This window comes from Shewanella sp. Isolate13 (genome assembly GCF_022398325.1).
Lineage (GTDB): Bacteria > Pseudomonadota > Gammaproteobacteria > Enterobacterales > Shewanellaceae > Shewanella.
On record NZ_JAKEVD010000015.1, the window covers coordinates 57672 to 106459 of the forward strand.

At 47.1% G+C, this 48788-nt stretch carries 40 protein-coding genes (1 of these 40 only partly in view); 23 read left to right on the plus strand and 17 right to left on the minus strand.

Going from position 1 to position 48788, the window contains the following annotated elements:
* The 9 genes from bamA to tilS form a co-directional block, all read left to right on the plus strand.
* Positions 1 to 776, plus strand: the 3' portion of a protein-coding gene (gene bamA / locus L1D44_RS11435; protein WP_239890735.1) for an outer membrane protein assembly factor BamA. Its footprint begins 1708 nt before the window's first position; 776 of the gene's 2484 nt are visible here — the last part of the coding sequence; its start codon lies off the left edge, out of view; it ends in the stop codon at positions 774 to 776.
* 58 nt (positions 777 to 834) lie between these two features.
* On the plus strand, positions 835 to 1332 hold the full coding sequence (locus L1D44_RS11440) for an OmpH family outer membrane protein (protein ID WP_220767360.1): 498 nt from the start codon (positions 835 to 837) through the stop codon (positions 1330 to 1332).
* A 4-nt stretch (positions 1333 to 1336) separates the two neighbouring features.
* Entirely contained in the window at positions 1337 to 2353 is a 1017-nt protein-coding gene (gene lpxD, locus L1D44_RS11445; protein ID WP_239890737.1) for a UDP-3-O-(3-hydroxymyristoyl)glucosamine N-acyltransferase, read from the plus strand.
* 36 nt (positions 2354 to 2389) lie between these two features.
* Positions 2390 to 2851, plus strand: coding sequence for a 3-hydroxyacyl-ACP dehydratase FabZ (gene fabZ / locus L1D44_RS11450; protein ID WP_220767314.1), 462 nt, complete (start codon positions 2390 to 2392; stop codon positions 2849 to 2851).
* Positions 2848 to 3618, plus strand: coding sequence for an acyl-ACP--UDP-N-acetylglucosamine O-acyltransferase (lpxA, locus tag L1D44_RS11455; protein WP_220767313.1), 771 nt, complete (start codon positions 2848 to 2850; stop codon positions 3616 to 3618). Before fabZ ends, lpxA begins: the two co-directional genes overlap by 4 nt.
* Before the next feature lie 70 nt (positions 3619 to 3688).
* On the plus strand, positions 3689 to 4840 hold the full coding sequence (gene lpxB, locus L1D44_RS11460; RefSeq protein WP_239890739.1) for a lipid-A-disaccharide synthase: 1152 nt from the start codon (positions 3689 to 3691) through the stop codon (positions 4838 to 4840).
* Positions 4840 to 5451: a ribonuclease HII gene (rnhB, locus tag L1D44_RS11465; RefSeq protein WP_239890741.1), complete on the plus strand. Its 612-nt coding sequence runs from the start codon at positions 4840 to 4842 to the stop codon at positions 5449 to 5451. The genes lpxB and rnhB overlap by 1 nt, the downstream gene beginning before the upstream one ends.
* A gap of 149 nt (positions 5452 to 5600) precedes the next feature.
* Positions 5601 to 9071, plus strand: coding sequence for a DNA polymerase III subunit alpha (gene dnaE / locus L1D44_RS11470; protein WP_239890742.1), 3471 nt, complete (start codon positions 5601 to 5603; stop codon positions 9069 to 9071).
* A 67-nt stretch (positions 9072 to 9138) separates the two neighbouring features.
* On the plus strand, positions 9139 to 10548 hold the full coding sequence (gene tilS / locus L1D44_RS11475; protein ID WP_239890744.1) for a tRNA lysidine(34) synthetase TilS: 1410 nt from the start codon (positions 9139 to 9141) through the stop codon (positions 10546 to 10548).
* 45 nt (positions 10549 to 10593) lie between these two features.
* On the opposite strand, the gene L1D44_RS11480 is transcribed toward tilS, so the two are convergent.
* Positions 10594 to 11475 (minus strand): GGDEF domain-containing protein, encoded by an 882-nt coding sequence (locus tag L1D44_RS11480; RefSeq protein ID WP_239890747.1) that lies wholly within the window; start codon positions 11473 to 11475, stop codon positions 10594 to 10596.
* Positions 11476 to 11945: 470 nt separating this feature from the next.
* On the opposite strand from L1D44_RS11480, the gene L1D44_RS11485 reads away from it, so the two are divergent.
* Both L1D44_RS11485 and L1D44_RS11490 read left to right on the plus strand, forming a co-directional pair.
* On the plus strand, positions 11946 to 13895 hold the full coding sequence (locus L1D44_RS11485; protein WP_239890749.1) for a monovalent cation:proton antiporter family protein: 1950 nt from the start codon (positions 11946 to 11948) through the stop codon (positions 13893 to 13895).
* Positions 13896 to 14001: 106 nt separating this feature from the next.
* Positions 14002 to 14724, plus strand: a complete 723-nt coding sequence (locus L1D44_RS11490) for an SGNH/GDSL hydrolase family protein (protein WP_239890751.1) — start codon at positions 14002 to 14004, stop codon at positions 14722 to 14724.
* Here the strand turns inward: L1D44_RS11490 and L1D44_RS11495 are convergent.
* The gene (locus L1D44_RS11495) at positions 14717 to 15841 is read right to left on the minus strand and encodes a patatin-like phospholipase family protein (protein ID WP_239890753.1); all 1125 of its coding nucleotides are present in this window, start codon (positions 15839 to 15841) and stop codon (positions 14717 to 14719) included. The two genes, L1D44_RS11490 and L1D44_RS11495, sit on opposite strands and share 8 nt — an antisense overlap.
* A gap of 350 nt (positions 15842 to 16191) precedes the next feature.
* Here L1D44_RS11495 and L1D44_RS11500 point away from each other — a divergent pair, with 350 nt between their 5' ends.
* Positions 16192 to 16854, plus strand: coding sequence for a response regulator transcription factor (locus L1D44_RS11500; protein WP_239890755.1), 663 nt, complete (start codon positions 16192 to 16194; stop codon positions 16852 to 16854).
* A 29-nt stretch (positions 16855 to 16883) separates the two neighbouring features.
* On the opposite strand, the gene L1D44_RS11505 is transcribed toward L1D44_RS11500, so the two are convergent.
* Positions 16884 to 20354 (minus strand): PAS domain-containing hybrid sensor histidine kinase/response regulator, encoded by a 3471-nt coding sequence (locus L1D44_RS11505; protein WP_239890757.1) that lies wholly within the window; start codon positions 20352 to 20354, stop codon positions 16884 to 16886.
* A gap of 237 nt (positions 20355 to 20591) precedes the next feature.
* Between L1D44_RS11505 and L1D44_RS11510 the strand changes: the two genes are divergently transcribed.
* From L1D44_RS11510 to L1D44_RS11545, 8 genes are all read left to right on the plus strand, one after another.
* Positions 20592 to 21632 (plus strand): DcaP family trimeric outer membrane transporter, encoded by a 1041-nt coding sequence (locus L1D44_RS11510; RefSeq protein ID WP_239890759.1) that lies wholly within the window; start codon positions 20592 to 20594, stop codon positions 21630 to 21632.
* A 143-nt stretch (positions 21633 to 21775) separates the two neighbouring features.
* On the plus strand, positions 21776 to 22573 hold the full coding sequence (locus L1D44_RS11515) for an ABC transporter ATP-binding protein (RefSeq protein ID WP_239890761.1): 798 nt from the start codon (positions 21776 to 21778) through the stop codon (positions 22571 to 22573).
* Positions 22573 to 24537, plus strand: a complete 1965-nt coding sequence (locus tag L1D44_RS11520) for a long-chain fatty acid--CoA ligase (RefSeq protein ID WP_239890763.1) — start codon at positions 22573 to 22575, stop codon at positions 24535 to 24537. Before L1D44_RS11515 ends, L1D44_RS11520 begins: the two co-directional genes overlap by 1 nt.
* Complete coding sequence (locus L1D44_RS11525) at positions 24534 to 25427, plus strand: branched-chain amino acid ABC transporter permease (protein WP_220767299.1); 894 nt, start codon at positions 24534 to 24536, stop codon at positions 25425 to 25427. Before L1D44_RS11520 ends, L1D44_RS11525 begins: the two co-directional genes overlap by 4 nt.
* Positions 25428 to 25467: 40 nt before the next feature.
* The gene (locus L1D44_RS11530) at positions 25468 to 26541 is read left to right on the plus strand and encodes a branched-chain amino acid ABC transporter permease (protein ID WP_239890765.1); all 1074 of its coding nucleotides are present in this window, start codon (positions 25468 to 25470) and stop codon (positions 26539 to 26541) included.
* A 214-nt stretch (positions 26542 to 26755) separates the two neighbouring features.
* Entirely contained in the window at positions 26756 to 27952 is a 1197-nt protein-coding gene (locus L1D44_RS11535; RefSeq protein WP_239890797.1) for an ABC transporter substrate-binding protein, read from the plus strand.
* Positions 27953 to 28033: 81 nt separating this feature from the next.
* The gene (locus tag L1D44_RS11540) at positions 28034 to 28852 is read left to right on the plus strand and encodes an ABC transporter ATP-binding protein (protein ID WP_239890767.1); all 819 of its coding nucleotides are present in this window, start codon (positions 28034 to 28036) and stop codon (positions 28850 to 28852) included.
* Between the two features lie 15 nt (positions 28853 to 28867).
* Positions 28868 to 30094: an AMP-binding protein gene (locus L1D44_RS11545; RefSeq protein WP_239890768.1), complete on the plus strand. Its 1227-nt coding sequence runs from the start codon at positions 28868 to 28870 to the stop codon at positions 30092 to 30094.
* A 108-nt stretch (positions 30095 to 30202) separates the two neighbouring features.
* On the opposite strand, the gene L1D44_RS11550 is transcribed toward L1D44_RS11545, so the two are convergent.
* Entirely contained in the window at positions 30203 to 31915 is a 1713-nt protein-coding gene (locus L1D44_RS11550; RefSeq protein ID WP_239890770.1) for a proline--tRNA ligase, read from the minus strand.
* Positions 31916 to 32284: 369 nt separating this feature from the next.
* Between L1D44_RS11550 and L1D44_RS11555 the strand changes: the two genes are divergently transcribed.
* Both L1D44_RS11555 and L1D44_RS11560 read left to right on the plus strand, forming a co-directional pair.
* Entirely contained in the window at positions 32285 to 33229 is a 945-nt protein-coding gene (locus L1D44_RS11555) for a carbon-nitrogen hydrolase family protein (protein WP_239890772.1), read from the plus strand.
* A 163-nt stretch (positions 33230 to 33392) separates the two neighbouring features.
* Positions 33393 to 33683 carry a hypothetical protein gene (locus L1D44_RS11560; protein ID WP_239890774.1) on the plus strand — a complete coding sequence of 97 codons (291 nt, stop codon included), beginning with the start codon at positions 33393 to 33395 and terminating at the stop codon, positions 33681 to 33683.
* A gap of 105 nt (positions 33684 to 33788) precedes the next feature.
* Here the strand turns inward: L1D44_RS11560 and pcaF are convergent, their stop codons facing one another.
* From pcaF to L1D44_RS11585, 5 genes are all read right to left on the minus strand, one after another.
* Complete coding sequence (gene pcaF / locus L1D44_RS11565) at positions 33789 to 35006, minus strand: 3-oxoadipyl-CoA thiolase (RefSeq protein ID WP_239890775.1); 1218 nt, start codon at positions 35004 to 35006, stop codon at positions 33789 to 33791.
* Between the two features lie 8 nt (positions 35007 to 35014).
* Positions 35015 to 36409, minus strand: coding sequence for an aspartate aminotransferase family protein (locus tag L1D44_RS11570; RefSeq protein ID WP_239890777.1), 1395 nt, complete (start codon positions 36407 to 36409; stop codon positions 35015 to 35017).
* A gap of 61 nt (positions 36410 to 36470) precedes the next feature.
* Positions 36471 to 37139: a 3-oxoacid CoA-transferase subunit B gene (locus L1D44_RS11575; protein ID WP_239890799.1), complete on the minus strand. Its 669-nt coding sequence runs from the start codon at positions 37137 to 37139 to the stop codon at positions 36471 to 36473.
* 23 nt (positions 37140 to 37162) lie between these two features.
* Positions 37163 to 37873, minus strand: a complete 711-nt coding sequence (locus L1D44_RS11580) for a 3-oxoacid CoA-transferase subunit A (protein WP_239890779.1) — start codon at positions 37871 to 37873, stop codon at positions 37163 to 37165.
* A gap of 1 nt (position 37874) precedes the next feature.
* Positions 37875 to 39506, minus strand: a complete 1632-nt coding sequence (locus L1D44_RS11585; RefSeq protein WP_239890781.1) for a hypothetical protein — start codon at positions 39504 to 39506, stop codon at positions 37875 to 37877.
* Between the two features lie 270 nt (positions 39507 to 39776).
* Between L1D44_RS11585 and L1D44_RS11590 the strand changes: the two genes are divergently transcribed.
* Positions 39777 to 40625 carry a LysR family transcriptional regulator gene (locus tag L1D44_RS11590; RefSeq protein ID WP_239890783.1) on the plus strand — a complete coding sequence of 283 codons (849 nt, stop codon included), beginning with the start codon at positions 39777 to 39779 and terminating at the stop codon, positions 40623 to 40625.
* A gap of 78 nt (positions 40626 to 40703) precedes the next feature.
* Here the strand turns inward: L1D44_RS11590 and L1D44_RS11595 are convergent, their stop codons facing one another.
* From L1D44_RS11595 to L1D44_RS11630, 8 genes are all read right to left on the minus strand, one after another.
* Positions 40704 to 41147, minus strand: a complete 444-nt coding sequence (locus tag L1D44_RS11595; protein ID WP_239890784.1) for a universal stress protein — start codon at positions 41145 to 41147, stop codon at positions 40704 to 40706.
* A gap of 64 nt (positions 41148 to 41211) precedes the next feature.
* A complete protein-coding gene (locus tag L1D44_RS11600) occupies positions 41212 to 41643 on the minus strand; it encodes a universal stress protein (RefSeq protein ID WP_239890785.1) in 432 nt (143 codons plus the stop codon).
* Positions 41644 to 41846: 203 nt separating this feature from the next.
* Entirely contained in the window at positions 41847 to 42479 is a 633-nt protein-coding gene (locus L1D44_RS11605) for an acyltransferase (RefSeq protein WP_239890786.1), read from the minus strand.
* 9 nt (positions 42480 to 42488) lie between these two features.
* Entirely contained in the window at positions 42489 to 43238 is a 750-nt protein-coding gene (gene tsaA / locus L1D44_RS11610; RefSeq protein ID WP_239890788.1) for a tRNA (N6-threonylcarbamoyladenosine(37)-N6)-methyltransferase TrmO, read from the minus strand.
* A 31-nt stretch (positions 43239 to 43269) separates the two neighbouring features.
* Positions 43270 to 43650: an Rcs stress response system protein RcsF gene (rcsF, locus tag L1D44_RS11615; protein ID WP_239890790.1), complete on the minus strand. Its 381-nt coding sequence runs from the start codon at positions 43648 to 43650 to the stop codon at positions 43270 to 43272.
* A 125-nt stretch (positions 43651 to 43775) separates the two neighbouring features.
* A complete protein-coding gene (locus L1D44_RS11620; RefSeq protein ID WP_239890791.1) occupies positions 43776 to 45131 on the minus strand; it encodes an amidohydrolase in 1356 nt (451 codons plus the stop codon).
* A gap of 2 nt (positions 45132 to 45133) precedes the next feature.
* The gene (locus L1D44_RS11625; protein ID WP_239890792.1) at positions 45134 to 48166 is read right to left on the minus strand and encodes an amidohydrolase family protein; all 3033 of its coding nucleotides are present in this window, start codon (positions 48164 to 48166) and stop codon (positions 45134 to 45136) included.
* A 159-nt stretch (positions 48167 to 48325) separates the two neighbouring features.
* Positions 48326 to 48718 (minus strand): H-NS family nucleoid-associated regulatory protein, encoded by a 393-nt coding sequence (locus L1D44_RS11630; protein ID WP_202721670.1) that lies wholly within the window; start codon positions 48716 to 48718, stop codon positions 48326 to 48328.
* Positions 48719 to 48788: the final 70 nt, after the last annotated feature.

Below are 48788 nucleotides of genomic sequence, written 5' to 3' on the forward strand. Positions count from 1 at the left end.
ATAACTTCGAACTGAGCCTAGGTTGGTCCCGTAGTAACTTGAACCGCGGAACCTTCCCATCGGATGGTTCATCGCAACGTTTAAACGGTAAAATGACGGTACCTGGATCAGATCTGCAGTACTTCAAAGCGGATTTCGATACCAACTTTTACTTCCCGCTTAACCGTAGCCACAGCTTTGTTATGCTAGCTCGTGGACGTTTAGGTTACGGTAACGGTTATGGTAAATTTAATGATAACGACCAAATTTTACCGTTCTGGGAAAACTACTATTCAGGTGGTAGTAGCTCACTACGTGGCTTTAAGTCTAACTCTGTGGGCCCACGTTCATTCTACTTGTATCGTGGTAGTGAGCCATGCTCACCTGATCCATCGGGTGAAGGTTGTAGTCTGCCGGGCGATCCTAACCAGATCCAGGTTAGCTCAGGTCGCTCAATTGGTGGTAATGCCATTGCAACGGCAAGCTTAGAGTTAATCGTGCCAACCCCATTCTTGGATGAGGCCTATACAAATTCTGTACGTACTAGCTTCTTTGTGGATGCGGGTAACGTATGGGACACTGAGTTTGACTACGATTCATATCGTTATCTTCCAGTTGAAGAGTTTGATAAACTGCAAGATTATAGCGATCCGAGCCGTATTCGTGCCTCATGGGGCATGAGCGTGCAGTGGTTATCACCGATGGGACCTATGGTCTTTAGCCTTGCATGGCCAATCAAGGAATACGAGGATGATGAAACAGAGATCTTCTCGTTTAATATTGGTAAAACTTTCTAAAATCAATTTGAAAAACATCGGCAAGTTTTGCTGAGTAAAGGAGTTTGTTTTGAATAAGATGTTGAATCGCGCAGTGATGGTTATGGTTCTTATGGGGGCCCCACTTGCGGCGCACGCTGAGAAGATTGCAGTAGTTGATATGCAAGCAGTATTCGAGCAGTTACCACAGCGCGAGCAAGTGAACGAAACACTTAAGGCTGAGTTCGGTGACCGCGTTGCAGAAGTTCAGAAGATGCAGGAAGAGCTACGTGGTCTGCTAGAAAAGCAGCAGCGTGATGCTGCGCTAATGAGCGAGTCTCAGAAGACCGAAATGGTGCGCAAGATGGAATCAATGAAAGCTGAGCTACAATTGAAAGGCAAGGCTTTAGATGAAGATATGCGTCGCCGTAACGGTGAAGAGCAGAACAAACTGCTTCTACAAGTTCAAAAGACAATTAACTCTATTGCTGAAAAAGAGCAATATGACATGGTGCTTCAACGTGGCGCCGTTATCTATGTTAAGCCAAGCGCTGACATCAGTAACAAAGTGGTTGAAGCTTTAGGTAAAGGCAATTAAATAGATGAAAAGCTATACTTTAAGAGTATTGGCTGACCATTTAAATGCAGATGTTCAAGGTGATGACTCAGTTGAAGTTTCAACTGTAGGCACCTTGGACGGTGCAGGTCCAGGTCAAATCTCTTTCTTGGCAAATTCTAAATATCGCTCGCAGCTGCAAACCACAGCTGCGTCGGCGATCTTGATGACGCCTGCCGATGCAGAAGGTTTTGCTGGCAACGCGATCGTACTTAACGATCCCTATGTTGGTTTTGCTCGCATCGCACAATTTCTCGATACCACACCAAAGGCTGCCGATAGCATCCACCCGTCTGCACAGATAGCGGCTTCTGCTATGTTAGGCGAGGGTGTGGCTATTGGTGCAAATGCGGTCATTGGTGAAAATGTTATCCTAGGCAACAATGTTCAGATTGGTGCGGGTAGTGTCGTTGGCCAAGACAGCGTTATTGGTTCAAACACCCTGCTATGGGCTAATGTTACCGTTTACCACAATGTGCATTTAGGCCAAGACTGTATCATTCACTCTGGTGCAGTTTTAGGTTCAGATGGCTTTGGTTATGCTAATGAGCGTGGGCAGTGGGTTAAAATTCCACAAACTGGCGGCGTTCGCATCGGTGACCGTGTTGAGATTGGTGCAAACACTACTGTAGATCGTGGTGCTATCGACCATACCGAAATTCACGATGGTGTCATTATCGATAACCAAGTACAGATTGCCCATAACGATATTATCGGTGCTAATACGGCTATCGCCGGCTCAACAGTTGTCGCTGGCAGTGTCACTATTGGTAAACACTGTATTATTGGTGGTAACTGTGCGATTTCAGGCCACTTAAGTATTACTGATGGCGTGCATATTACCGGTAGTACCAACATCACTAGCGTGATTAGAGAGCCAGGGGTTTATTCATCTGCAACTGTTGCGATGGACAATAAGCTTTGGCGCAAGAATACCGTTCGTTTTAGACAGTTAGATACGCTATTCCAACGTGTGAAGACACTTGAAAATAACGTAAAGTAATTGAATTACTGCTTAGAGCAGATAAAGGAAAATTTCGTGTCAAATCAATTGAATACAATGGATATCAAAGAGATCCTAAAATTTTTACCTCATCGATATCCATTTTTATTGATCGATAGAGTGCTAGACTTTACTCCTGGTGAGACTCTACATGCTATTAAGAATGTCACTATCAATGAGCCATTTTTCCAGGGGCACTTCCCGGTTCAACCAGTGATGCCAGGTGTATTGATTTTAGAAGCGATGGCGCAGGCAACTGGCTTGTTGGCTTTTAAAACCATGAGTGAAGAGCCTTCTAATGACGCGTTATACTATTTTGCTGGTATCGATAATGCGCGTTTTAAGCGTGTCGTTGAGCCGGGCGACCAACTTCATTTTGAAGTGAAAATGATTAAAGAGCGCCGTGGGATTGGCGTATTTACTGGTGTTGCCAAAGTGGATGGCGAGGTTGTTTGTTCAGCCGAGATTATGTGTGCACGTAGAGAGATTTCTAAGTGATTGATAAATTAGCTTACATCCACCCAGATGCCAAGATTGGTAACAATGTCACTATCGGTCCTTGGACCTATATTGGCGCCGATGTCGAAATTGGTGATGATTGTTGGTTCAGCTCACACGTTGTTGTGAAAGGTCCAACCGTTATTGGTAAAGGTAATAAGTTCTACCAGTTCGCCTCTGTGGGTGAAGATTGCCAAGATAAAAAGTATGCCGGTGAAGCGACTCGCTTGATTATTGGTGACAACAACGTGATCCGTGAATCGGTGACGATTCACCGTGGTACGACTCAGGATAACTGGGAAACACGTATTGGCTCAAATAACCTGTTCATGGCTTATGTGCATATTGCTCATGACTGTGTGGTTGGTAGCAACGTGATTATGGCCAACAATGCTTCGATTGCGGGCCATGTACATGTTGGCGACTGGGCTATCTTAGGTGGTATGACAGGCGTTCACCAGTTCGTTCATATCGGCGCGCACGCATTTACAGCGGGCAGCTCATTGATCCTTAACGATGTACCACCTTTTGTGATGGCATCGGGTCAACCAGCCATACCTAGAGGCTTAAATATCGAAGGTATGAAACGCCGTGGCTTCTCTAAAGAGTCGCAACTTTCGGTCCGTCGAGCCTATAAGACCTTATACCGCAGCAGCTTGACTGTTGCTGAGGCCGTAGAGCAGCTAAAAGAGGCTGCAGTGGATGATGAGCAGGTTAAGTCCTTAATAGACTTTGTCGCTTCCTCGCAGCGAGGCATCATTCGCTAGTCAAGCCATAGAACCCGTGTAAAAGCGGGTTCTTTGTTTCCACCTCATCATCAATGACAGACGCCATTCTATGAGTTCAAACAATCCTCGTGTATTTGCAATGGTTGCCGGAGAGATCTCGGGTGACATCTTGGGTGCAGGCTTAATAAAAGCGCTGCAGACCCGATATCCAGACGCCAAATTTGTCGGTATAGGGGGGCCTCGCATGGAAGCCCTTGGTTTTGAGTCTATCTTCTCTTATGAAGAGTTGGCAGTGATGGGGATAGTCGAGGTCTTGTCCCGCCTTCCTAGATTGCTAAAAGTGCGCGCAACACTAATCGAGGAGTTGGTTAAGATAAACCCAGACTGTTTTATTGGTATCGATGCCCCAGACTTTAATATCGGCCTAGAGTTAAAACTTAAGAACCGTGGCATTAAAACCGTACATTACGTGAGCCCATCGGTGTGGGCATGGCGACCAAAGCGTATTTTCAAAATTGCTAAAGCAACCGACATGGTGTTGTCGCTGCTACCTTTTGAAAAGGCGTTTTACGATGAATACCAAGTGCCTTGTACCTTTGTCGGCCATACGCTTGCCGATGATATTCCATTGGATAGCCCTAAAACTGTTGCCAGAGAGCTACTCGGTCTAGACAAGGACGCCGAATATTTAGCGATACTCCCGGGGTCTCGTGGTGGTGAACTTAAGATGTTAGCTGAGCCATTTGTTAAAGCGGCGAGTCTTATCAAGCAGCGTTACCCAGATATTAAGTTTGTCACGCCACTGGTAAACCAGAAACGTCGTGAGCAATTTGAGCAGGCGTTACGTGAACATGCGCCGAACTTGGAAATTCATTTGGTCGAAGGGCAATCTCGCGAAGTGATGGCGGCTGCCGATTGCATCTTGTTAGCATCGGGCACGGCGACATTAGAGGCGATGCTCGTTAAGCGTCCTATGGTGGTGGCTTATCGCGTTAGTCCAATTACTTACCGCATCGCTAAAGGTATGATGCTCACTAAGCGCTACTCCTTGCCGAATCTACTCGCAGATGATGATATTGTCGAAGAGCTTATTCAGGCTGACTGTACGCCTGAAAAAATTGCCAAAGCGGTAAGTGTGCAGCTCGATAGCGATTTTAACCCTATGTATGAGCGCTTTATGCAGATGCATAAGACCCTACGTTGTGACGCCAGTGCGCGCGCGGCAGATGCAGTGATTAAGCTAGTAGAGGATAAAGTTTAATGGCGGTGATTAAAGGTATTACACCAGAGCAGGTGGCTCAAATTTGTGTCGGACATTACGCTGGTGTTGACGAGGTTGGTCGTGGTCCGTTAATCGGTAACGTCGTGACAGCTGCGGTCATTTTAGACCCGAACAATCCTATTGAAGGCTTGAACGACTCTAAGAAACTATCTGAGAAGAAGCGTGAGTTATTGTTTGAACAGATCCAGCAAAAGGCGCTGAGTGTCAGTGTCGGCTCGGCAACACCTGCAGAGATCGATGAGCTCAATATTTTACATGCGACTATGCTTGCCATGCAGCGCGCAGTTGCAGGACTGAGCATTAAACCTAGCAGCGTATTAGTCGATGGTAATCGTACACCGGACTTTGGCGTTGAGAGCCATGCAATCGTTAAAGGCGATGGGCTTATCGATGCCATCAGTGCGGCATCAATTATCGCAAAAGTTGTCCGTGATAGAGAGATGGACGCCCTTGCCGCGCAATATCCAGAGTATGGTTTTGAAAAGCATAAGGGTTACCCGACCAAGGCGCATTTTGAAGCGTTAGCTCAGCATGGCGTGTTGCCTGAACATCGTAAGAGTTTTAGGCCTGTACGAGAAGCAATGGAATAAATTTATAGTCTTTAGTGTTTTCCGCTGTTTGAAAAGTAATACATCTACCCCTAGGGTTAGCAGTTTAACTTGTTTGCTGCTGGCCCTTGTTTTACTCTGTAAGATTCATTATTTGTCTTCGTCTACCCAATATAAAGATACTCCAAATTATGTCTGATCCACGTTTTGTGCATTTGCGCGTCCACAGTGATTTTTCCATGTCAGATGGACTTTCTAAAGTTAAGCCTATTCTTGCTAAGGTGGCTGAACTTGAGATGCCTGCTGTGGCGTTAACCGATCAGACAAATATGTGTGGTTTGGTGAAGTTTTACGAGGCTTGTCATGGTAACGGCATTAAGCCGATTATTGGCACCGACTTTTGGGTAAAAGTGCCGGGTTTTGACGATTTTTGCTCAATTACTGCACTCGCCATGGACAACAAGGGCTACTCGAATCTGACTTTGCTGATCAGTGATGCCTACCTGCGCGGTAACATCAATGACAAGGCAGTGATCGATCAGGAGTGGTTAGCAAAATATAACGAAGGTTTAATTTTGCTCTCGGGCGGTAAAGATGGTGATGTCGGCCGTGCGCTACTAAAAGAAAACCAAGCTCAGGTTAGCTCATTAATTGAGTTCTATCAGACCCATTTCCCAGACAGATATTATTTAGAGTTGCTGCGTACAGGGCGCCCTGATGAGGAGCGTTATCTGCATATGGCCGTTGCCCTTGCAGAGCAAAAAGATCTACCTGTGGTCGCGACTAACCAGGTTGTATTTAATAAACCCGAGCAGTTTGAAGCGCACGAAATTCGTGTGGCAATTTACGATGGTTTTACCCTTGCCGATCCACGCAGACCCAAGAAATACAGTGACCAGCAGTATTTTAAGAGCAGTGAAGAGATGTGCGAGCTGTTTGAGGATATTCCCGAAGCGATTCAAAATAGTGTTGAGATTGCTAAGCGCTGTAACGTCACGGTACGACTGCACGAATACTTTCTACCAAACTTTCCAACCGGTGATTTGACCATTGAAGACTTCTTAGTCGATGTGTCAGAAAAGGGCCTAGAGGAGCGTTTGGAGTTTCTTTTCCCCGATCCCGAAGTTAGAGCTGAGCGCCGCCCTGAATACGATGAGCGTCTCGATGTGGAGCTTAAGGTGATTAACCAGATGGGCTTCCCCGGTTACTTCCTTATCGTGATGGAATTTATTCAATGGGGTAAAGACAACGATATCCCGATTGGTCCCGGCCGTGGTTCGGGCGCGGGTTCACTGGTGGCTTACGCCCTGAAGATTACCGATTTGGACCCACTGGAATACGACTTGCTGTTCGAGCGATTCTTGAACCCAGAACGTGTATCTATGCCCGACTTCGACGTTGACTTTTGTATGGATAGACGTGATGAAGTCATCGATCATGTTGCCGACCTATATGGCCGTGATGCGGTATCGCAGATCATCACCTTCGGTACCATGGCGGCGAAAGCGGTGATCCGCGATGTAGGCCGCGTTCAAGGCCACCCATATGGTTTCGTCGATCGTATTTCGAAAATGATCCCAGCAGAGCCCGGAATGACTTTAGCTAAGGCGTTTGAGGTCGAGCCTGGTCTACAAGAATCCTATGATGCCGATGAGGAAGTTAAAGATCTGATCGACATGTGTCGCATTCTAGAAGGTGTAACCCGTAACGCTGGTAAGCACGCCGGTGGTGTGGTTATCGCGCCAACTAAGATCACCGATTTCTCGCCAATTTATTGTGACGCAGAAGGTTTAAACCCAGTCACACAGTTTGATAAAAACGACGTGGAAACGGCGGGTCTAGTTAAGTTCGACTTCTTGGGTCTAAGAACGCTGACCATTATTGACTGGGCGCTGCAGATGGTGAATGCCGTCAAAGACAAGAATGGCGAAGAGCGGGTACGAATCGAGTCGATTTCATTGACCGATCCTAAGTGCTTTAAGTTACTGCAGCGCTATGAAACCACCGCGGTATTCCAGTTGGAATCTCGTGGTATGAAAGACTTGATTAAGCGTCTGCAGCCTGACTGCTTCGAAGATATGATCGCACTGGTGGCACTGTTTAGACCAGGCCCGCTACAGTCGGGCATGGTAGATAACTTTATCGAACGTAAGCATGGTCGAGAAGAGGTATCGTATCCAGACTCACAATATCAGCACGAATCGCTAAAAGAGCTACTGTCGCCGACCTATGGCATTATTCTCTATCAAGAGCAGGTAATGCAGATTGCTCAGGTACTCGCTGGCTATACCTTGGGCGGCGCGGACATGCTTCGTCGTGCTATGGGTAAGAAAAAGCCAGAAGAGATGGCTAAGCAGCGCGGCACCTTTAAAGAGGGGGCGATTGCAAACGGCGTCGATGGCGAGTTGGCGATGAAGATCTTCGACTTGGTAGAAAAATTCGCAGGTTACGGTTTTAACAAATCTCACTCTGCCGCTTACGCCTTGGTATCTTATCAGACGCTTTGGCTTAAGACCCATTATCCCGCGCAGTTTATGGCGGCGGTAATGTCGGCGGATATGGATAACACAGATAAGATCGTCACCTTAGTGGATGAATGTGAGCGCATGGGTCTACCTTTGTTGCCGCCTGATGTGAACAAAGGCCTGTTTAGGTTTACCGTGGATGACGAACTCAATATCGTTTATGGCATCGGTGCGGTAAAAGGCGTGGGTGAAGGTCCTGTCGACTCTATTTTAGAGGCGCGTAAAGATGGGCCGTTTAAAGACCTATTTGATTTCTGTGCCCGCGTCGATTTGAAAAAGCTTAACCGCCGCGTTATTGAAAAGCTAATCTGCGCGGGGGCGTTGGATAATTTAGGGCCACACCGTGCAGCTATGATGGCGACTCTGCCTGAAGCGATCCGCGCCGCAGACCAGCATGCTAAGGCCGAAGCGATCGGTCAGCACGATATGTTTGGCCTGCTCAATAGTGAGCCAGAAGACAGTAAGCAGCAGTTTGTCGATTGTACCCCTTGGCCGGATAAAGTCTGGCTAGAAGGGGAGCGTGACACCTTAGGTCTGTACTTGACTGGTCACCCGATCAATCAGTATCTCAAAGAGCTTAAGCACTACACATCTGGTCGCTTGAAAGACGTGCATCCAACGGATCGCGGCAAGACCATGAAGGCTGCCGGCCTTGTGGTTGCAACACGAGTGATGATGACTAAACGTGGTGCCAAGATGGGCTTAGTGACGCTTGACGATAAGAGTGCGCGCCTCGAGGTGATGCTATTTACTGAAGCCTTCGAGAAGTTTAATCACCTGCTTGAGAAAGACCGTATTCTTATTATCGAGGGCGAGGTGAGCTTCGATGACTTCTCCGGTGGAAACCGTATGACCGCTCGCAATATCATCGATATGGGGGAGGCTCGCAGCCATTTTGCTCATGCGGTAGAGATCGACCTTCAGTCAGAGAAAGTTAACCCGCAGTGGCTAAGTGAGTTTCAAACTGCGGTCGAACCTTGGAAGGCGGGCGCCGTACCTGTACTGATTAACTACGCTCAGCCTCAGTCTCAGGCTCAATTTACCCTAGGTGATGAGTGGCGGGTTAATCCAACCGATGAACTGATGTTGGCATTAGAGTCGTTAACCGGATCGGGCAAGGTTAGAATCGTTTTTTAAGACCAAACACTTGCTAACTGAAATAGTTTTTAAGATGCGCATTTTTTTAAGGTAAACAGTTTCTAGAATGAATATCGTCGCCTCGATTTTGCAGTGTATTAAACAGCTGCCTCAGCGCCCTTCGGAGGCTGAGGTCGCGGCTAATCAAGCTTGTCTAAAAAAGCGCAAGCTGGTGCTGGCTTATAGTGGCGGTGTCGATTCGGAAATACTCGCTCATGGCCTTTCTCTATTTGCCAAGGCACACTCAGAGTATGAATGTTTACTGGTCCATGTACATCACGGGCTAAGCGATAATGCCGATAAGTGGGCCAAGCACTGTTTATCTCAGGCCGATGCTTATGGACTGAACTGCGCCATTAAGCGAGTCGAAGTTAAGCTCGCGCCGCGAGTGAGTGTTGAGGCTGAGGCGCGAAGTGTACGTTATCAAGCATTGCTATCAGAGCTCGAACAAGACGACCTGCTCATGACCGCGCATCATCAGGATGATCAGCTGGAGACGGTTTTGCTGGCACTCAAACGTGGACTCGGCCCCAAAGGTTTGTCAGCCATGGGGAAGGTGCAGCGTTTTAATCAGCAAAACTGGATTATTCGGCCGCTACTCGATTACAGCAAGGCTGAAATCGAAGTTTATGCCAGACAGCACAATATCAGCCACATTGAAGATGAGAGTAACTTCGATAATAAATACGACAGAAACTTTTTACGTTTAGAGGTGATTCCAAAGCTGAAACAGCGCTGGGGGGCGATTGCAGCAACGGCGAGTCGTAGCGCCGAGTTATGTGCGTTGCAGCAGTCGGTTATCGATGAAGAGATAGCCATTCGATTACCTGAACTGCAACGTCAAAACGCAAGGCTATGGACACTCGATTTAGAGAAGCTAGCCAGCCACTCTAAGGCTTGGCAGTCATTGTTACTGCGCGGTCATATGGAGGCTCTAGGGTTTGCGCCACCCTCTAAGGTACAAGGTGAGCAGATCTTGGCGCAGCTATTAGAGGCTAAAGCCGATGCAAGTGTTGAAATTCGTCTAACAGATGTGGTTATCAGACGTTTTAAGCGAGAAGGTTACTTTTTATCGCCGGACTCGGCTCAGTATAAAGCTAACAAGGGTTATTCTGAGATAGATGTTGATAATATCGAAGCGTTATTGAATGGTGATGTTACCCTGCCAACAGGAGAGATGCTATCTGCACAAGTCCTTCAAACGGGGGCTCGCTTGAGGCTTCCAGTAGCGTCTGAGCAGATCTCTATTGTTTTTGCTCTGCCTGGTAGTACAAGGTGTCAGCCTCACAACCGTAGCAAGGGGCGTGAGCTTAAGAAGTTGTGGCAAGAGTTGGAGTTAGCCCCTTGGGAGCGAGGAGAGGTACCACTACTGTGCTATAACGGTAAGCTTGTAGCCGCCGTAGGTTACTGGATTGAGAAGTCCTTTCTGGCGAGCGATGGAGCCTTGGGGCTGAGTCTAAACTTGCGCCAGAGCTAAGCGAACACGCTAACTTATATCGAGACGTTAGCAATAGACTCATACTTAGGCGGCACAGATCCGGTAGCACTGCCGTCCTGCCGCCTTTGCTTCATATAAAGCGTGATCAGCTCGTTGATACAGGCTCTGCTCGGTATCTTTTTCCTGCCATTGAGTGACCCCCATACTCGTACTGACTTGATACCTTTCTAAGTAGTGGTGGTTACTAAGTGCATTTAGGATCCGCTGGCATAAAACTTGTGCCGCTTTCGCATCGGCTTGAACCAACAGAGTAAACTCATCCCCGCCAATTCTAAATGCTTGGTCAGTATCTCTTATGGTGGCGTTGAGCATATCTGAAAACTCAATTAAGGCACTGTCACCTAACTGATGACCATAGTCGTCATTGAGTTGTTTGAAGTTATCCAGATCTAATGCCACAAGAGAAAAGCTGCTATGGTTTCGCTCTGCGCGCGCAATTTCTTTTCTAACCGATTGTAGGTAGTAATGGCGATTGCCGAGCTTAGTTAGTGCATCGTACATTGCCTGCTGTGACATCTCTTGATACTGAATAGCGTTAATTAGCGGCTGCAGTACTAGCTCTTTAAGCTGGTTTAACATCAAGGTTTGTGACGGCACTAAAGCGGCTTTTAGATTATAGTTAATCGTAACTTGGTGGCCTGCAAAGGTTAGCTTCTGTTCGAAGGCGTAGCCATATGGTTTACCCCAATGAAACTGATATTGTTTATAACTTAGGCGCACACCATAGAGCGGCAAGTGTTGTCCCATTATCTGGCCGAAGCAGGCAAATACCGTCCGAGGATCTAAGTGTTGGTGCAGTTGCTGGATTATATTGACCAGATCTATCTCCAACGGCATCGACATTGCTATATTTGTAGTCTGGCGATATTGAATAGGGCTGGACTCCGTTGCTAGGCCAAATTCCATTGGTGTGTACTCCAGTGTTGTCGTTACAGCTTTAATGTGACTAAGCTATTGAGTTAGCAAAAATCGTGCCTGTATTGCGTTGCGCATTAGGTTCATCGTGAAACAAGACCGAGTTTATAGACTAATTGATTAGGCTTCTTGCTTTTATCTATCGTTATCGCTCAGCAATCTATCATCATAAAACGACTTGATTAACTACTGAGGTGTTGATGGTTTTATATAATATTATAAGTCTCTTACCTTGTTTTCAGCCTTGACTCAATCCCATGAGTCCGCGTTCATTTTGCATTATCTATTAGGTTAACTGTACCGGACTTGTACAGCATTGAGATGGAAAGGGAAGTGGTGTGGTAGGAATAATCATTTGTCTTTATTTGTCATTCAGTTAATCTCTAGTTAAACGAATGAAAACAGGCTGTCGGTATTTTGACGAGTATCGATAAGCTTAAGCTAAGGAGTAGACCGTAGGTATGGAACACAGCTTTCTCATTCAAATATTGCTGATGTTGGTTATTGCTATTGTGTCAATTGCCATATTGAGGCGCGCCGGGTTGCCAGCGATTTTGGCTTATCTGGTGACGGGAGTGATAAGCGGTCCAAGCGGTTTTTATTGGTTTACCCAGCATCAGATGCAGTCTGTTGCTGAACTCGGTGTAGTGTTATTGATGTTTAGTCTAGGGCTTGAGTTTTCATTGCCTAGGCTCTGGGCTATGCGGCGTACAGTATTCGGTTTAGGTTGCGCTCAAGTGGTTGTGACCACAGTTTTGAGTATGGGCATCGCTTTGCTATGTAACCTTAGTGTGACTGAGTCTGTTGTGGTTGGTTCGGCGATTGCGCTTTCCTCTACTGCAATCGTGCTAAAACTGCTTAATGAGCAGGGTTGGCTCAGGCGTCGACACGGCGAGCTGTCTGTCAGTGTGCTGTTATTTCAAGATATTGCAGTTGTTCCTTTATTGATTTTAATGCCTATTTTGGCAAGTGATGGCGAAGCTCTGATGTGGAGTGACGTGGTTTTTGGCTTGCTAAAAGGGGGACTCGCCTTTGTTGCCTTGATGGCTTTTGGTAAGTGGGCTCTGCCAAAGTTGTTCGATGAAGTCGCTCGCTCACGCTCTAATGAATTGTTTGTCTTGTCTACCTTAGTGGTCGCCTTAGTCACAGGCGCTATCACCCAATGGCTGGGATTATCGATGGCATTGGGCGCCTTTATGGCGGGGATGCTACTGGGAGAGAGCCAATATCGACGTCAGCTTGAGGCTGATATCCGTCCATTTCGTGATCTATTAATGGGTCTGTTCTTCATCTCTATTGGTATGCTGCTGGACTTTCAGTTAGTCGCTCAGTATTGGTGGCAGATCATCCTTATTCTCATTGCCGTAATCCTAGGCAAGTCACTGGTAATTTTTTCCTTACTTAAGTTTGCTAAAGAGTCATTTCGCACATCGGTGGCTACGGCTCTAAGCTTGGCGCAGGTGGGGGAATTTAGCTTTGTGGTGTTGGCACTTGCGGTAAATTATCAGCTGCTAGATGCCAAGATAAGTACCATCTTGGTGATGGTTGCAGTGTTATCTATGGCGCTCGCACCTTGGTTGGTGCGTCATAGTGTGGATATCGCCAGAATGCTACAGGGCTTAAAACCTAAGGCTGAGACTAGCGAGCCACTCAATGTGCAGATAGACAGCAAGAGCGATCTAGTGTTGATCTTAGGCTATGGTCGTGTCGGTCAAACCATCGCACGATTTATGAAAACAGAGGCTATTCCCTATCTAGTACTCGATCTTGATCCCAAAAGAGTCTCTGAGGCGAGAGCCGCAGGTGAGCCAGTGTATTTTGGCGATGTCTGTAAGCGAAGTATTCTTAAGCAGGCAAAAGTACGAGATGCAAAACTTATCGTGCTGACTTTTAGTAGTGAACGAATACTCGAAGAGGTCTTGCCCCTATGTAGGCAGCTCGCTCCCGAAGCTAAAATTCTAGTCCGTACCCGTGATGATTCTGGAATGGAGGAGCTTGAACAGGCTGGCGCCAGTCAGGTGATCCCAGAAACGCTCGAAGGCAGCCTGATGTTGGTGTCGCAGGTCTTGTATCAATGTGGCGTGCCCTTAGCACGTATTTTAAAGCGGCTCGAATCAGAGCGGCGTAACCATTATCAATATTTACACGGCTTCTTTTCGGGAGAAGAAACCGACTTTACCTTGGAGTTACTGCATGCGGTAGCTCTACCCAAGGGCGCTAATGCGGTGGGGTTGACCTTGTCTCAGATCCCTTGGGAAAAACTACGGGTCGAGTTAAGGGCGGTCAGGCGAGCCGGCGCAGAGGTGGAAAATCCCGAGCTCGATTGGCAGATAAAACCGGGAGATATTCTCATCTTGCTGGGTAAACCAAGACGAATAGAGAAGGCTGAGATCTTCCTGCTGCAAGGCTAATGTAGTCGTGTTGCAATGGCAGTTTAGGGCTATAGTTTAAGGTTAAAGTTGAAGCAATCGTTTAGGGTTATTGATGAGCCACCGTTAATCCAAAAGGAGCGAATGAGTGCATTACCTTATTTTTATCCTGATAGCGCCTTTGCTGTTTCTACAGGGCAAAAGAGTCAAATACAGTACACCTAAATTGCCAGAGGCGGCCGGTCCTAGAGTTGGGCGCATAGGTGAAGGCTCCGAGTTATCACTATTAGTATTTGGTGACTCGGCAGCGGCGGGAGTCGGTGTCGAAGATCAGCAACAAGCCTTGATAGGAGTGGTGACTCAGGCACTCGCTCATGAGTATCGAGTCCAGTGGCGACTCTTGGCGCAGTCCGGATACAACACGGCTCAGGCAATAAGAATGTTGCAGACAGAGATGGCTTCACAGTCAAGCCTTAGCTTCGACGTCGTGGTGGTCTCTCTTGGGGTCAACGACGTGTTGAGCCCACTATCGGCAAAGAGATGGATTGAGCAGCAAAAGGCGCTTGTTGAGTTGTTAATTGCTGAGCTGGGTTGTCAGACATTAGTGCTGACCCGCGTGCCACCTATGGGCGACTTTCCGGTACTTCCACAACCTCTGCGCTGGTTCTTAGGCCGTCGCAGTCAAGAGTTTAATCGGCATTTAGAGCATTTTTCGAAACAGGAACAGAGGTTTACTCTACTAGACTTTGGTCACCAGCTTGATGCTGAGGCGATGGCGATAGATGGATTTCACCCGGGAGAACTCATCTATCGAGATTGGGGAGAAAGCGCCGCTAAAGTCGTTTTATTGAATAAGCCCAAGGTTAACTAATATTGAAAAAATGCTTTATCTCATCTATTTGGCACATGGCATCTTCATAGCCTAGCTCGATCAATGCGCTGCAATAACCTTGCTCAAACAGTAAGTAAGAGATGATACTCGACTCCGAATGTTCGTTAATCCCTAATACTTTCATCATAGTTTTGATGGCGAAGGGCATATCTTGAAAGTAGCGTGAAGCCATGGCGCTAAGATCTTCGCTGGGCTTAATCACTAAGGTTTCAATATTTTTTAGTGCTAATTTCTGCTTACTTTCCTCAGGGATTAACGAGAGGGTATTGTTGATCCGCTCAAGCCTTTCCAGATCGCTATTGAGGGTATCAGAGAAGATGGTATCGAGCAGGTGACCCGCAATAGTGGCGGTTTTAGGATGATGTTCAAGCTCTTTGGGTTGAATTTTATGGGGGCTTTCAAGGTTAATTACCATGATCTTTTCGGCCCCTAAATGAATAGGACTGCTTAGTGGTGCCAGTTGATGCACCGAGCCATCACCATAGTACTCCTGATTTAATCGAATAGAGGGAAATACCATAGGAATAGCTGAGCTTGCCAATAGATGGTCGGTATTGAGCCGAGTACGTATGCCGTGTCGTCTATCTCTCTGCCAATTGTCGAGATGGGCATTGGCCTGAAAAAAGGTGACCGAGCGTGAGTTGTTATAGCAAGAGGTATCGAGACTGACAGCTTCGAGGGCGCCGCTAGTAATATTACGATCGATACGCTCGAAGCTGATTAATTCACTGAGTAATTTTCTTAGGGGGTCACTGTTAAATAGGCTGCCTGCACTGCTAGAGGCGCCATCGCTCTGTAGGCCTTTTAAGGCCATCTTACTTAAGTGATTTAGCACGCCAGGAATCGATGCGCGATAGACTTTACGGGCGTGAATGTTGCGCCATACCCACTCAAGTTTTCGAACCCCTAAGTGAAAGCAAGACGCATGGGTCGCAATAGAGGTGGCGTTAATTGCACCAGCAGAAGTACCACAGACGATCCTAAAGGGGATGCCGTGGTTGCGTGGATAAAATTGGACTATCGCCTTGAGCACACCAATCTGGTAAGCAGCCCTTGCGCCACCACCACCCAGTACTAACGCCGTTTTATTTGGCAATTCGACGCTCCTTATCGTTTGAAATTTAAAACTAATTCTAAACAAACTGCTTAAATTTAGAATATGTGAGTCCGAGTTTATGTACAAGCTCTATAGGTGAATTTAAGCTTGGTGAAATGTATTCAGCTCGGCGCTAGCACTCTCTCTAGCAAAAGTATTTAAAGATATATCTAGTTAATAAGTCTATGTTTCATTGGCTTAACAAGTAGGGGATAGCTGAAATACTTACTCTAAGTTGTTGTAATAAAAGTTATAGTCATGGTTTTGTAGTCTGTTGGTAATAATTGGGGCGAGTTGATAATAATAAGCAATGGGGTAGACTGAAAAAATGGACTGATGAGGGATCGAACATGTTACAGCCACTAAAAATAATAATAGCTGATGACCATCCACTATTTAGGCAGGCGCTGGTCAATATTTTAACCGTACACTTCGACGGTGTTAGTTTATATGAAGCAGAGACGGTTGCTGAATTAGATGGAATCCTCAAGGTGCACCCTGATGCCGATCTATTGTTACTCGATCTGAATATTCCCAAGGCCCATGGGTTTAATACCTTAGTTAATATCCGAAACTGTCATGCACAGATGGGAGTTGTGGTGATCTCTGGTCAGGAAGATAAGAACACGATAGGTAAAAGTATGTCATTTGGGGCTATGGGCTTTATTCCCAAGTCCACCTCTGCTGATAACATGGTTAAGGCTATTTCAGCGGTATTGTCTGGCCGACAGTGGCTGCCATCAGGTTGTGGTAGTATTGAGGCGATTGAAGCCGATAGCATGACAAGTAAAATCGTTAGCCTATCACCTAGGCAGCATCGAATTTTAATGATGTTTGCAGATGGTTTATTGAATAAGCAAATTGCATATGAGTTGGGGTTATCAGAGGCCACTATTAAAGCTCATGCCAGTGCGATCTTCTTAAAGCTAGGTGTGCACACACGCACCCAAGCGGTTATAGCTATGAATCAATTGCAACTGGATAAGCACTCACTCGACACCGCTTTAGGCTAACTTTGGCGCCAATAATCATTAAATAGTTATTAGATAGTCGGTGGCGCCGCGTAATTTTTGCGTAGGCTTCTTGCGAGTGTGGCACTCATCACCGCCCTGAGGGCAATGGGTTTGATTATTTTACGTAAGTATCCATAGCCCATCTCTTTGGCTCGCAATACAACGGCTTCATCAATCGTTGCTGTGATCAAGATAGCCGGCAGCGGTAAGTCTGATTCAGCTTGTAATTGTTGCATCAAGTTTAGGCCGTTTTGGTTATCTTCTAGCTGATAGTCCATCAGTACTATATCAATGTGGGCTGCATGCTGACTAAATAGAGTCTTGGCTTGCTGGGCCGATGTCGCTTGATACACATGGCACTTCCAACTTTGCAATAATTCAACCATGCCCGCCAATACGTTGGGGTCATTGTCAACGCACAGCACATGTACGCCGCTTAAGGTGAGAATATCCACAGGAGTTTTACTAGTGGTGATCTGGTGAGGCTGCACCGTATCTAGCTGCAGACTAAAGATACTCCCCTGACCTAGGTTCGATGACAGTGTAAGACGATGGGAGAGGATATGTGCCAGTCCTTGGGCTATGTTCAAGCCAAGACCTAAGCCGTTTACGCCTTCATGTCCCGAATGTTGTAGCCTAGTAAATTGCTCAAAAATGACGGCTTGTTTATCCGTTGGTATTCCCGGGCCATCATCAACCACCTGAATGGATAGCTTGTCCTCCTGACGTCGGTAGCCAAGTAATATGGTGCCATCGCCAGCATAGCGAAAGGCATTGCTAATTAAGTTTTGTAAGATCCGCCTTAATAGGGTTTTATCACTGCGAACCCACATTTTTGTAGTAATATGGCGGAATTTAACCTGTGAGCTTTGGGCTATCGCACCGAATTCATCAACTAAAGAGTCAATAAGCTCCTGTAAGGCAAATTCGGTAATCTCAGGTACAACTGTCCCGCTTTCAATACGCGAAACTTCATTTAAGTCCAGTAGCAACTCGTTAGCAACTTGAAGTGAATTATCGATATAGCCTATTTGCTGTTGTTGCTTAACCGTTAGTTGAGAGTCCTGTACAAAAGCTGAAGAAAACAGGCGGGCAGCAGATAGCGGTTGCAGTAGATCATGGCTACAGGCTTTCAAATATTGACTCTTTTTCTGATGAGCTTGTTCGATTTTATTTAGGGCATCGGCGAGCTCTTGATTCGACTTCTCCAGATCTAAATTGGCTTGCTCAAGCTTTTTAGTTCGCTCAAATACGCGCGCCTCTAAGTCGAGATTTTTTTCCTTGAGTAATTTTTCGGCTTCACGATACATGGTGATGTCAGAAAAGATCATCACAAACCCTCCATCAGGAATTGGATTACCTTCAATGCGTATCGTTTTACCGTCAGGTTGTATGCGCTCAGTGCTGTGGCGACTACCTTGGCGTAGATAGTTGAGCCGGCGTTCAACTTGTTGCTGTAAATCATGTTGAAACCTATGGCTATGGCTAAGGTTATATTCGATAAGCTGGCTAACTGGGCTGCCGATATACACCAGCTCTTCTGGGTAGTTGAACAGATTTAGGTAATGCTGGTTCCAAGCCACGAGATTGAGTTCTTTATCAATCACAGAGATCCCTTCGCTGGCATTCTCAATGGCACTGTGGAGCACTGAACGACTGAACTCCGTTCTGTGGCTTGAGGCCTGCTCCACTAGTTGAGCGACATCTTCAATGGCGATATCGCGGCCATTTAATGCACAGGAGATAACCAGTCGCGCAGAGGCTGAGCCCATCACACTTGCGAGCATATTCTCGGTGTAAAAAATCAGTGCTTGATTGTAACTGGCTTTATCGGTAACAGGTTGGACTTGATTGCTGAAAAAACCATGAAAACCTTGGGCAGCTTTGTCTTTTCCTACGAATCTTGCAGCTAATAACTCTAGTTCCGTTGGGTTAATTTGACGGGAGATATTGGGTTGTAGTTTGTCGAGATCTGGTCGCTCGATAAAATGAGCAATCTGCATCTGTTCGTGAACACTTTGGCGGGTAAACGATGAGAGCAGCCAGATCATTGTGATATTCACAAATAGGCCGAGCAAGGTTGCCATAGTCGTCATCGAGTATTCACTGCCCGCAAAGGGATGAGAATAAAGTCCGAGCTGAGGTAGTAAATTTAGGCAAAACCAGAGTGAAAACCCACTTATGATGCCACTGAGTACGCCAACCAAGGTCACTCTGCGCCACAAAAATGCTGCAAATAGGGCTGGGCCTATTTGTGCTATGGCACCGAAGGCAACCTCACCCAGAGAGGCGAGTGTATCCGGAGGAGCCACTAAGAACATGCCGTAGCTGAGAAAGATCACCACTAAGATAAGTGCTTTACGGATATTAAGCAGATGAGAGCGGAACTTATGAAAATTAGTGCTCTGAATATTCGTGACTTTAAAGAGGGTAGGAAATACTACTTCATTACTAAGCATAGTACTCAGGGCGATAGTGGAGATGATCACCATAGAGCTGGCTGCTGAAATAGCCCCTAAAAAACTGAATAGCCCTAACCATGCATCGCCACTGAAGGCGGGTAAAAATAACACGTAGGCATCGCTCTGCATCGAGTCGCCATAGAGTATGTTGCCCGCTTGCCCCAATGGGGTGGCAAAAAATGCAAAGACAAGAATGTAAAGGGGGAAGGTCCAGCGACTCCAAATCGCGTGTTTCTGCTCTTTTAGTTCGACAATGAGCACTTGAAACTGTCTAGGCAGACACAAAAAAGCCGATGTGACGATAAATAGCAAACCAAACATCGACACCATATTGGGATAGTTAAATGAGGTTGAGGTGTCGGACATTTCGCTGGATTGACGCCAGATCTCCATTGGCGAGTCGAATAAAAAGAAAGACACGAATACACCAATGGTTAGGTAGGCAACTAATTTTACGAAGGACTCAAAGGCGATGGCGAGCATCATACCTGGGTGGCGCTCCGTGACATCGATAGCACGTACACCAAAAATAATGGTAAATCCCGCGAGGATAAAACTTACCACTAATCCTAACTGCCACGAAGACAATAAGTGGTCTTGCCGCAATATCTCATAGGAGTTAACGATAGCTTTTAGCTGCAGGGCTATATAGGGCAAGGTACCAAATAGCGCAACGAAGGTTACCACCATTGCTAGCTGTTGTGATTTGCCAAATCGAGCGGCAAGGAGGTCGGCAATGGAGGTGATATTCAGCTTTAAGCATACGCGTATGATGCGTTGAATAAATGGCCAAGCAAAAATAAATAGCAGAACCGGTGCGATATAAACCGGCAGGTAGGAAAAGGAGTTATCTGCCGCCTGTCCCGCCGTCCCTAAAAATCCCCATGAGGTACAGTACACCCCTAAAGAGAGCGAATAGATAATGGTATGCTGCTGTTTAAAAAGTTTTTCTCGGTATTTGTCACCTAAGAATGCCATTAGAAACAGCAAACCAATATAGCTGATACTAATGGTGACCAGTAACCAGTTGGGAAACATCTTGTTAGGCCTTGTCTATGTAAGCTCTTAAGGCTTACTTAATTGTTATAAAAATTAACATATCACGTTTTATCCTCGCGAAGTGAGTAATTCACACCGACTTAAGTATTAGGCTGTCAGTATTAATACTGCTGGATTAATACTGCTGGATTAATACTGCTGGATTAATACCTATTCCCAATTGAGGCAACTGCTCGATTTCTACATCTTGGATGCAGACATAAAAGGGGATAAAAGATGCTCATTTCTAAGATAACACAGCTCACATTAGCCAGTTCGCTTTGCTTGTTAGCGGGTTCTGCCGCGGCAGGTTATGACTTTGAAGTTGGCGAAGATGGCAAGCTTTCATTTGGCGGCTACATTAAGGTCGACGCCCGTTACGTCGATGGTGACGTAGGGTACCGAGATTTTTGGATTGGCACCGGTGCACCGCTTGAAGAGAGCGCCTCGCAATTTCGTATTTTCGCCAATGAAACACGCTTCAATACTAAATATGTCCATGGTGATGTGATGGGCTTTATCGAGATGGACTTTCTTGGTGGTGGCGGTAATCAAGTGGTATCAAACTCCGCTAACCCGAGAATTCGCCATGCCTTTATTAAGTATAAAGATCTAACCGCAGGCCAGACCTGGACCACCTTTATGAATACCAGCGCAATTCCGGAAACTGCAGACTTTGCTGGTGCCACTGTTGGTTTGGCATTTATTCGCCAAGGACAGATCCGCTATGACATGGGGAACTTCCAAGTGTCGGTAGAAAACCCTGAGAGTGTGGGAGGCGATACCGCCAATGACGACCTGCCAGATGTTATCGCCCGTTATAACTTTAAAGGTGATTGGGGCAACATCTCTATTTCGGCATTAGGTCGCAGCCTAAACACCAATCAAGGCAATAGTGAAACAGCTTTCGGTGGCTCGATTGCCGGACGTATCAAGACATTTGGTAAAGACGATCTTAGATTTCAATTTCATCAAGGTGAAGTCGGTCGTTACGTGGGGATCGGCGCTGCTTCAGATCTAGTGGGTGAAGAAGTGGAAAGTACCACCTCTTATCTTGCCGCATATCGCCATTACTGGACCGATACCCTCAGAAGTACTCTGCTTTACGGGCGAGTTGAAACCGATATTACTAATGCTGAGCGCAGTCAGTGGAGTGTCAACTTATTCCAAAATCTAACGCCGCATTTGGCTGTGGGTTTTGAGGTCGGCAACTTTGAGATTGGCGATCACGATGTCGACTCAAACTATGCGCAACTGTCGATGCGCTATGCCCTGTAATACCGAATCCGTCGAAGGGAGCACTTCTTTCGACGGCGCTAGCCGTTGTATTCGCCACTTTCTAAGGCAAATCAATACCCATAGCAGTTAAGTCTTCAGCCTCTATGGTGAGGACTTAAATAGCAAAATAAAGGAGTAGGGGTGTGACAGATACCATTTTAAAAGTTGACCAGATCTCGTTAGCGTTTGGCGGTGTAAAAGCGTTGACAGATGTGAGTTTTGAGGTTGAAACCGGCTCAGTGTTTTCGATTATTGGCCCGAACGGCGCGGGTAAGACATCGATGCTCAACTGTATCTCAGGTCGTTATCGTCCGCAGCATGGCAGTATTCATTTTGGCAATAAAGAGGTGACAAACCTACGCCCAAATGATCGCGCCGATCTAGGCATAGGCAGAACATTTCAAAACCTCGCGTTGTTTGGCCATATGTCGGTACTGGATAACATCATGGTTGGTCGCCATCACCAGATGAAGAACAACTGGCTAACGGGACCTTTGTACTGGGCATCTCCCGCTCAGAAAGAGGAGTTACAACACCGCCGCCAAGTCGAGGAGATCATCGACTTTCTCGACATATCCCATGTCCGTAAATCTATAGCGGGTACTCTTTCATATGGTTTACGTAAACGAGTGGAGTTAGCACGGGCAATGGCGTTAAACCCGAAGCTTATCTTACTCGATGAGCCAATGGCGGGTATGAACCTCGAAGAGAAAGAAGATATGGCCCGCTACATCTTAGATCTTAACGAAGAGTTTGGCATCACTGTTGTGATGATTGAGCACGATATGGGCGTGGTGATGGATATCTCTCATCAGGTGATGGTACTGGATTTTGGTAAGAAACTTATCACGGGTTTACCTGATGAAGTGATGGCTGATGAGCACGTAAGGCAAGCTTATTTAGGCTTGGAAGAGAACGAGCAGTTACAAGAGGTTGGCTAATGAACACCATAGATAAATCAGCGGCAGATCGCTTTGACATGGGTGATATGGACACCTTTCCAAAGATTTTGCGCTACAACGCTAAGCACTGGGGCAGCGATACCGCGATGCGTGAGAAAGAGTTCGGGATCTGGACTGAGTTCAATTGGCAAGATTATTTAAATCGCGTTAAGTGGATGTCGTTAGCGTTTGAGCATTTGGGCATAGAGCAGGGCGCAGCCATAGCGCTGTTAGGCGACAATCGTCCAGAGTGGGTATGGGGAGAGGTAGCCGCCCATGCCTTGGGGTGTTTCTCACTTGGTGTGTATCAAGACTCACTACATGAGGAGGTCGCCTATCTACTTAATCGTAGTAATGCTCAGGTCGTGGTTGCTGAAGATGAAGAGCAGTGCGACAAATTACTGGAACTTGGTGATAGCATCCCATCGGTTAAATATATTGTCTATTGCGATCCCAGAGGGATGCGCAAATACGATGATCCACGGCTTATTGATGTGGAAGAGATCTACAAGATAGGTCAGCGAGTTGATAGTCAACATCCACGCCGTTTTGATGAGCTAGTCGATGCGGGAAAGGCCGATAATATTGCCATCTATTGCACCACATCCGGCACCACTTCAAAGCCTAAAATTGTGTTACTCCAAGGCAGCAAATTTATTGACCACTGCTGCTCTTATCTCAGAGCCGATCCGCGTTCAGCGGGTGATAATTATGTGTCTGTGCTGCCACTGCCGTGGATTATGGAGCAGGTTTACGCCGTCGGCCAAGCCTTGATTGCACGTCAGATTGTTAACTTCGTCGAAGAGCAGGAGACCATGATGGCCGATCTGCGTGAAATTGGCCCCAGTTTTGTGTTGCTTGCTCCCCGAGTTTGGGAGGGGATCTTAGCCGATGTTCAAGCTCGTATGATGGACTCGACCCCCTTTAAAAAGAAGCTATTCGACTTTGCCATGAAGCGGGCAGAGCTTGCCTTAGCCCAAGGTAAACGCTCGACTCTGGCTGACATCATTTTAATGAAAGCGTTACGCGACCGATTAGGCTTCTCATTTTTAAAATCGGCAGCAACAGGCGGCGCTGCAATGGGGCCTGACACCTTTAAGTTTTTCCAAAGCATAGGTGTGCCTTTAAGACAGCTTTATGGTCAGACGGAGATGTGCGGTGCATACACCATTCACCATGAGGACGATGTCGACTATGACAGTGTTGGCGTGGCATTCGATACCGCCGAGCTTAAGGTGATTAATACCGATAGTGAAGGCGTCGGTGAAGTTATCGCAAAAACCGTGGGGATGTTTAATGGTTACCTAGGTGATCAAGAGGCCTATGAAGAAGATGTGATCGATGGTTGGATGCATACCGGTGATGCGGGCTACTTTAAGCCATCGGGGCACTTAGTGGTGATCGACCGCATTAAAGATTTGGCGAAAACCAGTCAAGGAAATCAATATTCACCTCAATACATAGAGAACAAGCTCAAATTTTCCTCCTTTATTGGTGAGGCGGTTATTCTAGGGAAGGACAAACCCTACCTTTCAGCCATTTTATGTATCCGCTTTAGCATCGTCTCAAAATGGGCGGAACAGCAAGGCTTAGCGTTTACCAACTACACCAATCTTTCTAGTTTGCCTGAGGTTTATGAGCAGCTGACCAAAGAGGTGGAGCAGGTAAACCAATCTTTGCCTGAAGCTCAGAAAATCAAGAAGTTCATCTTGCTGTACAAAGAGCTGGATGCCGATGACGGTGAATTGACTCGTACTCGTAAGGTTCGACGAGCAGTGATAGCGGACAAGTACGGTGACATCATCGACTCCATCTATAACGAGCAGCCTCACGTTGATATCGATACCGTGATCACCTTCCAAGACGGCAGCACCTCGCGGATCCAGACCCAAGTGAAAGTTGCGACTGTGATAGCAACAGATGCTGCATTGGATGCCAATGTAGAGCAAAGGAGAGCATCATGAATTTTGAATTATTACTGCAGTTAATCATCAACGGTCTGATAGTAGGCTTGCTCTATGGCGTAGTCGGCATGTGCTTCGTGCTGGTGTACAAGTCCACTCAGATTGTGAACTTTGCGCAAGGGGAATTCTTGTTGGTTGGTGCCTGGGTGTGCTGGGCATTTCTCATCTATATGGAGTTGCCGTTCTTTGTTGGATTCCTACTCACCCTCTGTTTTATGGCGGTGTTCGGTGTCTTGCTGCAGATGATAGTACTGCGCCCCATGATTGGTGAGCCGATTATCTCGGTGATCATGGTGACGATTGGCTTATCGATCTTTTTCCAGTCTTTGACTAAATGGATCTTTGGAGTGTCACCGCAAAGTTATCCAACGGTTTTCGATACTCAGTCTATTGCGATTTTTGGGCTCAATATCGAGTTGGCGTACTTAATGAGCACCGTGATTGCACTCATTATTATGGTCAGTTTTTTCTTGTTCTTTAAGTATTCCAAGCATGGCCTGGCAATGCGTGCCACGGCATTTGACCAGCAGGTCGCCCAGAGCTTGGGGATCTCGGTTAAGCAAGTTTTTGCCATGAGCTGGGGAATTGCAGCCACAGTGTCTGCCACCGCAGGAGTTGTGATCGGCATGGTAAATGGTGTCTCTGACTCTCTCTCATCAATAGGCATCAAGGTCTTTCCTGCGGTTATTCTTGGCGGTTTAGATTCGATTGTCGGTGCGATTGTTGGTGGTGTAGTGATAGGCGTATTAGAGAATGTCGCTGAGTTCTTCGATAGCCAATTTTTACACATCGGCAATATGTACGATATCGCCCCTTTTTATGTGTTGCTGATCATTCTGTGGTTTAAGCCCTATGGCTTATTTGGTACTCGAGATATCGAACGTATTTAGTAGCCCAGTTGTTGCTTAATTTTTTGTACAAGGAGTTTTTATGTCTAGCTTAGCAATGCGTCCCTGTGGAGATTTCCGCACTAGCTATAAGGCCGACAACACGATTTTTGAAACCAAGACGATACGATTGATAACGATGGCGGTGATAGCCCTTGCTTGCTGCGCACCTTGGTTGCTCGATGGTTATTTTCTTACGTTATTTATTCAGATTGCTTACTTGGGAATCGCCGCATTGGGACTAAATATTCTAGTGGGCTTTACCGGACAGATCTCGTTAGGACATGGCGCTTTCTTTGGATTCGGTGCGTTTGCATCGGCTTGGCTTAACACCAGCTTTCAGATCCCTGTGGTGTTTTGTATTCCGCTTGCGGGCTTTCTCACCATGGCGGTGGGCATGATGTTTGGTATGCCTGCGGCGAGAATTAAGGGCTTATACCTCGCCATTGCCACACTTGCTGCTCAGTTCATCATTGAAGACTTCTTTGCAAGGGCTGAGTGGTTCTCTGGTGGTTCAGCAGGTTCGATGGCGGCGCCAGTTAACCTATTTGGTTTTGAGTTTGATAGTGACCAAAGCTTCTATTTCATCGCACTGTTTGCCTTGGTGTTTATGTATATCTGGGGTTGTAACTTGATGCGTAGCCGTGATGGTCGAGCCTTTGTTGCGGTGAGGGATCATTACCTTTCAGCAGAAATTATGGGGGTAAAGCTTAACAAGTACCGTTTGCTGTCATTTGGGATCTCCTCTTTCTATGCCGGTATTGGCGGTGCGCTATACGCTCACTATTTAGGTTATGTGTCAGCGGAAGGTTTCACGATTTTCATGTCGATTCAATTCTTGGCCATGGTGATCATCGGCGGCCTTGGCTCAATCAAGGGAACCTTGATGGGCGTGGTGTTTATGGTGTTACTGCCAGAGGCGTTAGAGAGCGTAGTGAGTCTGATGAAGTACACCGACTGGGGCAATATTCCCATGGTGACCGATGGCTTAGCCTATATCAAAGAGATGGCGATTGGCTTGGTGATCATTTTGTTCCTTATTTTTGAACCTGAGGGATTAGCTCATCGCTGGGCGCAGATAAAGAACTATTGGAAGTTTTACCCATTTGCCTACTAAAGCCTAATTGTTTGGCAACTAACACAGTGAAAACAAGATAAACGCAAGTGAGACGATAAGGCCGCAGATGTTGGGCAGGTGTGGCATTGAGTGCTCTAAACCTTACTTTAACGGACGATATTGAAGGGATTAAACTATGTATAAGAGTCATCATTACAATAAATACGCGAAACAGTTAGCCATTGGATTAGGTGCAAGCCTTAGCTGTTTGGCTATGAGTTCTGCGGTTAGCGCCGAAGAAACCATTTTTGTCGGTCACTTGGCTGATATGTCTGGCCCGACGGCGTTTGTGGGCAAACCCTATGCAGATGGTGTGCGTGATTCGCTGGCCTATATTAATGCCAATGGCGGGATCGATGGCACTAAACTTGAGTATGAAACCATAGATTACGCTTACAAGGTGCCGCAAGCGATTGCTTCCTATAAGAAGTGGTTATCACGTAAAAACATGGTAGCGATGCAAGGCTGGGGCACGGCAGATACAGAAGCGCTGATCTCCTTTGCCGCCAAAGATAAGACCCCTATTTTTTCTGCGTCATACTCAGGCCATCTAACGGATCCACAAGGTAAAAACCCAAACACTAAGAAACCTGCTCCTTATAACTTTTTTTACGGCGCTTCCTATTCAGACTCTTGCCGCGGTTTGGTGCAGTGGGCCGCTGAAGATTGGAAGGCCAAAGGCGGTCAAGGCAAGCCCAAGTTTACCCACATTGGTGCTAACCATCCTTTCCCGAATGCGCCTAAAGCCGCTTGCGCAGAATATGCCACAGAACTAGGTTTTGATGTGCAGCCACCGGTTGTGATCTCGATGAAACCCGGTGACTTTAAGGCTCAGTGTTTAAGCCTTAAAAGCTCTAAAACCAACTATGGCTACATAGGTAACTTAGGGGGCTCAGTGCAGTCGTTGATTAAGTCTTGCGATACTGTGGGCACCGAGATCCAGTTTATGTCCAATATCTGGGGCGGCGATAAACTGGTGTTTAAAGCGGCCGGTGCCGGTGTGAAAAACTATATCTTCCCAACAATGACGCCATTCTGGAGTGATGATGTACCTGGGATGGAGCTGGTTCGTAATATCTCCAAGATGTCTGATAACACAGGTGATAAGGAACGCTTACACCACTATATCCGTGGCGTGTGCTCAACCTACTTTATGAAAGAGTCAATGGAGTGGGCCAAGGCTAACGGCGGCGTGACTGGAGAGAACGTTAAGAAGGGCATGTATGTTCGTCAAAACTGGGTACCCAAAGGGCTAGAAGGCGTCTGTTTAGCGGCAACTTGGACGCCTGATGACCATAGAGGGATCAATAAGGTCAATATCTACAAGGGGAACTTCAACGGCGGTGATGTGCGAGTAGAGAAGGTTAACCAAGTCACCCTTGAACGTCGTGTTGATTGGTTAGGTTACTAAACATCGCGCTACAGGCATCAGAAGCCTAGCAAACAGACCTTTAGTTTTGCTAGGCAGTCTCACCTATAGGTTGGAGTTGTTATGACACAAGCAGTGCAGTTAAAACCAGAAACCCCGCTTCTCTCCATCAATAATATTGAAGTGGTTTATGACGATGTTATTCAAGTTCTTCGTGGCGTCAGTATTGATGTTCCCCAAGGGGAAATCGTGACTCTCCTCGGGCCAAACGGTGCGGGTAAGTCGACCACATTGAAAGCGATTTCGGGCTTACTTAAAACCGAGAATGGCGAGGTCTCCCGCGGTGACATTTATTTTATGGGCGAGCGTATCGATGTGAAAAATGCCGAGGATGTAGTGCGTTCAGGCTTATTTCAGGTGATGGAGGGGCGTCGAATTGTCGAAGATATGAGTGTTATTGAAAATCTGAAATTAGGGGCATATACCCGTAATGATGGCCAAGTGAACCAAGACATTGAGATGGTGTTTAACTATTTCCCTAGGCTTAAAGAACGTACAGGGCTTGCTGGGTATCTCTCAGGTGGAGAGCAGCAGATGCTCGCCATAGGGCGTGCGCTGATGGCTCGGCCCAAGATGATCTGTCTTGACGAACCTTCCATGGGCTTATCACCGCTGTTGGTTAAAGAGGTGTTTGGCATTATTGAAAAGATCAATCGCGAGCAAGGGATCACTATGCTGCTGGTGGAGCAGAACGCCAATTATGCATTAAAAGCGGCGAACTATGGCTACATCATGGAGTCAGGTAAAATCGTGCTCGATGGCAGTAAAGAGATGCTGCTCAATAATGAAGATGTGAAAGAGTTTTACCTAGGTGGGGGGAACGAAAAGCGCAAGAGCTTTAAAAATCTAAAATCATACAAGCGCCGTAAGCGTTGGTTATAAGTAGGAGTTGGCTTGATGAACCTATTTTTTAAACCCGAAGAGGTGCAGGCTCCCGAATTAAGAGAACAGACATTAATGTCTGGATTGAGTGATTTTCTCAGCTATAGCCGCAGATCTTGTCAGTATTACCAGAACACCTTAGCAGGAATAGATCTAAGCAAAGTTGATAATCGAGCAGCTTTGGCGGCGTTGCCAATCACCCGCAAGTCAGACTTGATAGAGCTGCAAAAGATAGACATGCCTTTCGCTGGAATTGTCCCAGAGGCTAAGCGACCTGAGCGAGTATTTCAGTCTCCAGGACCCATTTACGAACCCGAGTTTGATAAACAAGATTGGTGGCGACTGGGGCAAGCATTTTATGCAGCAGATTTTCGGGCCGGAGATGTAGTGCAAAACTGCTTATCGTATCATCTCACACCCGGTGGCTTTATCCTGGATTCAGGTGCGCGGGCTTGTGGTTGTAGCGTGATCCCCGCCGGTCCCGGACAAGGGGAACTGCAGCTAGAGATGATAGAGAATCTTCGTCCTAACGGCTATTGCGGCACGCCTTCATTCCTGCATATCTTGCTAGAAAAGGCCAAAGAGCATGGCAAGGATATCTCCTCGATATCGAAAGCGTTAGTCACTGGCGAAGCCTTGAGTGCTCAGCTAAGAGCGACTTTTGAGCTAGCTGATATTCAAGTCAAGCAGGCCTATGCCACAGCAGACATAGGACTGATCGCTTATGAAAGTGTGGCCGATGAAGGTTTGGTTGTTGCTGAAGATATTATCCTTGAAATTGTCCGCCCAGGTAGTTTAGAACCTGTTAGCAGAGGGGAAGTAGGTGAGGTTGTGATTACTCGCTTAGATAAAGATTATCCACTCATACGTTTTGCTACTGGTGATCTTAGTGCAGAGCTATCAGGTCAAAGCCCTTGCGGTAGAACCAATATGCGTATTAAAGGTTGGTTAGGACGCGCAGATCAGACGACTAAGGTCAAAGGTTTATTCATTCATCCAGAGCAGGTTGAGCGTATCAGGCTAGCCCATGCAGGCATAGCTAAGGTTAGGCTAGTGGTTTCTAAAGATGATCATAAAGACTGTATGTGTCTTATGTGTGAATTAACAGATGCTAGCATCTGTCTTGACGGGCAGGCGGTTCAAGAGACCATTCGAGCGTTCACACAGCTTTCTGGGACGGTTAAGTTTGTTACGGCTGGCAGCTTACCCGATGACGGGGTGGTGATTGATGATCAAAGATAAAAAATAGAAGAGCTGTTTAATTAACATAATAAAAATCAATAAAAAAACGCCGATGATGTCATCGGCATTTTTTATTGTTCTAGCGAACGGTCTGTTAAGATCTGGTGATTAAGCTTGTTGCGCTTTTAAGAACTCAACGATTTCGTCTAGTGGGATATCTTGCTTCTCACCCGTGCGGCGGTTCTTGTATTCGAACATACCGTTATCGATGTTGCGATCACCAATAACTACTACGTGTGGAATACCGATAAGCTCCATATCGGCAAACATCACGCCTGGACGCTCTTTACGGTCATCGAACATCACTTCCATACCCGCATCGTTTAGATCTTGATATAGCTTCTCGGCGATATCCTTAACGCGGTGTGACTTGTGCATGTTCATCGGCAAAATACCAACGGTGAACGGTGCAATCGCATCTGGCCAGATAATACCGCGGTCATCGTTGTTCTGCTCAATTGCAGCGGCAACCATACGGCTAACACCTACACCGTAGCAACCCATAAGCAGCGTCTGTGACTTGCCGTTTTGGTCAAGTACGTTAGCATTCATAGCTTCAGAATAGTTGGTACCTAGCTGGAAGATGTGGCCAACTTCGATACCACGAAGTAGTGCGATAGTCCCTTTACCACATGGGCTAGGCTCACCTTCGATGATGTTACGTAGATCGAATGCTGCAGCTTCTGGAAGATCGCGCTCCCAGTTGATGCCGAAGTAGTGTTTGCCATCTTGGTTTGCACCCGCGCCGAAGTCGCTCATGATGCTAACGCTGTGATCAACAAATACAGGCATATTTAGGCCTACAGGACCGATTGAGCCAGCGCCTGCACCGACAGCGTCCCGAATTTCCGCGTCAGTTGCAAATTCAAATGGGGCTAATACCGCATCTAATTTCTCAGCTTTCACTTCGTTTAGCTCGTGGTCGCCACGGATAACGATAGCCACTAGTGGCGCTTCTTCAGTCGAACCCTTAACGATAAGTGTCTTAACCGTTTTTTCAATCGCGATACCATGCTGCTCAACAAGCTCTGCAATGGTCTTAGCGTTTGGTGTGTCGACAAGGGTCATTTCGCTTGTTGCTGCTTGACGAGTGTCAGTTGGCATTGGTGCTTCACATTTTTCAATGTTCGCTGCGTAATCACTTTCCGTTGAGTAAGCGATTAAGTCTTCACCACTGTTCGCTAATACATGGAACTCGTGTGACATGCTGCCACCGATAGAGCCTGTATCTGCCATTACTGGGCGGAAGGCTAGGCCTAAACGAGTTAAGATGTTGCTATAAGCTTGGAACATCGCCTCATAGGTCTCATCCATGGTTTCTTGATCTAAATGGAAAGAGTAAGCATCTTTCATCAAGAATTCACGTGAGCGCATGACACCAAAACGTGGACGAACTTCGTCACGGAACTTAGTTTGAATCTGGTATAGGTTAAGCGGCAACTGCTTATAAGAGTTGATCTCTTTACGCACGATGTCGGTGATCACTTCTTCGTGAGTTGGGCCTAGAACGAAGTCACGGTTGTGACGATCTTGGAAACGAAGCAGTTCAGGACCAAACTTGTCAAAACGACCCGTTTCAACCCAAAGATCCGCAGGTTGAACCATAGGCATAAGGATCTCAACGCCGCCTGCTTTGTTCATCTCTTCACGAACAATAGCTTCGATTTTACGCAGTACACGTAAACCTGTCGGCAACCAGCTGTATAAGCCTGATGCGTTACGACGGATCATACCCGCACGTAACATTAACTGATGACTAACGACCTCTGCATTGGCAGGAGTTTCTTTTTGAGTTGATAGCAGGTACTTGCTTACGCGCATTACCGGTGTCCAAATTTGAGTTGAATGGGCGCTATTTTATCACTTGTAGGCTTTCTGTCACCTATGGATTTTGTGATTTGGTGGAATTTATTGGCTAGGTCTAGCCTACCAGTGTAATCGGATGCAACATCCAGCCATTAAGCTGTTAAAAATTAAGCAAAACAGTTGAGTAAGTGGCAGAGAGGGAGGGGTTTCTTATCTCGGACTGCATAGCTAAGTTTTAGCCCGAAGTGCGTGGCAAAGCCATCGGTCACGATTGAGCTAAACTTGATTAAGTCATTTGAGTAAGAGTTTATATTTTATTGAGCCTATCCTTCTGGGGCTGCTTGAACGATGTGAACTCAATAGTCTATCGAAAGGGACTAAGTTATGAAAAAAGTCGCTATTATTCAAGAATCGCCTTGTGTGCTCGATAAAAAGGCAACCATCCGCAAAGCTGTCGAAATTATTCATTCGGTATCGGAGAAGGGGGCTGAACTTATCGTTTTTCCCGAGGCATTTATTCCTGGGTATCCTGCGTGGATATGGCGATTAAGACCAGGAGCAGACTGGGGAATTTGTGAGGCCTTACATACACGTTTGCTGCAAAACTCGGTAGATTTGTCCTCGGACGATATCAAACCGTTGCTTGAGGTGGCAAAAGAGAGGAAGGTGACCTTGGTTTGCGGCTTAAACGAACGCGATAATGGCAATAGCCAATCAACCATCTATAACACCGCCATTACCATTGATACCCAAGGGAAAATAGTCAACCATCACCGTAAACTCATGCCGACTAACCCTGAGCGCATGGTTTGGGGATTTGGTGACGGCCATGGTTTAAATGTGGTTGCGACTCCGGTTGGGAAAGTTGGCAGCTTAATATGTTGGGAGAATTATATGCCTCTGGCGAGATACTCCCTGTATTCACAGGGGATAGAGATATATATCGCACCCACTTATGATAGCGGCGAAGCTTGGATTGGTACTATGCAACATATTGCCAGAGAGGGAAAATGTTGGGTACTTTGTTGTGGCGTCGCGCTGCAACGAGCCGATTTACCAGAAGACTTTCCAGATCTAGATAGACTCTATCCCGCTGATGAAGATTGGATTAACCCCGGTGATTCCGTCATTGTATCCCCGAGTGGTGAAATTATGGCTGGACCCTTATCTAAAGAGAAAGGTTACCTACTCCTAGATATTGAAGTTGAAAAGGCGGCGAATTCTAAGCGTGCGCTGGATGTTGCGGGGCATTATTCGAGGCCGGATGTGTTTAAACTAGAGGTCGATAAGTCTCGCCAGTCACCAGTCAGATTTAAGAATGAGAGTTAAGAACTCGAGTTAATAAGCGAAAGCTTATTTCGTTGTGTTAATTTTGAGTAAGGCGTCTTTATATTGGACATATATAGCGGCTATCCCTTTAGTGAACTAAGTGCTAGATTAGGATCGAAGGCAGTCGCGCTATCCTAGGCGTTTTTTGAGATAAGTTCAGATAATGGTATTGATATTTTTACCCCTGCTCCTAGTGTTATTTAAATACCGAGAGCTTGGACGTTTTGAGTGGCTTTTTAGTGGGCTTTTCTTGGTCTATGGGCTGGCGCTAATGGGGGCTCAGGTGCCGCTAAGTTCTAGGCTTGGCGGACTGTATTTAGCCGTGCCTTCAATCTCCTACTTCTTCTATCTATTCCCAGAAGTACAAACTCAGTATTCGATGGCCGTGCTTAGAAGTTTGAGCTTTCTGGGAGTCGTCACAGCTTTTGTCGCGTTAATTCTCTTCTTTTATTAGTGTTTCCTTAGAAAGAATAAAACCGTGTATTGAACATGATGAAAACCACCTTTTGAACAGGTGGCTTTCATTTGAATGTTTTAACGAGTTCTGACAGCCAATTTCTCAGTCAACTCTTTCTATGATCATGGCAATACCTTGGCCGACTCCGACGCACATGGTGCACAGGGCATAACGCCCTTGGGTACGTTCAAGCTGATTGACCACAGTAGTTGCAAGCCTTGCACCACTCATCCCCAGTGGATGACCCAGTGCGATGGCGCCGCCCTGTGGGTTAATTCTGGGGTCGTCATCTTTCAAGCCTAGCTCTCGGGTGCAGGTCAGTGCCTGCGCCGCAAAGGCCTCATTGAACTCTAAAATATCCATATCAGCCAAAGAGAGATTTAATCTTTTTAACAGCTTGTTGGTGGCAGGCACAGGCCCAAGTCCCATGATGCGAGGGGGCACACCGGCAACAGCTATACCCAAGATCTTAGCCCGAGGTTTAAGCTTATGTTGCGCTACACCTTCTGCCGAGGCTAACAGTAGCGCCGCCGCGCCATCGTTGATGCCAGAGGCATTGCCGGCGGTAATGCTGCCTTTTTCAAATAGTGGCTTTAAGTTGTTGAGTTTGTCTAAGCTGCTCAAGCGTGGGTGTTCATCTTTGCTAAAGACCGTTGGCTCGCCGCGGCGCACAGGGATAGTGACGGGGACGATTTCATTATCGAAAAATCCAGCTTCTTGGGCGCTTGCCGCCTTTTGCTGACTCCATAACGCAAAGCGGTCCTGCGCCTCACGGGAGATGGCGAAGTCTTGGGCTAAGTTTTCCGCCGTTTGCGGCATCGCCTCGGTGCCATATTGCCTGTCAAACTCAGGGTTGATAAAGCGCCAGCCCATGGTGGTATCGTAAAACTCGGTTGAACGTGCAAAGGGGCTTGTTGCCTTTGGCATCACAAATGGGGCGCGAGACATGCTCTCGACCCCACCGGCAATCATCAAGTCGGCCTCGCCAGTACGGATCGCGCGGGCGGCGTCCCCAAGGGCATTAAGGCCTGAGCCACATAGGCGATTTACGGTGCAGCCGGGCACTTCAATGGGAAGGCCTGCAAGCAAGCCTGCCATACGCGCAATGTTACGGTTATCTTCGCCAGATTGGTTGGCACAGCCAAGCAGCAGGTCGTCGCAATGTTGCCAATCGACATCAGGGTTGCGCGCAATCAAGGCCTTTATTGGCAGAGCGGCAAGATCATCACAGCGCACTGATGATAGCCCACCACCATAGCGGCCGATTGGGGTTCTGATTGCATCGCAGATATAGACATCTTTTAAGCTATCTAAGCTCATAGTCGTTCCTATTCGGTTAGTGTCGCTGAAGATTTAAGGGCATCGAACTGGGGCTTTAATCGGATAAGGCCTGCAAGTAAGACTTCGGCAAAATGGCTTAACTCTCTGTCTGTCATCACCGTCGATAGGGTGCCAGAACAGGTGTTAATCATCATAAAGCCGTTATCAAATAGATGATCTACTAGCGCCGTCATTAGCTTCGTCTCTTGAGGGGATGCATAGGCATCGCGGTAGTTCGTGGGCGGCGTTGGCTTGATATGGATGCGGAACATAGATCCTGTACCTGTGACACAGGCTGGCACATCGGCCTGCGCTATCACATCAGTGATCATGACTCTTAGCCTATCACCTTGCGCGTTGAGTCTAAAAACGGCCTCACGATCAAATAACTTCATGGCACTTAGGCCTGCCACCATGGTAACGGGGTTGGCAGAGAAGGTACCTGAATGAGGAAACAGCACCTTATTATTCAAGGGATTCATCACATCCATCACCTCGCTGTTACCAGCTAGTGCACCGACGGGAAAGCCGCCACCGATCATCTTGCCCATGGCGGTGAGATCAGGCGTGACAGGGTAGTTATCTTGGGCGCCACCATAACCGTTACGGAAGGTGATCACCTCATCAAACACCAGTAGAGCGCCGTTGTTTTCACTCCACTCTCTAAGCGCAATAACAAACTCTGTCGATGCGGGGATCAGTCCCACTCGGTGAGGCAGTAGGTCTACCAACACACAGGCAAGCTCATCTTTGTGTTCATCTAAGATGGCGATGGCGCGGGGGGCATCATTAAAGGGGATCACCACCACATCATCGAGCGCCGCTTGGGGCGTGCCAAAGGCAACAGGCACACTATTGGGCTTCGATGCCTCTCCCCAGTTGCCTGGTGATGCAGTTTGGCTCACTTCTGCATAGTCATAAAGCCCATGATAGGCGCCTTCGACCTTGGCTATCTTGGCGCGCCCAGTATAGGCGCGCGATGCCTTGAGACAGCTCATTACCGCCTCGGTCCCTGAGTTGACGAAACGAATTTTGTCAAAGCCAGTGTTGCGGCTACACAGATGCTCGGCGTAGTCGATCTCGGCTTCGGTTGCCAAGGTGAATGCACTGCCTTTTTGTAGCTGTTCGGTCACCGGAGTCGTTATCTCTGGATGGGCGTGACCATGGATCAACGCTGCCATATTGTTGGCAAAATCGACCCGCCGTGTGCCCTCGATATCGGTTACGAAACACCCTGCAGCCGACTGGGCATAGAGTGGATTTGGCCTGCGCAGCACGGTATTTCGGCTACAACCGCCGGGCATGAGGCTTAAAGCCTTTTGGTAGAGCAGGGCACTGCGGTCAGCCCCTGTCTCACTGGGGCTGTTGTTTTCATCATTTTCTCGTTTAATAGCTGACATCATCTTAATTCCATTTCAGCACTTCTAGACTCTTTCATATTTAAACCGTTACCTAAGTAACTGCTTAAGGGCGAATTAGCTCACAGGCGGTGCGTTGCTGCACATAATCAAAATCGACACCCGGTGCCAGCTCGACAAGCTCAAAGCCCCGCTCTGTTACCTTAATAACCGCAAGGTCGGTATAGATGCGGCTTACAACGCCTTGCCCCGTCAGTGGATAGCTGCAGTTTGCTAAAAGTTTGGCATCTCCCTGTTTAGTGGTGTGCTGAGTGATCACGAAGATGGTCTTTACACCCGCAACCAGATCCATTGCGCCGCCCACGGCAGGAATGGCATCGGCCGCTCCCGTCGACCAGTTGGCAAGGTCGCCTTTTTGCGAGACCTGCATGGCACCTAATACGCAGATATCGATATGTTTACCGCGGATCATGGCGAAGCTGTCAGCGTGGTGAAAGTAAGCCGCACCAGCGATTGCCGACACTGGCTTCTTACCCGCATTGATCAGCTCAAAGTCAATATCATCGTCATCCGGCGTTGGCCCCATGCCCAGTAGGCCATTTTCGGTGTGGTAGATCACCTCGCGGCCTTTTGGCACATAACGGGCAACTTTCTCGGGGATCCCAATGCCTAAGTTGACATAGGCGCCGTCGGGAATATCCTGCGCGGCTTTTTGCGCCATCTGCTCGCGGCTCCAGCCTAGTGTTTGCTTTTGGGTTTGTTTGCTATCGGTCATTTTGCTATTAGTTACTGGGCTGCTCATGGGTAGCTTACTCCTGCGGCAACAAGCTTTGACTCTTGGGCTGGTTGCTTCACTGTGACGATACGATCGACAAAAATGCCCGGTGTCACCACGATTTCTGGATCGATAGCGCCAGCCTCTAGATACTCTTGTGATTGCACTATGGTGCAGTTGGCTGCCATCGCCATAATGGGGGCGAAGTTGCGTGCGGTTTTGTTGTAGCGCAGATTACCGAGACGATCTGCCAGCAGCGATTTGATCAGGGCAAAGTCGGCCTTAAGCCCAAGCTCCTGCACATACTCACGGCCATCGAAGACTTCATGCTTCTTGCCATCGGCCAGTGGCGTTCCCACCGAGGTGGCGGTGTAAAAAGCGGGAATGCCTGCACCACCAGCGCGAATGCGTTCGGCAAGTGTGCCCTGAGGCACCAGTTCTAGCTCAATCTTGCCCGCGCGGTAGAGATCGGGAAATACCGTCGAGTTGGCGGTACGGGGAAATGAGCAGATCATCTTGCCCACTTGACCATTTTCAATCAGCGCCGCTAAACCAACATGGCCGCTGCCGGTGTTGTTATTGATAACGGTCAGGTTTTTAGCGCCATGATCGATTAGGGCATGGATAAGCTCAATCGGGCTACCTGATTCGCCAAAACCGCCAATCATCACGGTGGCGCCATCGAAGATATCGGCGACCGCCTGGGCTGGCGTAGCCATCAGTTTATTGATCATCTTATGCTCCTACGAGTCTTTGCTGTAGTGCATCGGCAAGCTGAGTCTCGATCTCTTTCAGCTCATCTTCGAAGAAGAATTTGTCTGTGTCATAAGGGGTTAGGCAATCGATCTTGTTCTCTTTCTCGTCATATTTAGCCAAGATAACCCGGTCCATCCACTCCATGTTTCTCGCCTCGGTAAACTGCAGTGCAAAGCATTTCTCACCATTGACGATAGTGGTGCCTAAGATAGCCAGCTTACCCGCTGAAATTGTCATTGAGATATGACGCGATGGACGGTTAATCGATGCCAATGAGCGATAGATCCGATTGAAAATCTTACTCATATCAGCCAGAGGGGCGGTGTAGTAGTGATGCTCGCCTGTTGGGCGGGCACAGTACATAGAGTGGAAACCGATACAGAGCATGCCAAGAATATTGGATAGATCGATCCAGCTTTGTGATGAGCGCTCAACATCGACACTACCCTTATCATCCATAAATAGGCTGATATGGTTCATCATTGGGCTTTGGCTGCGAATATTCACTCCATGATTTTGAAGGCGACGGATCGCCGCCAGAGTACTTGGGTTAAGCAGCTCTCTCGGGGTCGAGAAGTGGGCCATCCACGCAAGTTGAACGCCGTTATCACGCATGGTATCGAAGAGCTCAAGCATTGGCTCGTATTTCTCGGTGAGTACGATCTCCGGTTGGAAAGTCAGCGCACGGGTCGCTAAGCGCACATTTTTGACATGCAGTAGTGATGGGTCTTCAATCAGTGGCATCACATATTGCTTTAAGCGGCTCATCGGCATGTAACCGCCATCGCCGCCAGTGATCAGAATATCGGTCACCTCTTTATGACGTCTTAAGTACTCATGGAGCTGGGCGATATCCTTTTGAATAAACATATCTTCATCGCCGCGCACCTGAGCATGACGGAAACAGTAGGTGCAAAAGGAGAAGCAGTTTTGGGTGGTCTTATCGAAGACTAACTGACATTGAGGGTACTTGTGCTGACTGCCGTCTAGAAACTCGAGTACCCCTTCATCGTTCACAAACCAAGGCTTGTTGAGCTGCTGATTACCGTCATGGGGATTAGTCTTCTCCATATACTCGATGGCGACTTGAGTACGCGCCTTAGCATTCTTGGCATCGATATAGGCTTGGGTGGTCTGTGGATTGATCATCCCTGGCTGCGGGAAAACCAACTGAAATACTGAGTCTGTCGGGTAATCGTCCCAGTTAATGCTATTTAATGAGTGGCGGGTGGCGAGGAAGCGATACACTTCAACGAAAAATTCACGCTCATCGATATGGCCGATATCTATGCCATTCTTGTTAAGGATTGCGCACACCTCTCGAAAGCCCGATAGGCCTGAGTAGTGTTCTTTATCGGTAAACAGAAACTCACGGTACTCGAGTAGGCCCGAGTGTTGTGGATAGGATGCGTGTATGCGACTGAGCAGTCCCGTCGGCAGTAGATTTTCATTATCGATAATTTTAGTCGTTTCATCGCTATAGCCATAACGTGCCATGGTGCGGTTGCGGGCGTCACGGTTAACAACCAGATGCTTTGCTGGTACAGAAGGGGCTGAGGGTGCAGAGGATGAAGTTAGCAAAATCTGCTCGGCAGGGGATTGAGTGCTCATTATTATTGTCCTATCTATTTTAAAGTGTCGATATCGGTCAAAATTTAACTCATTTTGTTAACCATATAGATTTTGTGGGTATAGCAAAAATACTATCTTTTTATGTGGGGTATAGGAAAAAGCTATAGCTAGCTGTTGAGGTCATAGTTAAGTGTGCGTAGACTGAAAAAGCAGGAAAAGCAGGAAAAGCAGGAAAAGCAGGAAAAGCAGGAAAAGCAGGAAAAGCAGGAAAAGCAGGAAAAGTTTAACCGCGATTGAATAGGATGTTTAATGAAACTCAGATCATTAAAATACTTTAAATCAGTCTATGAACTGGGCAGTATCACGGCTGCGGCAAAGGCCTGTTTTGTGTCTCAGCCCTCAATCACTGCCGCGATTTCACAGTTGGAGCAGTTACTCGATATCGAGTTATTTATTCGTCATGCTGGTGGGGTAAGCCCCACCTCTGCCGCCGATAAACTCTATCCTCTCGCGCGTTCGATGAGTGACAATGAGCAAGCTATTTTGCATCTGTTTAGCGATGGACCGACTCCGACGCCGTTGAAGCTTGGGCTGATGCGATCCTTAGGTGCCGAGCGTATGAGTTCTTTGCTTAACGACTTATCGAAGCGCATTGATAATTTAGAGCTGACTCTGGTCGATCCCGATGAAGCCTGTGATGCTAGGGTGGTACTATCTCAGTCGGTTAATAGCTGTGAGGAGTTTCTACCAATCTGGCAAGACAGATACCAACTGGCGATACCAAAGAGTTGGCCGCTTGCCACTAAGCCCGTTATCACCCTTGCAGATCTCGATGGCATCGCTTTTATTAATCGCACGCCCTGTGATGCGCTAGAGAAGTTAAAGCAGGCGATGGCCGCCAAGGGGCTACAGTTTCAGAACCGAGCCAATATCCGAACCATAGAGTATGCTTGGCCACTGGTGAGCGCCGGAGTTGGTTTAGCCTTGCTACCTGATTGGGAGGAGATAAAGCATAGTGATGGTTTGGTATTGCGGCCTATAGAGGGGATTGAGCTGATAAAGAAAATTGGCTTAGCATATACCAGTGGGCGGCTCAGCGAGCCGCTTATCACGGCAATTATTTCGGTATGCAGAACGTCACAACTTAGGGCTGGTTAAGCATAAATCGCCTCTGTCGGTGCTCAGTCATAATAAGCGGCTCAATCACAGGGTTAGTTTGTCATCACTTATCTCATTTTACTTAACGACTAGCACAGGGCACTTAGCCTGGTTAGCAACCGACTCGGCGATGTTAGGAGTTAGCATATGAGACAAGCCTGTAAGGCCTTGGCTTGCTATTACAATCATCCCTACATTCAGCTCATCGGCTTCTGCTAAAATTTGATCCAGTACGCTACCCGTTCGTACGTTGGTATGCACCATTAATCCCTTGGGCATCTGTTCTCTAACTTCGGCAACAATCGCCTTCATCTTATCGTTGGCAATGGTTTCGAAGTCATTAAGCAGGCCCGCAGGGTTGTCTATGACAATGCCATAATCGGGCCCGACATAAGGCAGAGAGACCACATTTAATAACCTGATATTGACAGCGTATAAGCTTGCCATCTCTACTGCATAGCCTAAGGCATGAGTCGATGTCTCAGAAAAGTCTATCGGACACAAGATGTCGCGAGTACGCATAACCCCTCCCTATAAATAAAACCAAGCAATTTGTTAGTGTGTGCGGTTAATTTTTACCTAGCAGTTACTTTACCACCAAGACTGGGCAGGTCGCCTTATTGGCAACTTGCTCGGCAATGTTCGCATGTAACAAGTGATCTAACCCGGTTCGTCCATGGCTTGCCATCACTATCATGCCCGCTTTCATATTTTTAGCGGTCGCTAAGATCTGCTCGGCGGCATGTCCATGACGGATAATGCCTTCAATCTCGAGTTCTTGCTCAAGAGTGGCGATGAGTTGTTGCATCTTCTCTGCAGCGGGCTTTTCCATTCTGGCGGCCAGTTCTTCAGGAGTCATCGACAGCACTCGCGTATTTCTATCACCAAAAGGCTTATCGACCACATGTAATAGACGCACGCCCACCTTATAAAAATTGGCCATCTCGAAGGCATAACTCATGGCATGTGATGCCGTTTCTGAAAAGTCGGTTGGACAGAGGATCTGGCGAGTTCTCATAACGCTTCCCTATTTAGCTAGTAGCCACTCCTTAAATATAGGCGGTTAACTAACCCAGCTCAAATTTGTTGGTTAAACAGGGAGTAAACATCTTCAATCCTTGGTGAATAATCTTTACAGCTAGGGTATTAAGCTGAGCACGGGATAAAAAATACCGCTACAAAAGCGGTAATTTACAGTGGTAATAAGGGCGGCTAAAGCGATCAGAACTTATCGCGTCGATCACCAATGACGCGTGCAGGGTTTCCAGCCACAATGGCGTAGTCGGCGACATCTTTAGTGACTACAGCTCCCATCCCAACCACGGCGTGATTGCCTATGGTGACACCATCGACGATCCCTGCCTGAGCCCCAATCCATACATCTTCACCTATTACGATGCCCTTGGAGTTTGAGGCTTGTTGGTAGATAGGCATGTCGGGCGCCATACCATGATTAAAGGCGTAGATGGTGACGTTATTGGCGATGCGGGTCTGATTGCCGATACGGATCCCGTGGCGGCCACCATCGAGAGAGCAGCCGTGATTAATTGCCACTTCATTGCCGAGTGTAATAGGGCCGTGCAAGAAACTGTCGGCGCCAATCATGCACTGATCACCTATGGTGATATCACGCCCCGGCTCGGCAAATAGGTTTGCCTCCGGCGCAACGAAGCAGTTATCGCCAATAGAGACGGTTTCAACCGCACAAAAATGGGCTTGTACTTGCTCCTGCCAAGGTCTAGCCCATAACAGGTGTTTCTCTTTTAATGAGAAATAGAGCCATGGCATATAGGACAGACGTTTTTTATGCTGAGTTTGATAATCAGGCTTCGTTTGTGCTGGTGGAAGTGTCATTTGGCGTATTTAGCCTTGTCTACCAGGTTGTTCAGTCTTGCCAACCTGTGAGGCTCTAAGCTCGGTTACTTCGATCCCCGTATCGGTGATCACCCATAAGATATCTAAGTCATAGAGCGCGACTTGATACAGCTTAGGATCGGTCTTAGCCTTCTTATAGGCTGGACGTGGATCTTGGGCTAATACCCCTTCAATTAATTCAGCTAAATGCGGATAAGCTGGATTTTGCTGATACTGTTCCACCTGTTGCTGAGCCTTTTCGGAAAAAGACACATCGACCAATACAGGCGCCTCTTGAGCGATGCCGCCTTTGGCATCTGTAATCGAGTCGGAGAAGGGGATATAGGGTTTAATGTCGATAATCGGTGTGCCATCGAGTAGATCCATCCCAGAGATCTCGAGACTGACCTTACCGTTGTGGCTATGCACCGCGTGCAGCTTAACCACTGACTGACCAATACCGTTTGGTCTGAAGGTGGAGCGTGTGGCAAATACTCCTAGCTTCTCATTACCGCCGAGCCTTGGTGGACGAACCGTCGTCTTCCAACCTGCGGCTAGGTTTTCATGGAAGCAAAATAGCAGCCATAGGTGTGAGTATTGCTCTAGGCCTCGAACGGCATCGATCTGGTTAAACGGTGGAGCTAACTCGACAAAGCCGCGGGCGGCGCTCACCAGTCCCGGTTGTCTGGGAATACCAAACTTCTGTTTATAGGGAGTGCGGCAATAGGCTACGGCTTGAATTTGACTATTAAAAGACATTAAGGCTACTTATAAGAAATAATGGTTAGTGCTATTCGCGACTGGTGGTGACAATCGCTTGTCCCACACAAAGGGCGCGAGTGATGCAGTTTGGGCTAGCTTCTTCAATCAATAAACAGTTCTTGATCACTAAGCCGTTGGCTTGCTTATCGGCAGCAGCGCGGCGAGCAAGAGTGCGGGCTTCACTGATAGAGGCTGGCGCGTCATTTTCAGATATTTGACAGGTTTCGCCCTCGACTAACCCTTTAATCTCAAAAGGTCCTATCGGCTGTAGTGTGCCTTCATAGACAGTGACATCCGATGCCTTAAAGTAGTCATCGATGGCGTCGCTATCTAGGTTACTGCTAAAGGTGTACTCACCCGCACAGCCACCGAGCATAAGCACAAAAATTGAGGGTAATAGATATTTCATGGTCGCTGGCCTATTTTATTATTGAGGTGAATGAGCCGATATAATGATTAAAGCTGAAATAAAAAAGTGCTCATAATGAGCACTTTTTTACCGTTAGGCTTTATCTGCGCTATAAGTCAGAAATTTTAGCGCTTTAGATACTTTTGATAAAGCTGTTGATGGCGATTATTAAGATCAATTTTACGACCATCGATATAGATTGACTCTATGCCTGCCTGCATTGGGTCTAAAATGTCACCTGTTGCCAAAATAATATTGGCTTTAAATCCCGGTGCTATCGCGCCCATATCATCAATATCGAGCATCTTTGCGGCATCCAGCGAGATGCTTTTTAGCGCTTCCTCTTTAGTTAGGCCATAAGCGACGGTTTGCCCTGCGGCAAATGGTAGGTTGCGACTATTCCAGTCAGATGAGAAGGCCAGTGCAAACGGAACCTGAGCCTGCTTGAGTAGAGCAGGGATCTTAAATGCCAAATCAATCGGCTCATCGTTACGTTTTGGCAATGTCAGCGTTTGATTATAAATGACCTTAGCATCGATTTCTGCAAGTGTGCCAGCTACGCGCCAGGCGTCATAGCCCCCTACAATCACTAGCTTAAAGCCAAAATGTTTACTTAAGGCGATAGCTTCCTCAATCTGCTTTTGTGACTGGGCGTGAACAAATAGCTGTGCCTTGCCCTCATAGAGCGGCGCTAAGGCCTGCCAGCGAAGGTCAATCTTATTAATCTTGCCGGCCTTGTTAGCAAGCTGATAGCGCTGACCATCGGTAAATGCCTGATAGACTTTATCGATTCTGAGCTTTAAGTCTTCCAGTTGCTCTTTACGCTTATCGGCATCGGTTGATAGCCAACGAATATGGGGCCAGTATAGGTGAAACTGTTTGTTGGACTCGACTAGCGCATCTTCAACGGTCCAGCTATCCATCGACAAAAGTGCCGATTGTCCGGCTAAACCATCACCTTGCGGCACGACTTGGGCGTGGGTAATACCATTGACTCTGACGGTGGGAATGATCTCCGAGTCTGGGTTAAATGCCGCCGTAGCCTCTAGTTGAGGATTGATATAACCCACCTCATAGGCATCGTTACTCGGACGCATCATCTCCACTTCAACCAATCCCATGGTGGTGTCGAGTGCAATTAACCCCGGATAGAGATGCTTGCTTGTCGCATCAATCACCTCTGCATTGGCAATTAACGCCGAATAATCACTTAACGCAGAATCAGTCTCATCCTCAGCCCCCTCCGATGTCGTCTGCGGGGAGGGCGCGGACAGTGACTTACCGACAGCGATAATCTTACCGTCGGCCATTAGCACATCACTCTCTTCAAGCACCCCATCAGTCACCGTATGCACAGTGGCATTGGTAAATAAGATCGCTTGATTTTGTGCCTTAGCAGGCAGCATGTCATGGGCGCTTGCCATCAGACTGAAAGGCAGGCCAAATAGCACGATAGCTTGTTTTAAAGTGTTGTTAAACATGATTATAGTGCTCCTTTAGCCGTTTGCTGCCAGGCATTGAAATGGGTATCACAATGCCATTCAGGCTCGGTTAACTCCATCGGTGTTTCACCCTGTTTATGGGCGTCATCGCTTAACAGTACTTTTTGAATGAGTGCGGCGCGCTCCTTGGCGACCTCAGTTTGCAGCGCTTTATCTTGCTCGCGGCTGAAGTAACGACGACCGCTAATCCAGGTCGCGTCGACCTTGGCATACACTGAAAGTGGTGCATTGTCCCAAAGCACTACATCGGCTTGCTTACCTTCGACCAGCGAGCCAACCTTATCTTGAATGCCAAGTTGAATCGCTGGGTTGATGGTGATCATCTTCCACGCATCCTCCGCAGACATACCGCAATACATCATAGATTTGGCGGCCTCTTGGTTAAGGCGGCGCTGCATCTCATAGTCGTCAGAGTTGATGCTAGTGAGTACGCCTTTATTTTGCATCAAGCAGGTGTTTTGCGGAATCGCATCGTAGACTTCAAACTTGTAGGCCCACCAGTCAGAGAAGGTAGAAGCATGGGCACCATGCTTGGCCATCTCATCGGCGACCTTGTAGCCCTCAAGAATGTGAGTAAAGGTGCTGACTTTAAAGTTATAAGCCTCGGCAAGACGCAGGAACATCAAGATTTCAGATTGCACGTAAGAGTGAATGTGGATATTGCGAGATTGCTCCAGCACCTCGGCAATCGCCTCTAAGCGGTAGTTGTACTGCGGTGCGACTGTGCGTCTACGCTCGCTCGAGCGCATCTTATTATAATCGGCTTGCGCCTTGCGGTAGGCAAGTGCTTCATTAAAGGCCTCGCTAAACAACGACTTTACACCGATACGACTCTGGGGGAAGCGATGGGTAAAATCATCCCCCCAGTTACTCTGCTTAACATTCTCACCTAAGGCGAACTTAATGCTTGCTGGCGCGCCTTCAAATTTAAGTTGCTGGGCATTGTCGCCCCACTTAAGCTGAATGATCTGCGCTTGTCCGCCAATGGGGTTGGCACTGCCGTGAAGAATTTGCGCCGTGGTGACACCGCCAGCAAGACCACGATAGATAGCGATGTCATCGGGGTTGATCACATCGCCAATACGCACCTCTGAGGTGATAGCATCACTGCCTTCGTTAGTGCCGCCATTTAGGGCGATGTGCGAGTGCTCATCGATAATGCCTGTGGTGACATGCTTACCCGTGGCATCTATGCTGGCGTAACCAGAAGGTGTTTTGAGGTTCTGCCCTATCTCTTCGATTTTTCCGCGAGAGATAATTAAGTCACTATTTAGCAATACACCGTTGCTATCAGAGGTCCAGATGGTGGCGTTTTTAAGGTGTACCTTATCTTGCGTTGGGCGTTCACTTAGACCGTAGGCGACGTTCGGTGTGGTTAACTTAGAGATAAGCGCTGTTTGAGCCGGTTTATCTTGCTTATCTGTCATCTCGAGCGCTTCCAGCTTTATACCACCGAAAGGAAACATCTGATTATGACTGTCGAGTAGTCTGCCGGTGAGCCCTTGGCTATCTAGCCAAAGGGTGAAGCGACTGATCCCGCTAAAGCCTGCATCAGACAGGTCGGCACTGAATGTGAGTCGTCCCTGCTGGTAATCAATGTTGGCAAGCTCAATCGTATCCTCACCACTCGTTAGGGTGCCAGCTAACGATGGTGATTGAGTGATATTGAGATCGAAACTTAGCTCATTAAGCTGTATTTGATAAGCGGTGTCGAGTAAGTTTCGGTCGCGTTTAATGAGTTGACGCTCCTCGCCCTGTAACCAGATACTGACAATTTTCCCCTCATCGAAGATATTACCATCGGTGATCACCAGGTCCGCCATAAAGCCGGGCTCTAGTTTACCCGCTAAATGATCGATGCCTGATATTTCAGCCGCATCGGTAGTGAGTGCTGCAAGGGCGGCCTCTTCGGATAAACCTCTTGTGAGCGCCAATTTCAATCTTGGCCAAAATTTATCAGACTCTATTCCATACTGTGTTAATGCGAATGGTATTTCGGCAGCTTCAACCATGGCTAAGTTACTCGGGGCGCGTTCCCAGTGTCTTAAAGAAGCTAGGCTGACTTCTCGTTCACTGTCACCATCGATTATTTCAGGTGCTGCGGGATAACTCAGTGGCAAAATGAGGCTAAAGGGGAAAGATTTTAATTCTGTTAATCTTGCATACTCGCGACCATTACCAATTAGACTGCCACTTAACTCATATTCGTTTAATAATCGAGCGGCTCTAAGCTGATTATTGAGGTTTTTCGTTTCAAAGATGAAGTTTTGCTTTTTGTCATCACTTAATCGCTCTAATGCGATATTAAATTCAACAGTTTCTCCAGAGCTCTTATTTTTATTTTGGTTATACCATTTTGCATCGGCGAAGGTTTGTCTGATTAATGCCATACTGCCCATTAAAGATTGTGGGTAATCTTGAACAGACGAACCTTTGTTAAAGGCCATAAATTGGCTTGTTTGTGCATTATAAATAACATCGTTTGCTTTCTTATCCGCTAACGATAATGTCACTCCTTGGCCACGAAATATACCATCTAAATAACTAGACTGGACGCTAGTAAAGCCATTATCAATCCATTTCTTTGCTTGGTCTTTATCAGGGTAAACATAATTAAACCATTGCATCTGTGAATGGATTGCACCATTGCTTGCATTACCTCCGATACGCTTAATTTCATATACGGGGCCGGATGTATCTTCGACCTCTCTTTCATAGTCGATAGCATATTCTGTGAAAGGATCAATAAAGCCTGAATATATGGTGTGTCCCGATAAATCTATTTCAAACGCCCCCTCAGGGATATCGTTATCTTTGATAACGGCTTTGATCTTTCTGTTTTCAATCAGCAGGGTAGCATCGGTTAGCATTTCACCTGGTGCCAGCATCAGGTTTGCATGGGTTAATGCTGTGAGTCTAGGGGTATTGTCAGACAGTTGCTCATTAGCCAATAGTGCTGGACTGCATAACAAGCTAAGTAAAGCGATTGGGGTTTTGATTATATGTTTACGCATTATTCTACTTATTATTGTTAGATAAACAGGAAAATGATGAGCATATCCTAACTTATTAACAATCACTAAGCAGTAATTGTAACGACCGATTTAATTTTTTTAACCTTAAAACGAAAAAGCCCCGCAATTGCAGGGCTTTTAGTTGTGGATGACTCGATATTAGATCAAGAAGTCTTCCATTGTACGGCCTTTCTCAAGCTCGTTCTTAAATACGGTAGGCATACGGCCTTGACCTGTCCACTGTACCATTTCGCCATCAACTTCAATTTGATATTTAGCTGGACGAGGAGCGCGCTTCTTAGGAGCGGCTTTAACGGCTGCACCACCAATATCATCTACAGATAAACCGATAGCTTCCATTTGCTTACGGATCTCTTCGATTTTAGCATTACGCTCAGCCATAGCTTCTTGTTCTGCGGCTTCTTGAGAAGATTTTTCTTCAATAATTTTTTCAAGCTTTACTGACAACTCTTTTAAATCATTAAGTGATAACTCTTTCACTGCGGCTTTAAAACGACGACCGTGGGTCAATATTTCAAGAAAATCGCTCATAATTATTCAGATCCAATTAATAATAAGATGGTGACAACAATATTGCCTTAAATAATAGAAACTATTTAGC

What these genes read in the sequence shown, in the direction of transcription:
- rcsF (WP_239890790.1), bottom strand. Translation starts at nt 43,650, where the DNA reads ATGAAATATCTATTACCCTCAATTTTTGTGCTTATGCTCGGTGGCTGT.
- L1D44_RS11590 (WP_239890783.1), top strand. Translation starts at nt 39,777, where the DNA reads ATGAAACTCAGATCATTAAAATACTTTAAATCAGTCTATGAACTGGGC.
- L1D44_RS11530 (WP_239890765.1), top strand. Translation starts at nt 25,468, where the DNA reads ATGTCTAGCTTAGCAATGCGTCCCTGTGGAGATTTCCGCACTAGCTAT.
- L1D44_RS11540 (WP_239890767.1), top strand. Translation starts at nt 28,034, where the DNA reads ATGACACAAGCAGTGCAGTTAAAACCAGAAACCCCGCTTCTCTCCATC.
- L1D44_RS11550 (WP_239890770.1), bottom strand. Translation starts at nt 31,915, where the DNA reads ATGCGCGTAAGCAAGTACCTGCTATCAACTCAAAAAGAAACTCCTGCC.
- L1D44_RS11485 (WP_239890749.1), top strand. Translation starts at nt 11,946, where the DNA reads ATGGAACACAGCTTTCTCATTCAAATATTGCTGATGTTGGTTATTGCT.
- lpxD (WP_239890737.1), top strand. Translation starts at nt 1,337, where the DNA reads ATGAAAAGCTATACTTTAAGAGTATTGGCTGACCATTTAAATGCAGAT.
- L1D44_RS11560 (WP_239890774.1), top strand. Translation starts at nt 33,393, where the DNA reads ATGGTATTGATATTTTTACCCCTGCTCCTAGTGTTATTTAAATACCGA.
- L1D44_RS11620 (WP_239890791.1), bottom strand. Translation starts at nt 45,131, where the DNA reads ATGTTTAACAACACTTTAAAACAAGCTATCGTGCTATTTGGCCTGCCT.
- L1D44_RS11440 (WP_220767360.1), top strand. Translation starts at nt 835, where the DNA reads ATGTTGAATCGCGCAGTGATGGTTATGGTTCTTATGGGGGCCCCACTT.
- L1D44_RS11510 (WP_239890759.1), top strand. Translation starts at nt 20,592, where the DNA reads ATGCTCATTTCTAAGATAACACAGCTCACATTAGCCAGTTCGCTTTGC.
- tsaA (WP_239890788.1), bottom strand. Translation starts at nt 43,238, where the DNA reads ATGTCTTTTAATAGTCAAATTCAAGCCGTAGCCTATTGCCGCACTCCC.
- L1D44_RS11525 (WP_220767299.1), top strand. Translation starts at nt 24,534, where the DNA reads ATGAATTTTGAATTATTACTGCAGTTAATCATCAACGGTCTGATAGTA.
- L1D44_RS11625 (WP_239890792.1), bottom strand. Translation starts at nt 48,166, where the DNA reads ATGCGTAAACATATAATCAAAACCCCAATCGCTTTACTTAGCTTGTTA.
- lpxB (WP_239890739.1), top strand. Translation starts at nt 3,689, where the DNA reads ATGAGTTCAAACAATCCTCGTGTATTTGCAATGGTTGCCGGAGAGATC.
- L1D44_RS11500 (WP_239890755.1), top strand. Translation starts at nt 16,192, where the DNA reads ATGTTACAGCCACTAAAAATAATAATAGCTGATGACCATCCACTATTT.
- L1D44_RS11630 (WP_202721670.1), bottom strand. Translation starts at nt 48,718, where the DNA reads ATGAGCGATTTTCTTGAAATATTGACCCACGGTCGTCGTTTTAAAGCC.
- L1D44_RS11480 (WP_239890747.1), bottom strand. Translation starts at nt 11,475, where the DNA reads ATGGAATTTGGCCTAGCAACGGAGTCCAGCCCTATTCAATATCGCCAG.
- L1D44_RS11505 (WP_239890757.1), bottom strand. Translation starts at nt 20,354, where the DNA reads ATGTTTCCCAACTGGTTACTGGTCACCATTAGTATCAGCTATATTGGT.
- L1D44_RS11545 (WP_239890768.1), top strand. Translation starts at nt 28,868, where the DNA reads ATGAACCTATTTTTTAAACCCGAAGAGGTGCAGGCTCCCGAATTAAGA.
- L1D44_RS11535 (WP_239890797.1), top strand. Translation starts at nt 26,756, where the DNA reads ATGAGTTCTGCGGTTAGCGCCGAAGAAACCATTTTTGTCGGTCACTTG.
- L1D44_RS11605 (WP_239890786.1), bottom strand. Translation starts at nt 42,479, where the DNA reads ATGACACTTCCACCAGCACAAACGAAGCCTGATTATCAAACTCAGCAT.
- L1D44_RS11580 (WP_239890779.1), bottom strand. Translation starts at nt 37,873, where the DNA reads ATGATCAATAAACTGATGGCTACGCCAGCCCAGGCGGTCGCCGATATC.
- L1D44_RS11520 (WP_239890763.1), top strand. Translation starts at nt 22,573, where the DNA reads ATGAACACCATAGATAAATCAGCGGCAGATCGCTTTGACATGGGTGAT.
- tilS (WP_239890744.1), top strand. Translation starts at nt 9,139, where the DNA reads ATGAATATCGTCGCCTCGATTTTGCAGTGTATTAAACAGCTGCCTCAG.
- L1D44_RS11555 (WP_239890772.1), top strand. Translation starts at nt 32,285, where the DNA reads ATGAAAAAAGTCGCTATTATTCAAGAATCGCCTTGTGTGCTCGATAAA.
- L1D44_RS11585 (WP_239890781.1), bottom strand. Translation starts at nt 39,506, where the DNA reads ATGAGCACTCAATCCCCTGCCGAGCAGATTTTGCTAACTTCATCCTCT.
- L1D44_RS11570 (WP_239890777.1), bottom strand. Translation starts at nt 36,409, where the DNA reads ATGATGTCAGCTATTAAACGAGAAAATGATGAAAACAACAGCCCCAGT.
- L1D44_RS11600 (WP_239890785.1), bottom strand. Translation starts at nt 41,643, where the DNA reads ATGAGAACTCGCCAGATCCTCTGTCCAACCGACTTTTCAGAAACGGCA.
- L1D44_RS11595 (WP_239890784.1), bottom strand. Translation starts at nt 41,147, where the DNA reads ATGCGTACTCGCGACATCTTGTGTCCGATAGACTTTTCTGAGACATCG.
- pcaF (WP_239890775.1), bottom strand. Translation starts at nt 35,006, where the DNA reads ATGAGCTTAGATAGCTTAAAAGATGTCTATATCTGCGATGCAATCAGA.
- rnhB (WP_239890741.1), top strand. Translation starts at nt 4,840, where the DNA reads ATGGCGGTGATTAAAGGTATTACACCAGAGCAGGTGGCTCAAATTTGT.
- dnaE (WP_239890742.1), top strand. Translation starts at nt 5,601, where the DNA reads ATGTCTGATCCACGTTTTGTGCATTTGCGCGTCCACAGTGATTTTTCC.
- L1D44_RS11575 (WP_239890799.1), bottom strand. Translation starts at nt 37,139, where the DNA reads ATGACCGATAGCAAACAAACCCAAAAGCAAACACTAGGCTGGAGCCGC.